This window comes from Variovorax sp. MHTC-1 (genome assembly GCF_003984645.1).
In the GTDB taxonomy this organism is placed as follows: domain Bacteria; phylum Pseudomonadota; class Gammaproteobacteria; order Burkholderiales; family Burkholderiaceae_C; genus Variovorax.
Genome location: NZ_RWKI01000008.1, coordinates 221,638 through 275,041, shown reverse-complemented (window position 1 = coordinate 275,041; position 53,404 = coordinate 221,638). Strand labels below are relative to the sequence as shown.

The window sequence follows — 53,404 nt, the reverse complement described above, 5'->3', positions numbered from 1 at the left end:
TGGAAGTTCGCTTAAGTCGTTCGTGTTATGAGACCGAGGCCGGCGACTCAGGGCCTGCCGTCGCGCAACGCCGCCACCTGTTGCGCATGGCTGCGCTCGATGCGTTCCAGCCGCGCCGCGCGCGCTTCTGCATTGACCCACTTCGCGGCGAGCGCGCGCCGCTTCGCGAGCTGGTAGTCCAGCTCGGCCGCAGCCAGCAGCGCGGTGTTGTCCGCCGCGACGTAGCCGAAGGGCGCATGCAGCGACTTCAGCACCTCGCGCTCGCCGTCGCCGCGCGGCCCCTTGGCGCGGCCGTAGTCGACCAGAAAGTCCTGCACCTTCTTCCGCAGCGCGAGGGGATGGGCGCGCCGAATCACGAACACGGCCGCAGGAATGGGCTCGGACTTCCAGATCACGTGCAGCCGATCGGCCTCGGCCGGAAACTGCTGCCTGAAGCGCTCGAAGTCGATCGTGTTGTTGGTGGCCACGTCGGCATCGCCGTTCGCCACCGCGAGTGCAGTGGCCTGGTGCGTGTCGACGGTCTCGCTCTCGAAGCGCGTCTCCATCAGGATGCCGTTCGGCAGGAAGAGCCGGAGCTGCGGCACGATGAAGCCCGAGACCGAGCGCCTGTCGCCGCGCGCCAGGCGCCAGCGTTCGGGGTGGGCCAGCAACTCCTCCAGCGAACGGAGTGGCCCCGTCCTGCGCGCGAGCAGCACGGCGCGACCGTCGGGCAGGCCGTCGACCCGCGCTACCTGGGCCACCACGTTCATGCGCCGTTCTGCGACGGCATCGAGCGCCAGCTTGGCCGACAACAGCGCGAAATCGATGTCGTCGCGCCGGAGGGCCTGGGCCAGCGATTCGTAGGAGGTCACGGAGAACACGCTCACCGGCCGGCCGAGCGCCCGGCTCAATTCGTCGAGCAGCGGCGTCCAGTTGTCGCGCGATTCGACCGCGCCGCCGACCGGCAGCACGCTGAAGCGGATGGCCGGCGGCGGCTCGGCGCGAAGGCTCTGCGCGAGCGCGGCAGCGGCTTGCCAGCCCAGCGCGGCAGCCAGGGCGCAACGCCACGCCGCACGCAGCACGCACCGCCTCGTGCGAGGCTCAGGGTGCGCCGTTGCGCAAGGCCGCCACCTGCTCGGCATACCCGCTCTCGATGCGCTGCAGCCGGGCCTGGCGCGCCGCCTCGTTGACCCACTGCGAGGTCATGGCGCTCTGCCTGGCGAGCTGGTAGGCCAGCCTGGCGGCCGGCAGCAGCGACGTGTTGTCGGCCGCGACGAAACCGGCGAGGTCGTGCAGCGACTTGAGCACGGCGCGCTCGGCTTCGCCGCGCGGCCCCTTGGTGCGGGCGTAGTCGACCAGGAAGGCCTGCACCTTCTTCTGGAACTCGGGGCTGTACGCGCGCCGCACCACCAGTTGCGCGTGCGGGATCAGCTCCGACTCCCAGATCACCTGCAGCCGCTCGGCCTCGGCCGGGAACTGCAGCTTGAAGCGTTCGAAATCGGCGGTGTTGTTGGTCGCCACGTCGGCCTCGCCGTTGGCCACGGCCAGCGCCGTCGCCTGGTGCGTGCCGACCACTTCGCTGGCGAAGCGGGTCTCCATCGCGATGTGGTTCGGCAGGAAGAGCTGCAGCTGCGGCACGATGAAGCCCGACACCGAGCGGCTCTCGCCGCGCGCCAGGCGCCAGCGCTCGGGCCGTGCCAGCAGGTCCTTCAGCGTGGTGAAGTTTCCGGTCTTGCGCGTGAGCAGCAGCGCGCGGTAGCCGGGCAAGCCGTCGTGGCGCGTGACCTGGGCCACGACGTTCATCCGCCGCTGCGTGACGGCATCGAGCGCCATCTTGCCGGACAGGAAGGCCATGTCGACCTGGTCGCGCTGGATCGCCTGCTCGAGCGCCTCATAGGAAGTGACCGAGAGCACGCTGACGGGCCGGCCGATGGCGCGGCTCAGGTCTGCGAGGAGCGGCTCCCAGTCGTTGCGCGATTCGAAGGCGCCGCCCAGCGGCAGGATGCCGAAGCGCAGCGGCGCCGTGTTGGCGGCGGCAGCCGTGCCCGCGCTTTGCGCCGCGGCCGCGAGCGGCGCGCCCAGCAGCAACGCCAGCGCGCAGAGCCCCAGCAGGGCGGCGGCGCGCCGTGCCATCATCCGCAAACGCCCGGAATGCGGGGCGGGAAAAGCAAGGGGAGCACCGGCGGCGCGATGGACAGGAAATTGCATCTTCTTCGGGAACGCGTTGGCTGGTGGCCTTCGGGCTGGTCAAAGCGGTTCTGTCGAGAACACAATTAGAAACCAACTTCGATCGGATTCGTGACGTTTTTCCCTAGACATGTACTTAAGTCGGTGGTTGACATTCACGTCGCCGCGCGTCTGATGCGCCCATGAACTGGCCCTTTCGCGCCCTCCGCCTGCTGGTGCGCCTGACGCTGGCGCAGCAGCTCGTGCTGCTGGCGCTCTTGCCTGCCATGGTGGCGACGCTGGGTGCGATCGCGGTGCTGACGCGACAGCATCTCGCGAGCGTGACCGAGCTGATGCGCGCCAATGCGCAGACCGTCGCGCTGCAGGTGGCGACCGTGGCCCAGATCCAGCTGCAGCACATGGACCGCCGCGCGCTGCAGCGCACCGCGCAATCGGGCAGCTACCAGCCGCACGTGCAGCAGGTGCAGATCTGGTCGGAGGACGGCGAGATCCTGGCCAACTCGGAAACCACCGACCGCGAGCGCAGCGAGGGCCTGCAGGTGGTGGCGCCGATCGTCGGCGACGACGGCAAGCACATCGGCAAGGTGATGGTGGAGATCAGCCTCGACGCGGTGGAGCGCGCCAAGCGATCGGTCTGGATCAACGTGGTGCTGGTGCTGGCGGCCAGCCTGGTGGGCGTGGGACTGGCCGGCTGGTGGGCGGCGCGCCGCATCAGCGCGCCCATCCGCATGCTCGGCGAGGCGGTCGACCGGCTGGGCGCCGGCGAGGACGCGCAGGTGGCGGTCGCGGGCACGGCCGAGGTGCGGCGCCTGCAGCACGGCTTCAACGAGGCGGCGCGCGCGCTGTCGGAAAGCCGCGGCGAGCTGGAAAACCGCATTGCCCGCGCCACGGCGGAGCTGGCCAGCAAGAACCAGCAGCTCGAGGTGGCGAGCCAGGCCAAGACGCGGCTCCTGGCCGCCGCCAGCCATGACCTGCGCCAGCCGCTGCACGCGCTCACGCTGTTTTCCGACGGCCTGGCCAATGGCGAGACCGACCCGGTGCGCCTGCAGCGCATCGGCCACATCCGCGAATGCGTCGACTCGCTGGACCGGCTGTTCTCGGAACTGCTCAACCTCTCGCAGCTCGATGCCGGCGTGCTGCAGCCGCAGTGGGCGGACTTCGCGCTCGACCACCTGTTCGACGAGATCAGCCGCAACTTCCGGCCGGTGGCGGAGCAGCAGAACCTGCGGCTGGTGGTGCGCAAGACCGAGCTCTGGGTGCGCAGCGACTACGTGATGCTCTCGCGCATCCTGAACAACCTGGTGTCGAACTCGCTGCGCCACACCACCGACGGCGGCGTGCTGATCGGCGCGCGCCGGCGCGGCCGGGGCGTCCGCATCGACGTGGTGGACACCGGCATCGGGATCGCGGCGCATCACCAGTCGCGGGTCTTCGAGGAGTTCTACCAGGTCGAGGCGCACGGCCGGCAGGGCCGCGACGCCCGCGGCATGGGCCTGGGCCTGGCGACCGTGCAGCGGCTGGCGGCACTGCTCAACACGCGCGTGGAGCTGAGCTCGCGGCCGCGCAAGGGCACCTGCGTGCGCGTGCTGGTGCGCGCCGCCGAGCCCGCGGCGGCGGCGCCGGCGGCCCCGCCCGCCCTCATCCACGGCGCCGGCGGGGAAGACGAAGCAAGCCTGCGCGGCGTGCGGGTGCTGGTGATCGACGACGAGCGCACCATCCTCGAGGGCCTGCAGGTGGTGCTCTCGAACTGGGGTGCCGAAGTGATGGCCGCGCAGACGCGCAACGAGGCGCTGGCGCTGGCCGACCAATGGGACCGGCCGCCCGACCTGGTGGTGAGCGACTTGCTGCTGCAAGGCGGCGACAACGGCCTCGATGTGCTGGCCGCGCTGGAGCGCCATCCGCGCGGCATCGGCGAGGCGACCGCGCGCCTGCTGGTGACCGGGGAAACCAAGCCCGACCGGCTGCGCGAAGTGGCCAATTCGGGCGTAACCGTACTCTACAAGCCGGTGTCGCCGAAGCTGCTGCGGCAGGCCATCAACGCCCAGCTGGCGGCGGTGCGGCAGGCGGTGCTCTAAGGCGCAGGGATCAGGCGGACGCCGGGCCGTCGGCGCGGCGAAGTCCGCGCTTCGCGCAAACGGGCGGCCTGCTGCTTCCCCCTCGGGGCAGCGAGTACACGAAGTGACGGAGCGTTGGGGGCCGCATACGACGTCAGAGATAGGCCGACAGGCCGCGAGCCTGTGCAGTCCCTCACGGCAATTCAACGCTGCACGCGCCGACATAAGCCCTCCGCCTTATCGCGCGAAGCAGGCCGCCTCCGTACATTGGGTCCATCACCCACTGCAGGTGCAGTTCATGTTTGCGAATCGATTTCCAGCGCTCTTTCACGGGCTGCTCACCCTCGCGGGCATGGCCTTCGCCGCCCTGCTCCTCGCCGGCGGCGCGCGTGCGGCCGGACTCACGGTGCTGGTCGCCGACGAGCTGGCGGTCCACACGGAATTCGTGCGCCTGCTGCGCGAATCCCAGGAGGCCGGCAGCCGCTTCGACCTGGTTCGCCTGGGCGGGCCGGCGCCGGAGCTGGCAAGCGCCGGCGAAGACCATGTGACGGCCGGCGTGCGCACCCGCGGCATGCGCCCGAGCCCGGCCGACATCCCGGTCACGATGGCCGTCGGGCCGGTGGCGGCGCGCGCGGCGATCGAGCGGCCGGGCCAGGATCCGCTGGTGCTCGCGATGCTGAGCCGGCTCGACTACGAAAGCCTCAAGGCGAACCCCGCACTGCGGCGCACCGACCGCCATGTCGGCGTGCTGCTGCGCGAGCCGTCCATGGCCGACCAGCTGACGCTCATCGATGCGGTGCTACCGCAGAAGCGCCGGCTCGGCGTGGTGGCGACGTCCGAATCGGAACCGATCGTGCGCGAGCTGCAGCGCGCGGCCAAGGGCTGGGACCTGCAGGTCGAATACGCGCCCGATGCGAGCTCGCTGGCCTCGGTGCTGCGCCTGCTGGTGCCGCGCAGCGATGCGCTCATGGTCCTGCCCGACCTGATCGGCGACAGCCAGGGCGCCACGCTGTCGGTGCTGCGCGCGGGCGCCGGTGCCGGCCTGCCGGTGTTCGGCACCAGCGACGGACTGGTGCGCTCGGGGGGGCTCGCCGCCGCCGTCTCGACGCCGGGGCAACTCGCGCTGCAGGCGCGCGCGCTCGGGCAGAAAGTGGCCGCCGCGCCGGCGGGCACGGGCGTGCTGGTCGAGGCGGCGACGCCGGCCACGGTGCGCGTCAACACCACCGTGGCGCGCGGGCTGGGCCTGCGCATTCCGGAAGAGCGGGAATTGACCGAGCGGGTCACCGCTACCCGATGACATCGCCCAGCCACGGTCTGGCCGTGCCCGCCTCCACCGCACGACCGACGGATCCTCCGGCGACGGACGGCCGCACCCTCGTGGTCGGCGGCAGCCTGCAGCGCGACCTGTTCCGCCTCGGCGTGGTTCCGTGCGCGGCCGTCGCCATCGCGCTCACCGCCTGGTTCACCCACAGCCGCCTCGAGACGCTCGAAGCCGCCTTCAATGCCGAGGGCCAGGCAGTGGCGCGGCAGGTTGCCGCGATGTCCGACCTGAGCCTCTATGCCGGCGACCTGCCCGCGCTGCAGAACGTCGCCAATGCCGCCTTGCGCGGCGGCCAGGTGACGCGGGTGGAGATCAGCAACAGCGCCGGCGTCTACGTGACGGCCGGCCGCAAGACCGCACCGCTGGCGCAGCTGCGCATGTTCACCGCGCCGGTCACGCTGCGCGAGGCTTCGCGCGCCAGCGCCTTCTCGCCCGAGGGTTCGACCGCCGCCGGCGAAACGCCCATCGGCCTGGTGCAAACCTTCCGCGACACCACGGCCTATGCGCGCGAACGCACGCGTTCGCTGATGGCGGGCATCGGCATCGCGATGATCGCGCTGCTCGCGGCATGGGCCTGGGTCCGCCACACGGCGCGCGCCGTCGCGCAGCCGCTGCGTCGCATCTCGCGCACCGTGGCGGCACTGGAGGCGGGCCAGTTCGACGCGCGCTGCAACGTGGTCGCGCGCCATGCAGGCGAACAGGAGGGCGAGACCGGCAAGCCGCGCGCGCGCCACGAGCTCGCCAGCCTGGCGCACGACATCAACCGTCTGGCCGAGCGCCTGCAGCGCAACCGCCAGCAGAGCGAAGAACAGGTGCGCGAAGCCACCGCCGTCGCGCTGCAGCGCATGGCCGAGGCCGAGCAGGCGGCCTTGTCGCGCGCCCGCTTTCTCGCCGCGGCCAGCCACGACCTGCGCCAGCCGCTGCATGCGATGGGCCTGTTCATCGACGGCCTCCTGCCGACGGCCACCGAAACGCAGCGGCCGGCCGTGCTGCGCCTGCAGGAAGGCGCCGAGTTCATGGGCGTGCTGCTCGACGACCTGCTCGAAATCTCGCGTCTCGATGCGCAGGTGCTGACGCCCGCGATCACCGACGTCTCGCTGGCCATGCTGTTCGATCAGCTCGACGCCCAGCATGCGGCGCGCGCCGCCGCATCGCGCGTGCGGCTGCTGTGGATGGACCGCGGACTCGCGGTGCGCACCGATGCGGCGCTCCTGCTGCGCATCGTCGGCAACCTGGTCAGCAACGCGATCCACCACACCTCGCCCGACGGCACGGTGCTGGTGCTGGCGCGGCGCCGCGCCGGCAAGGTGCGCATCGAGGTGCGCGACAACGGCGTGGGCATCGCGCCGATCCACCAGGCGCGGATCTTCGAGGAGTTCTACCAGGTCGCGAACACCGAGCGCGACCGCCGCCAGGGCTTCGGCCTCGGCCTCGCGATCTGCGCGCGCATCGCCGCGCTGCTCGGCACGCGCATCGCGCTGCGCTCGGCGCTGCAGGCGGGCAGCAGCTTCGCGCTGGAGCTGCCGCGCGCGAACCCGCGCGACGTGCTGCCGCCGGCGGCCGGGCCATTGGCCGCATCGCCGCTGGCCGGGCTGCGCTGCCTGGTGGTGGACGACGACCCGGCCATCCTCGATGCCAGCCGCGCGCTTCTGCAGCAATGGGGCTGCCTGGTGGAATGCGTGGCCACCGGCAGCGAGGCGCTGGCCCGGCTCGCCGACGCCGGCACGCGCTTCGACGTGCTGCTGTGCGACCTGCAGCTGGCCGGCGACGAGGACGGCATGGAAGTGATCGACGCGGCGCGTCGGCTGCAGCCCGATGCGCTGGCGGTGCTGGTCTCGGGCGCCACCGGGCCCGAGGTGCTGCAGCGGCTGCGCCAGGGCGGCGTGATGCTGCTCACCAAGCCGGTGGCGCCGGCGAAGCTGAGGGCGCTGTTGTCCACGCGTAGAAGCAACGCCTGAACGACCGCCGGTTCGACACAATGCGCCGATGCTCGACATCTCCGCCCTGAAAGACATCCGCCCTTTCATCGCAACGCCGAGCTACAACGGCGCGATGAGCTCGAGCTACGTGCGCAGCCTGCTCGGCCTGGTGAACCTGGCCTGGAGCCAGGGCTTCGCGATGCAGACCCGCTTTCTCGACGGCGACAGCCTGATCCCGCGCGCGCGCAACCGGCTCGTGGCCGAGTTCATGGCCGACGCACGCTGGACGCACCTGTTCTGGATCGATGCCGACATCGGCTTCGAGCCCGAAGCGGCGCTGCGGCTGCTGCTCGCCGGCCGCGAGGTGGTGGCCGGCGTCTACCCGCTCAAGAGCGACGGCTGGCCATCCGAAGGCCTGCCCGCGCCGCTGCCCGCTGGCACCACGCGCGAGCAGTTCGAAGCGCTCCATGCGCGCTTTCCGGCCAACGCGCTCGCAAGCGGCCGCGCGGTGGACGCGGACGGCTTCGTCGAGGTGCTCGATGCGCCCACGGGCTTCATGCTGATCGCACGCACGGTGTTCGAGCGGCTGGCCGCCGCCTGCCCCGATCTGCGCTACACCCCCGATGCCGCCACGGGCGACCTCGCCTCCCGCGCCTGGCCGCACTACCGCTTCTTCGACGTGATGGCCGAGCCGGACAACGGCCGCTACTTGAGCGAGGACTACGCGTTCTGCCGCCGCTGGCAGTCGGCGGGCGGCAAAGTCTTCATCGATGCGCACTCCCGCCTCACGCACCAGGGGCTGCGCACCTACACCGGCGACTTCGGCCGGGCGCTGGCGGCGCGATGAGGCGCAGGAGGGGCAGGAGGGGCAAGCATGCGACTCCCTTGGCGAGGAGTTCAGGCGGATCGAGCAGGCGACCCATTGGACTTCAGCAACGCTGCCAGACGGATGCGCCATTTGCCTACTTTGAACGGCCGTGCCTCGCCTCACGCTGGCGAAACATGGGCCGGAAAGAAATCCGGCCTCCGTCAAGGAGATGAACATGCCCCGAACCGCCGATCCCAAAGAGACTCTCGCCAAGCCTGACGAGCCGCTTCCACCTCCTCTCGAAGCCGAGGTGAGGGCAGCCGATCTCGTCGGGGAAGAACCCTCCGACGCGCAGGCCTCGCCAGAGTCGCAGCGAGAAGATCGAATCCGCGAGGCTGCGTACGCGGCCTACGAACGCCGCGGCAGAGAACCTGGCCACGAGCAGGAAGACTGGCTGGATGCCGAGAGGACGTTGGAGCGCGACCAGACGAAAACCCCGGCCAGCCCTGAGCACACGCCGGCTGAAAATGCAATGAAGCAGTTCTCGAAGACGGCCGCCGAGAGCGACGACCTCGCGGGCCCCAACGGCGGCCCCGCAACGACCCGGCAGAACCAGCCCGTACGCCCCGGCGATGCGGGAGTGGGACAAGGCGGCAACGAGGGCAGTTCCCCCTATCAGGATCGGAGCCGGCCGGAAGAGCCTGAGCGAGACGTTTGAAAGAACCGCCGCACATCATCGGCGGGATTCCCGGGCTCCATTGGGCTTCTGGGATTCCTGCCATAGGCTCTGCCGCACATCGCTATGGTCAGTCCTCGATGAGCTCGAAACCTTCGCATGAACACGGCGGCTGGCCATCGGCGTCTCACGACCAGGAGCGGTCTCTCGCAACCGTCGGGCCTCGCGCAAGCCCACCCACCTCAGGACTACTCATGTTCGACCATGTCAAATTCGGAGTAAGCGACTATGCAGCGAGCAAAGCGTTCTTCCTCAAGGCGCTAGAACCGCTTGGCGTAGCTGTTGTCTCGGAAGGGCCGCCGACATACGGGGTCGAGCTCAGCCCAAAGGGCAAGGCTTCATTGTGTCTGTACCAAGCCGAGGAGAAACCGGCGCATCTTCACTTGGCCTTCAAGGCCGAGAATCGGCAGCAGGTCGACGCCTTCTATCGAGCGGCTCTGGAGGCGGGCGCCAAAGACAATGGTGCGCCCGGTCTGCGCCCGCACTACCACGCAAACTACTATGCAGCTTTCGTCATTGGTCCGGACGGGCACAACATCGAAGTGGTTTGCAACGAACCCGAGGCCTGACCCTTCCATTGAGGGACGTACGCAAGCGGGCTGCCACGGTCCATGCTCGCCCCACTAATTCAACGTGACCACGACGTGGGTTTGCGGTCCGCCGCGCATGACGTAATTGACCGGATGCAGCGCCTCGCCGGGATCGCATGCGACCGCTGAATTCAGCATGGGCGCGAGCGCTCCCGGCAGCTTTTTCTTGAACGGCCCGACAGGCATGCACGCGGTGACGTTAACGACGCCGGAGCTCTTCTCGTTTCTGTCCTTGTAGAACCTGTCGTTGACTGGGAAGGTTTCTGGCCTGTACTGGCCGGCCGCCGTATCCTTGACGAAGACCGACAGATAGGATTCCCATTGATTTCCCACGTCGACGTCCATGCAGACTCCCGGCTTCATGGTGTACCAGCCTTGGAGCGTCACGTAGCAATGCGATCCCTGAAGCTCGCATCTCGAACCCGAATCGTCCGAATTCTCATGGATGACAGCAAAGACGATGTCCGTCTGTCGTCCGTTGCACAGCTTGTTCGTCCCCGTTGCGCCGGCGTGGAATGCCACAGCAGAAAGCAGCAGAACGCCGAACGCGAGATGCACGATTGATTTCATCTTTTCCCCCTACAGAATTTGCGCGGATGAGCTCAGAAGTCGAACTTCGCTAGCGCCGGCGAGGCCGTCCCATCTTGACCAGAGCAACCCTGTGGGGCCACCAGCCAAGGGTTCCAGAACATCCGTCCTCCGGCTTCCCACAGGCGTAGGAGGGCTCCGCGTCCTCAGACCAGAGAATATGCCCGTCCAGCTGGGATCTTCTTGCCGTGATGATGGGAAGGAGGCCCAAATGCACGAGAACTTCGTTGCCGCTATGGAATTTCAGGGCATCACGGTAGTGCCGTGGAAACGGCCAGAAGCGGCTGTCCGCTGAGTAAACTCGCTGCCGTTCGTTTCGCCAGCCCCAAGGATTCCACGAATGCGCCGACTCGCCGCGCCTCAAGACATTGAGGCCGTGTTCTCAATCTACACGCACGAGAAGGTGGTGCCCTTCCTAACCTACGAGCCCATGTTGCTCGACGAGTTCGAAGGCATCTACGAAGAGCTTCTCGACAGCGGTTGTTTCTACGTGTGGGAAGTCGATGGCGCGGTTGCGGGCTTCTACAAGGCGACCCGCTATCCGGGTCGAGGGCGGCATGTCGCCTTGCTTGGAACCTTGGCGGTAGACCCGCGACGCCACGGGCAAGGAGTGGGACATGCCATGCTCACCGATGCAGTTGAGCGGCTCAAGGCCGACGGCGTCAGGCGCATCGAGCTGTACGCCGAGAGCGACAACGTGCAAGCACTGCGCTTCTACGGAAAGCTGGGTTTCGCACACGAAGGCACGCTGCGCCAGTTCTACAAGCGGGCCGACGAGCCACACTACGTAGACGAGTACGTGCTGGGGCTGCTGGTCGAATGAACTCAGCGGGCAGGGCCATCGATTTGGCTGCTGCCGGGCCAATTGCGGACGGTCGCACCCGCCCCCGACGCGCACGCCCGCCAGGATGCCCGGCGTAACCGCCTTCGCGGTCGCGGGCGGGCCAACACGCCCGCCCCTTCGGAACCGCCGCCGCCACCAGGCCAGCCAGGGCGCGAGAGCCGCGGCACCCGCCTAGCGGCCCAGACGACTACGCGAGAGTTGGCGGCGCATGATGCGTCGCAGCCGCACACGGCGGACGACGCGACGGAACGCTGGCGAGTGGCTTACAGCGCCGGGATGGACACGGTGGAATAGTACTTGTAGCGAGTGTCGATGGGCTGAGCCCTCACATCGATGGAGCCTGTCAAAGTACCGCCGGTGACAGTGCCCACGACTCGGCGATCGGTTTGCGAGACTACTGCAAGCGTTCTCGAGGTGCCGACCCCTCCGACTGTCCAGGTCACCGGCATATTGGATTCGATCTCTACTGTTGCGCCGGTGGGAGCAAGAAACTCCATCGTCTGTCCAGAAGTCACTTTCGTGAATCCACGCAGGTCCGTGACCGGCGTGCCGTTCAGCTTTGCTGTAAGGGTCACATCAGGTCGGAATTCGAACTTGTACGGAAGCGCTCCGCCCGTGATCTTGTACTCGGACGTGCAGCGGGCATCCTTGCAAAGTTTGAGCTCGAGATTTCCGCTGTATTCGCCGAACACGGATTGCCACTTCGGAATCAGATACATCAAATACGTACCGCCCGGCTGACGCGACGCAGTGACGGGTCCGTAGCGATCATCGAGTACCTGCTGCGGATCGATGAGCATCGGGTACACCGGGCCCGAAGGCTCGTGATAGAAGCCGAACAGGATGAGAATGGGGACGATCGAGGGGTAGTTGTTGCTGCTAATGTAGAAGCCGCTCGCGGACAATGCGAAGTCCACCTGGAGTGTTTCATCGGGGTTGGTGCCTGTTGTGATGACCTGGACCTGCCCTCCAGGCAATGTCGCCACTGGAACCGTGCGCAGCTGGTATCCCGAACCGGGAGGGATGCGAGCGTCAGATGCTCTCTCCGCAGCGACGACCGGCTCCCCGCCACCGCTTCGCAGAACCGCAGTGCCCTTGAGACCTTCGCCAAAGGCGGTCTCTTCGGATTTGGTCAAGGACGCGGAGGAGCCCGATACAGGCGCCTCGCCGCCGCCCCCGCCACATCCGATAAGTCCGACCGCGATGGTCCAGACAAGCGCGAGCGCGCGCCCTACATTCACCAAAGCCATCGCCCTCTGCCCCTCATTGCTGTTAGCGCCGCGCAAGGCGGTCGCTCGTTTGTTCGTTTGGAGGCGGAGGATACATTTAGAAGCACGCGACAGCAACTTTAGTTTTAGAACTCTGCGGCCAACCCGAAGGATTCGCATCGATCGTTGCGCAAGAACATCTCCACCGAGATGTCTGGCCATTCCCGCTCGCTGCCAACACCTGTGCCTCAGCAGGCCATGCAAATCCAGGGGCGGTCATAGGCCGCGAACGGTCGCCTTGGCGCTATTTCGCAAAAAGGGCTTTCGCAGCCTCTTCCCAATTCGCTCCGTCGAATTTTTGAATCTCCAGCGACGAGAGATCCAGTGCATCGATGCACCGGAGATTGACCGCCCATCGCGTCGGGTCCAGCCGCGGACGAGTGAACGGTGAAATGCCGCAGTGCTTGCAGGAGTAGTGCTTGGCGGTCAACGTTCCGAACTGGTACAGCGTCAAGTCCTGTTCACCCGAAACAATGCGCAGAGTCTTGTCCGACGCGCCATGCCACAGCGCACCCTTGCGACGACAAAGAGAGCAATTGCATTCCATGGCGTATGTGACCGCGGCTTGGAGTTCGAACTTGACTCTTCCGCAGTGACAGCTGCCCAAGAGGGTCTGTCGATCAGTCATGGCTGTACCTCGCTTGTTTCGCCATCATGCCATCCAGCGGACGGCGAAGCGGCGCTGCGCTGCGCTTCCATTGGTAGCCGACAGCGGCGCCGCAAGTGCCTCAGAAATCGGCGCAGCCGCTGCGGCGCTCCGTATCGATGCAGTTGGTGAGATTGGGCCGGGAGCGCACGCGTGACCATTCGCGAGCGAGCACGTCGCCGCCCTGCGCGGCGCGGTCGGCGTCCAGCGGCCCGGTCGCGAGGCAGATCGGCGCCGGACCGATGTTGCGGTCGTAGAGCCAAGTGCTCTGGTTCTCGCGCACCACGTCGGGCTTGATCAGATCCACGAGTCCACCCACCGTCAGCAGCCCCGGCACCACGCTGACCGCGTAGCCCTCGGCCGAGCTGAAGCTGCCGTTGATCGGGTAGCTGCCCGGCAGGCTGAACTGCGTGGCCGGACTCGACAGGGCGCCGGCAAAGCCGGCGCCGGTGTCGCCGAGGATCAGGCCGCTGATGCTGTAGGTGAACAACGGATTCGGCAGGCCGCCGGGCCGCGCGGCGTTGTGGATGAAGACGACGGCGCTCGGCTGCTGCGCGTAGATGAAGTGGTTGGCGCCCGCAGGCACCGTCACCGTGCACAGGCCCAGGTAGGCGCAGTGGTAGAGGTTGGGCAGCAGGCCCGAGCCTGCGAGCCCGCCGCGCGTCTCGCCGACCCAGGTGTCGGCCCAGATACGCCAGGGCGCGCCGGCGATGGTGGAGGCTCCGAGATTCTGGAAACGCGCTGCCGCCACCAGGTCGGTGCCGCTGCCGCTCGCGACGTTGGTGCCGAGCGAGAGGTCGCCGGCGAGCGTGCGCACGAACACCGTGTCGGCCGCCATCGAGGTGGCGGAGACAGGCTGCGGCAGGTTGCTCGCGGCATCGAAGCCGGTCACCGTCACCGGCCCGAGGGTGACCGCGTCGGCATCCACGTAAGCGAAGCTGCCCGCGGCGGCGCCGCCGACCGTGCCCACGTTGTTGAGTGGGTTGCGCAGCTCGACGCTGCCGCCGCTCGAGCGCGCGAGCAGCGTGCCGGCCGTGATCGCCGCGGCCGCCGCCTGCGTGATGTTGCCGGCGCTCAGGAGGCCGAGTTGCGGCGTCGACACCGCCGCGCCGAGGTTGATATTGCCGCCCGCGCCGTTCTGCAGCGTGAGCGCCGAGGCCAACGCGAGCGGGCCCACCACATCGATGTCGGCCGCATGCGCGTTGCTGCCGGCCACGATGGTCGGCGTGTCGAGGCGCGTGAACTCGGCGGCAGAGACCGCGAAGCCGGTGGCTGCCGCGCCGCCGAGCGTGATCGGCACGTCCGGGCGGTCGAACGCGTTGCCCCCGAGGTCCACGCCGCCGGGCCGCAGGTCGAGCGCATTCCCCGCGCGCACCGTGCCGCCGATCGCGAGCGCATCGGTGCTGCCGTCGTTGACCGCGCGCAGCACGACGTTGCGGTTGCCGTCGATGCGGCCGCCCGGCGGTGCCGTCGTCGATGCGGCGGGCGCGATGTTCACGCCCGCGGCGGCGCCGTCGGACTGGCCCGTGACGACGATGTCGCCGCTGCCGGTGGTCTGCAGCAGCGCATCGTCGCGCAGCAGCACGCCGTTGCCGGCCGTGCCGCCGGCCAGCCGGCGTCCCGTCACCGTGATGTTGCCGTCGACGGTGGTGATGGTTTCGCCGTTGATCACGACACCGTGGCCCGGCGCTTCGGAGCTGTTGCTGGTGAAGCTGCCGATGCCCGTCACGGACACGTTGCCGCTGGTGGTGACGATGGTGGTGACGGCGTCGAAGCTTTCGAGCTGGACGCCGCTGCCCACGCTGTGGCTGCCGAACATCGTCACGTTGCCTGTGGCGGTGGTGATGGTGCTGTTCTGCATGAACACCGCGCCGTTGGTCGTGGCACCGTTGCTCGGGCCGGTGCTGACGCCGGTGAGCTGCACCGAGCCGCCCGTGCCCGCATTGCTGCCGCCGGTATAGAACCCGGGCGTCCCGGGGATCAGCTGCTGGTTGCCGGTGCGCGTGTCGATCAGCGCGCCGGTCAGGCAGATGCTGCACATCTCGTTGCTGGCGTTGGCCCAGGCGCCGTTCATCGAGACGTTGCCGCCGTTGGTGTAGATGCTGCCGTCGAAGCTGACCTGGCCGCCGCCGACGGCGGCGCCGGCGCCGTTCGCGTCGGCGTTGAAGATCACGTTCAGCGGATCGCCGATGGACGCAATCACCGAGGCGCCGTTGCCGCGCACGCTGCGATGGGCATCGAGCTGGAAGGTGAGTGGGCCCTTGTTGCCGCTGTACTCGATGCGCACGTCGTCCATCACGATGTCGCCGACGTTCGCCGTGCCGGCCGCGGGATTGCCGGTGGTGATCCGCACGCTGGTGCCGCCGTTGAGCGCATCGTTGATGTCGCCGTCCTGGATGGTCGAGTTGGCGATCGGGGCGAAGGGATTGCTCGACAGGCTGCCGTTTTTCGCACCGTTGACGATGAGGACGTCGAACGGATCGATCAGCCAGGTGCCCGCGGTGCCGCGCGGTGCCGAAGCGTCGGTGCGCAGGCCCGCGAGATCGATGCCGCCGTTGCTCTCGCCCGCCGGCATGGCGAAGCCGCCCGAGGTCTCGATGTAGCCGCCGTCGCCGCCGTTCGGTCCGCCGCGGGTCGAGAGCGTGCCGTGGGCGCGCAGCGTGCGTTCGCCCATCAGCCGAACATCGCCGCCGTTGCCGGCCACGGTGGCATCGGCGCTGATGCGGCTGCCCGCGGCGACGGCGATCGCGCCGGTCTGCGGATCGCCGCCGACCGCCGCAGCCTGCAGCCGGATGCGGCCGCCGCCGGCGCCGCCGCTGGCGTCGATGACGCCGGGGTCGCCCGCGGCAGCGGGCTGCAGCAGGATCGTCCGCCCCTTGACGTCGATCGTCCCGCCGCTCTGGCCGACACCGTGGCCGGCCGCGGACAGCAGGCCGCCATTGAGGGTGACGCCGGCAGCCGAGCCGCCGCTGTCGAGCACGATCTCGCCGTTGCGCGAAGCCAGCGAGTCGGCGCGCAGCACGCCGCGCGTGTTGACCACGCCCTGCGCGAGTTCGCTGCCCGCGGTCGCCATCATCACGACGCGCCCGCCATCCGCCTGCACCACGCCGCTGTTGGCGACGCCGCTGTAGAGGCCGGACGAGACTTTGAAGGTGGTGAGCCCGTCGCCCGCGAAATCGACCGTCACCGTGTCGCCCGACACCAGTCCGGCAGTGCCGCCCTGCGCGACGATGCTGCCGCTGTTGCTGACCTGCGCACCGATCAGCGCGATGGTGCCGCCGCCCTGCGCCGTGATGCCGCCGTGGTTCTCGGCCGTGCCGAAGGGCGTGCCATCCTGCTTGAATTCGAAGCGCTCGGTGCCGCTCATGAAGGCGCTGTCGCTGGTGCTCATCTTGAGCGTGGACGCGACCAGCCCGCCGACATTGACGCTCGCGCCATTGCCGAACAGCACGCCGTTGGGATTGACCAGGAACACGCGCCCGTTGGCATTCAACGAGCCGGCGATGGTGGACAGCTCGTTGCCCGTCACGCGGTTGAGCAGCACGCTGCCGGCGCCGGGCTGCGCGATGTTGACCGCATGGCCCGGGCCGATGGAAAAGCCCTGCCAGTCGACGATGGCGCGCTGCGTGCCTTGCACGATGCCCAGATGCATGCCGCCGGCCGTCGGCGTGCCGACCGCGACGGCGCCGCCGCGCACCTGGAAGTTGTTCCAGGTCGGCAGTTGCGCGAAGGCCGGCGTGGCGCCCATGCATGCGAGGGCCAGCGCCACGGGGCGCATGCTGAAGCGCGCGGAGCTATGAGTGTGTTTCATGTCAAAACGCTTTCTGCGCCTGTACGTAGAGCCGCGGATTGCGGCCGCCGCCGTCGGTCTGCGCCGGCCGGGTGCCGTCGCGCCAGGCGAGCGTCGCGTTGATGGCGAAGTTGCCCGGCCGCGCCCACGAAACGCCGACGCCGAAGCCGCGCAGGCTCAGGCGGTTCACGCCGTCGAAGGGCGTCGGGTCGCGCGCCAGCTTGCCGCGCGCCGCGTCGTAGAACACGAAGGGCGTGAGCTCCTCGTTGTAGGACCAGCGCCATTCGGCGATGCCGATCACGCCCTCGTCCGCCAGCACCTCGCCGGAGGGATACGCGCGCACCGCGCGCGCGCCGCCGAGCGCCAGCTTCTCCGACGCATCGAGGTTCTTGCTGGCCCACTGGCCGCCGAGCGACAGGTAGAGCGAATGACGCGGCACGATGGCCTGCAGCCGCGAGAACTGGAAGCTCAGCTTGGTGAAGTCGCCTTCGGTGCGGCGGCCGGCGATGCTCTGGTCGAAAGCAAGAGTCTGCGGATCGCGGATGTCCAGCTTGCCGCGGTAGAGCGTGCCCGAGCTGGCCCAGTAGCCGCCGCCCAGCACTTCGTCGCGCCGTTCCCAGGTCCAGCCGAGGCCGAGGCCGTGCACCCGCTTCTTCGACGTGAAGGCCACTGCCTGCAACTCGTCGGTGAGGTCCTTGACGTCGGCGCCGAGGCGCAGAAAGAGGTTCTGCTGGCGCTGGCGGATCAGCGGGTAGTTGAGCGAGAAGTCGAGCACGTCGGCCGTGCCCTGCGCATCGAGATCGGCGAACTGCCCGCCGAGCTCGTAGTTGACGCGCGCCAGGCCCACGCCGGCGCGCAGTCCGTTGCTGCCGATCGGCGCCTCGTAGGCGGCGCGGCCGAAGACCAGCCCGCTGTCGTCGGACACCATCGCGCGCAGATCGAGGTTGTCGCCGATGCCGAAGGGACTGAGCCAGCGCGCGCTGCCGCCGATGCGGTAGCGCCCGGACTCCTTGGTGCCGTGGTTGTCGGCCTCGGCGGTGAAGACCCAGCGCCGCGCCGCCGTCACCTCGACCGAGAGATCGGTGGTGCCGGGCTGCGTGCCCTCCTGCAGGCCGGAGGCGACGCGGATGCCCGGCTGGTCCGACAGCAGCAGCATCGCGCGTTCGTAGCTTTGCGCATTGACCGCGTCCCCCGGCTGCACCGGCGCAAGGAAGGCGCGCACGCGCGCCTCGGCGATCGGCGCATCGGGCGCCACCGCCACGTCGATCTTGCCGAGCCGCCCTTCGATCACGCTGATCTCGACCACGCCGCCCTGCACGGTCTGCACCGGCACCACCGCCTGCGCGAGGAAGTAGCCGCGCTCGCGGTACCGGGCGGTGATGGCCTGGGCCAGGGCCTCGAGGTCGCCGAGCGTCACGTCGCGGCCGATGTAGGGCTGCGTGATGCTTTGCAGCTCTTCGTTGCTGAGCGCCTTGACGCCGTTCAGGCGCAGGTCGTTGAGGCGGAACGCGGCCGCCGGCACCGGCGGCGCGGGCAGGCTTTGCGGCGCGCCCGAAGCCTGGGCGAGCTGGCGGTCGCAGCTGCCGCACGGGTCCTGGGTGGGCAGCAGCGTCGTGGCCTCCTCGTCCGCCGCATGCGCGGCCTGCGCGGCTGCAAGCGCCAGCGCGACAGCCACCACCGAGCCGGCGCCCCTCATGCCGGGCTCCCCACCTTCAACCGCCAGTTGCCGATCAGGTTGAACGGGGCCCAGAAGAACGGATGCGACATGCGGGGTTCCTTCAATACGGCCAGCTGCCCGGCCTGCATGGCCTGCTGGATGTCACGGCCCTTGGCCAGTTCGGCATAGAGCGTGCTCATGAGGATGGCGGTGGCGTCGTCGGCCACCGGCCACAGCGAGGAGATCAGGCTCGAGGTGCCTGCGGAGAGAAAGGAGCGCGTGAAGCCCAGCACCTCGTCGCCCTGGGCGATGCGGCCCAGGCCCGACTCGCAGGCCGACAGCGTGACCAGCGCAGTGCCCTGCATCGGCAGGCCGAGGATCTCGTGCGCTTCAAGGAAGTTCTGCTTGCCGTCTTCGTTGGCCAGCAGGATGCGCGAATAGAGCGGATCGATCTGGTCGGCTTCGGCATGGGCCGCCACGTGCATCAGCGGCGCGCGCGCGGCCACGTCGCGAAACTGCGTCTTGGTGGCGGCGGCGCCCATGTAGACGTTGTTGCGCGGGAAGAGCTGCGCCAGCTGCTTGACCTCGACCTCGGCGCCGGGCAGGTCGTACTTGTCTTCGATGCGCGGATTGCCGAAGGCGACAAGCGCGGCGTCGACGCGCGGCGAGCGCTGCGCGAGCTGCACCGCGATGCTCATCGAGGGCGCGACCGAGACCGGATTCGTCTCGATCAGGTAGCGCCCGTTCAGGCGCAGCGCCTGGAAGGGCAGGTAGTGCAAGGGCCCGTGCGGCACGATGACCAGGCGCTCGCCCGGCTTCAACGCCAGCGGGCCGAGCAGCGCAGCGCCCAGCTTGTCGGCATTGGCGATGGCGGCGCGCCGGCCGCGCACCACCGAATTGCGGAAGGTCTCGACCAGCTCGATCAGGTCGTCGCGCTTGATCGCGATGCTCTTCGCCTCGATGCCCGAGGGGCCGACCACCCAGGTCTGCAGTCGGTCGGGCAGCGCATGGAACTGCAGCACGCGCTCGTCGGGCGCCAGCGTGCGCTGCAGGGTCGCGAGGTCGACGGTCGCGGCCGCCTCGCTGCTCACGCGCGCGCGGCCGCGCACCGCGTCGAGCAGCGCGCGCGAGCGGCTGCGCTCGCTGAGCTCGAAGGCCTGGCGCGCATCGCCGACATCGCTGTAGAGGCCGACTCCGCGCTCGAACACCGCCTGCAGGTCGGAGAACAAGCCCATCTTGAATTCTTCGCTGCGGAACTTCGCGCGCACCGCATCGACGCCGCCGAGCGCGCGGCCCACGGCCTCGGCTGCGGCCTGCTTCTGCCCCAGCGCGAGCTCGCTGCGCGCCACGCCGTCCCAGGCCCAGAGCTGGTAATAGCCGCTGTCGGTGCCGACCGAACGGGTGGTCAGCTGCAGGTACAGGTCGCGCGCCTCGGCCGGCTTGTTCTCGGCCAGGAGCAGCCGCGCGCGCGTGCGGTCGAGCTGCGCGGCCAGCGGCGCCTCGCGCGGCGGCGGCAGCGTGCCCAGCAGCTGGCGCGCGCGCGCCGCATCGCCCGATTCGATCAGCGCATTGACGAGTGACGATTGCACCAGCGGCGCATAGCGCCGCGAGCTGTTGGCGAGCGCGGTGTCGTAGCTCTGCACCGCGCCGGCGTAGTCGCCGCGGCGCGTCTGCACGTCGCCGATGACCTTGTGCACCGGCCCGACGACCAGCTTGGGATCGCGCGCCGGATGCTTGAGCGCCTCGCGCGCGAACTCCACGGCCTTCTCGAGCTGGCCCGAGTAGCTGTAGACGATCGCGAGATCGCGGTTCGCCATCGCGAGCAGGTTCGGGTCGCGCGTGGCGTTGGCCAGGTGCAGCGCCTTGCTCGCGGCGCGCACGCTCTGCCGGAACTCGCCGGCTTCGGCCAGCGCGACCGCCTGGCTGCAGTATTGATAGCCCGAGAGCTTGGGGCTGTCCTGCGCATAGAGCACCGCGCCGTCGTTGGTGAGCGCGAGCAGCGTGTCGGTGTCGGCGAGCCGCGCCTGTTCCTGCTTGCTCGCGGCGGCCTCGGCATCGGGTGCCTGCGCCATGGCCCACTGGCATCCGACCAGCGCCCCGAGTCCGAAAGCGCCTGCGATCCACTTGCGCGCAGAGTGCGCCCACACGAACCTCGAAAAACCTTGCATTCGACCCCCGTGCGCAGTCTGTGGGCCCGTTTGCGCGGACCGCGACGCCGCGGAAGTGCGGGCCCTCTCAGACTCGTCGCGGAGTCTAGGAGCGGCCCTGGGGAGCGCCTATTCGCAATACGGTCTAGCGCGAAGGGCGTATGGCGCGGTCCGGTTCGCGTGCATCATTGCCCGCACTGCCAATCGAAGAGGAGATTTCATGCGCATCACCGTCATGGGAACCGGCGGCGTCGGCGGCTACTTCGGTGCGCGCCTGGCGCATGCCGGGCACGAGGTCACTTTCGTCGCGCGCGGACAGCAGCTCGCGGCCCTGCGCGAGCGCGGTCTGCGCGTGGAGAGTCCGCACGGCGACCTGCATCTGCCGAAGGTCATGGCGACGGACACGCCGGTGGACATCGACGGCGCGGACATCGTGCTCTTCGGCGTCAAGCTGTGGGATACGGTCTCGGCGGCCGAAGCCCTCAAGCCGCTGATCGGCGCCGAGACCGCGGTCGTGTCGTTCCAGAACAGCGTGGTGAAGGACGACATCCTGCGCCAGGTGCTGGGCGCGGAACACGTGATCGGCGGTGTCTGCTACATCGCGGCGACGATTGCCGAGCCGGGCGTGATCCGGCACACGGGCGCCTTGCAGAAGCTGGTGTTCGGCGAGTACGACGGCACGGTCTCGCCGCGCGTCGGTCGCTTTCGCGACGCCTGCGTCGAAGCGGGCATCGACGTCGAGATCAGCGAGCGAATCCAGCAGAGCATCTGGGAGAAGTTCGTCTTCCTGGTCGGCCTCTCGGGCACCACCAGCCTGGCGCGCGTCCCGGTTGGCGCGATCCGCGGCAACGCGCGTTCGCGCGCCTTCCTGCACGACGTGATCGACGAAGTGGTGCGGGTCGCCCGTGCCGAGGGCGTGCCGATCGCGGCCGACTATGCGAAAGACCGGATGGCCTTCGCTGACCAGCTGCCGGCCACGATGACCTCGTCGATGCACAAGGACCTCGAGCGCGGTAACCGGCTCGAGGTCGCATGGCTCAGCGGCGACGTGGTGGCGCGCGGCGCGCGCTTCGGCATCGCCACGCCGTGCAACCGCGCGATCTTCGACATCCTGTCGCTTCACAGCGAAGGGCGCGCCGCCGGCTGACGCTCATTTGTCCAGCCCGGCGAGGCACACGTACTTGATCTCGAGGAACTCGTCGAGCCCGTACTTCGAGCCTTCGCGCCCCAAGCCCGACTGCTTGACGCCGCCGAATGGCGCCTCGGCGGTGGAGATCAGGCCGGTGTTCACGCCCACGATGCCGGCCTCCAGCTGCTCGGCCACGCGCATGATGCGGCCGATGTCGCGGCTGTAGAAGTACGCGGCCAGGCCGAATTCGGTGTCGTTGGCCGCCGCGATCGCATCGGCCTCGGTGTCGAAGGCGAAGATCGGCGCCAGCGGACCGAAGCTCTCTTCGTGCGCCACCAGCATCCCGGCCGCCGCGCCGCCGATCACGGTGGGCTGATAGAAGTTGCCGCCGAGTGCGTGACGCTTTCCGCCGGCCAGGACCTTGCCGCCCTTCTTCACCGCATCGGCCACGTGCTCCTCGATCTTGGCCACCGCCTTGCCGTCGATCAGCGGGCCCTGGGTCACGCCGGGCTCGGTGCCCTCGCCCACCTTCAGCGCATCGACCTTGGCCACCAGCTTCTGAGTAAAGGTCTCCAGCACGCCGCGCTGCACGTAGATGCGGTTGGCGCAGACGCAGGTCTGGCCGGTGTTGCGGTACTTGGAGACCATCGCGCCTTCGACCGCCGCATCGAGATCGGCATCGTCGAACACGATGAAGGGCGCGTTGCCGCCGAGCTCGAGCGAGAGCTTCTTGATGGTGTCGGCCGACTGCTTCATCAGCGTGCGGCCGACCTCGGTGGAGCCGGTGAAGGTGAGCTTGCGCACGATCGGGCTGCGGGTCATCTCGCCGCCGATCTCGGAGGCCGAACCGGTGAGCACCGAGAGCAATCCCTTGGGCAGGCCGGCGCGGTCGGCGAGCTCGGCGAAGGCCAGCGCCGAGAACGGCGTCTGCGTCGCCGGCTTGACCACCATCGAGCAGCCGGCGGCCAGCGCCGGGCCGGCCTTGCGCGTGAGCATGGCGGTGGGGAAGTTCCAGGGCGTGATGGCGGCCGTCACGCCCACCGGTTGCTTCAACGCGAGGATGCGGCGATCGGCCTGCGGGGCCGGGATCGTGTCGCCGTAGACACGGCGCGCCTCCTCGGCGAACCATTCGATGAAGGAGGCCGCGTAGGCGATCTCGCCCTTGCTCTCGGCCAGCGGCTTGCCCTGCTCGGTGGTCATGATGAGCGCAAGGTCGTCGACGTTGGCCAGCATCAGGTCGTTGAGCTTGCGCAGGATGGCCGAGCGCTCCTTGGCCGGGCGCCGGGCCCAGTTGCCCTGGGCCGTTTCCGCGGCGGCGATGGCGCGCACGGTTTCGGCGGTGCCGCACTTCGGCACGGTGCCGATCTGCTCGCCGTTGGCGGGATTGGTGACGGGAATCGTTTCGCGGCTGTCCGCGTCGGCCCACTCGCCGGCGACGAAAACCTGCTCGCGCAGCAGGGCCGGATCCTTCAGTTTCAGCATGCCTGCGCTCCTTGTTTGGGTTCCAGGGGCCACGATAACCACGGCGGCTGCCCGCAAACACGTGGACGGCGGTATCCCTTAAGGGCAATCCGGTATTCGTCCGGCCATCCGCACCCGATAAGATCGCGGCCCTTGAACTCGGATTGAACACGGAGAGACCATGAAAAAACTGCTCGCCTTCACGGCCATTGCCACCGCTGCCGTAGGCGCCTACGCCCAGGATTTCCCGGGCAGCAAGCCGATCACGATCGTCGTGCCTTTCTCCGCTGGCGGCCCGACCGACCGCGTTGCGCGCGATCTCGCAGAAGCGCTTCAAAAGCCCTTGGGCGCCACCATCGTGGTCGACAACACGGCCGGGGCCGGCAGTTCGATCGGTACCGCCAAGGTCGCCCGCGCTGCGCCGGACGGCCACACCCTGCTGCTCAACCACATCGGCATGTCCACCATGCCGGCGCTCTACCGGAAGCTGCCGTTCAACGTCGAGAACGATTTCGAGTACCTGGGCATGGTCAATGACGTGCCGATGACGCTGATCGGCAAGCCGACGCTGCCGGCCAACAACTACAAGGAACTGACTGCCTGGATCAGTCAGAACAAAGGCAAGGTCAACCTCGGCAATGCCGGCCTGGGCGCTGCATCGCACCTGTGCGGCCTGCTGTTTCAGAGCGCGGTCAAGGTGGAAATGACGCCGGTTCCCTACAAGGGCACTGCGCCGGCCATCGCCGACCTGCTGGGAGGGCAGATCGACCTGCTGTGCGACCAGACCACCAACACGACCACGCAGATCGAGGCCAAGAAGGTCAAGGCCTACGCGGTAACCACAACGAAGCGGCTGACCACCCCCGCCCTGAAGGATTTGCCCACGCTGGCCGAGTCGGGCCTCAAGGACTTCGAGGTCACGATCTGGCACGGGCTCTACGCGCCGAAGGGCACGCCCGCGGCAGTGGTCAAGAAGGTCAACGACGCCCTCAAGGTGGCGCTGAAAGATCCTAACTTCATCAAGAAGCAGGAAGGCCTGGGCGCCGTCGTCATGGCCGACAAGCGCATCGAGCCGGCCGAGCACAAGAAGTTCGTCGCCGCCGAGATCGCCAAGTGGGGCCCGATCATCAAGGCTGCCGGCGTCTACGCCGACTGAACTGGCCCCCACGCTCCGTCACTTCGTGTACTCGCTGCCCCCCGAGGGGGCCTCAGGCCGCCTTGGGGCGGCCCAGCGCCGGCCTGGTCTGGCCTCCACGCTCCGTCACTGCGTGTACTCGCTGCCCCCCGAGGGGGCCGCAGGCCGCCTTGGGGCGGCCCGGCGCCGGCCTGGTCTTGCCCCCACGCTCCGTCACTGCGTGTACTCGCTGCCCCCCGAGGGGGCCTCAGGCCGCCTTGGGGCGGCCCGGCGCCGGCCTGGTCTGGCCTCCACGCTCCGTCACTGCGTGTACTCGCTGCCCCCCCGAGGGGGCCTCAGGCCGCCTTGGGGCGGCCCGGCGCCGGCCTGGTCTGGCCTCCACACTCCGTCACTGCGTGTACTCGCTGCCCCCCCGAGGGGGCCTCAGGCCGCCTTGGGGCGGCCCGGCGCCGGCCTGGTCTGGCCTCCACGCTCCGTCACTGCGTGTACTCGCTGCCCCCGAGGGGGCCTCAGGCCGCCTTGGGGCGGCCCGGTGCCGGCCTGAGGCGCCCCGCGCTCCGGCACTGCGTGTACGCGCTACGTGGTCATCCAGCGTGTTCGGCCTGCGCTTTGCCCTCGGGCCGCTTGCCCGCAATGATCATTCCCAGCACCTCGTCCTCCGTCACGTCGGCGGTGCGGTAGGTGCCGACCAGGCGGCCGTTCTTCATCACGGCCAGCCGGTCGCTCAAGCCGAACACATCGGGCATGTCGTGGGTGATCAGGAAGATGCCCACCCCGTCGGCCTTGAGCTGCTTCACCAGCCTGCCGACCATCGCGGTCTCTTCGGGGCCGAGCGCGGCGCAGGGCTCGTCCATGATCAGGATGCGGGCGTTGAAGTACAGGGCCCGCGAGATCGCCACCACCTGCCGCTGGCCGCCCGATAGGCGCCGCACCGGCACGCGGATGTTGGTGAAGTTCTTGTTCAGGCGCTGGAACACCTTGCGCGCCTGGTTTTCCATGAAGTGGTCGTCCAGCGTGCGCCAGGGCGTGAGCTTCTCGCGGCCGAGGAAGAGGTTGGAGACCGAGTCGAGGTTGTCGGCCAGCGCGAGCGTTTGGTAGATGGTCTCGATGCCCTGGGCCTGGGCCTCGGAGGGCGTGCGGATGTGGACCTGCTCGCCCGCGATCAGCGTTTCGCCCGAGTCGACCGGATAGGCGCCGGCCAGCATCTTCATCAGCGTGGACTTGCCGGCGCCGTTGTGGCCGAGCAGCGCGACCACCTCGCCGGCATAGAGGTTGACGCTGACGCCGTCCACCGCCTTCACGCCGCCGAAGGACTTGCGGATCTCGCGCAGCTCGACAAGGGGTTGTGTCGCGGCGCCCATCAACGCTCGCCGAAATACTTGCGATAGAGCACGTCGAAGACGACCGCCACGATCAGCACCTGCCCGATGATCACCATGCGCTTGCCGATCTGCACGTCCAGCAGCAGCATGCCGCTGTCGAGCGACTGCATGATCAGCGCGCCCAGCACCGAGCCGAAGATCGAGCCGCTGCCGCCCGCAAGCGCGGCGCCGCCGATGACCGCCGCCGCGATCACGTAGAGCTCCATGCCGCTGCCCAGCGAGTTGGTGCCGGCGTTGAGCCGCGCGATGGAAACGATCGAGGCCACCGTCACCAGCACCGCGAGCAGCGCGAACAGCAGCATCGTCACGCGCTTGACGGGGATGCCGACCAGCGCGGCCGCATCCGGATTGCCGCCCATCGCGAACACGTAGCGCCCGAAGCGCGTGCGGTGCACGATGAAGGACAGCACGACCGCGACCACGGCCCAGATCAGCACCGGGATCGGGATGCCCTGCGGCTCGGTCTTCGACGAGATCTGGTAGCTGTTCATCGTCGCGGCGAAGGCGAACACCACGGCCACCGGCACGGCCGTGAGCAGCAGGTCCAGCCACAGCGGCTCGACCGGCATCTCGTGGCGCTGGCGTGCGCGCCGCTGCTGCAGCTTGCGCGCGAACAGCACCACGCCCACGAGCGCGGCCAGCCCCCAGGTGGCCGTGGCGCCGATGCCGCCGTCGTAGCCGCCGCCCAGTCGCTGGAAGAACTCGTCGTTGACCGGCTGCGTCTTGCCGTCGGCCACCAGGAAGGCGGCGCCGCGGAAGGACATGAGACCACCCAGCGTGACCACGAACGAAGGCACGCCCAGCATCGCGGTGAGCCCGCCCTGGTAGAGCGACACCAGCAGCGCGACCGCCAGCCCCGCGAGGCAGGCCGCCGGCCAGGACCAGCCCGAGGTGTATTGCAGGTAGGCGACCAGCACGCCGACGAAGCCCATCACCGAGCCGACCGAGAGATCGATGTGGCGCGCGACGATGACCAGCACCATCACGGTCGAGACGATGCCGACCACCGCGGTCTGCTGCGCGATGTTGTAAAGGTTCTCGGGCGTGAGGAAGATGCCGCCCGAGAGCACGTGGAAGGCGACTGCCATCACCACGAGCAGCACGCTCATCAGGAGCAGGCGCAGATCGATGCCGCTGCGACGAATCATGGGCTCCCCCCCAGGCTTGCTCGCTGCGCGTAGCCGCCAACCCCCTCGCCGGGGGCGCCGCCCTGCGGCCCGGCAAAGCCGGTTCCGCGGCGGCCCCCGCGAAGATCGCGAGAGCGCTTCACTTGCAGGCGGCGGGAGCCTTGTCGCCGGTCACGCCCTTGCAGAGCTCCGCCTTCTTGATCCAGCCTTCCTTGACCACCACGTCGAGGTTGTCGCGCGTGATCGGCACCGGCGTGAGCAGGCGCGAGGAGATCGCGACCTTCTTCTCGCCGCCGCTCCAGGTGGCCGCCTTCTCCGGCGTCTTGCCCTGGGTCAGCGCGATCGCGGCCGAGGCGGCCTCGCGGCCGAGCTCGCGCGAGTCCTTCCATACCGTCACGGTCTGGGTGCCCAGCGCGACGCGGTTGAGCGCCGCGAAGTCGGCGTCCTGGCCCGACACCGGGATGCCTCGGATGCCCTTGGCCGTGAGCGCCGCCACCGCGCCGCCGGCCGTGCCGTCATTGGCCGCCACCACGGCATCGACCTTGTTGCCGACCTTGGTGAGGATCTGCTCCATGTTCTTCTGCGCCACTTCGGGCTTCCAGCCGTCGGTGTATTCGTCGCCGACGATCTTGATGTCGCCCTTCTTCACGGCGGCGTCGATCACCTCCTGCTGCCCGGCACGCAGGAAGTTGGCGTTCGGGTCGGTGGGCGAGCCCTTGATCATCACGTAGTTGCCCTTGGGCTGGACCTTGTAGACGGCACGCGCCTGCATGCGGCCGACCTCGACGTTGTCGAAGGTGATGTAGAAGACGCCGGGCGTTTCGATCAGACGGTCGTAGGCCACCACGGGCACCTTCTGCCGCGTCGCCTTGTTGACGGCCGGCAGGATCGCGTCCTTGTCCATCGCGAGCACGATCAGCGCCTTGGCGCCCTTGGACATCAGGCCCTCGATGTCGCCCAGCTGCTTCTCGGGCGAGCCGCCGGCATCGGCACTGATGTACTTCGCGCCCAGCTTCTCCAGCTGCGCCTTGATCGCCGCCTCGTCGGTCTTCCAGCGCTCCTCCTGGAAGTTGGACCAGCTCACGCCGACCACGGTCTGAGCGCAGGCGCCGATGGCGGAAAGGCCGAGGGCCAGGGCGCCGAGGGCGCGAAAGGGCTTCTTCATGGGCATGTCTCCGGGGTTGTGGGCGTTGCCGCGTCGGGTTGGTTCGGGCGGCGAACCAACTATGGTCACGCACTTTCGACGCGGCCATCCGGGGAATCCCTGCGGGAAAAGGCACTACAGGGTGGGCGGGCATGACCCTCGCGCGATGGCCGCCGCCTGCCCGAGATCGATGCCATGGACCAGCGGATCGGCATGCCGGTGGGCCAGCTCCCATTCGCCGGCTCCGTCGCGGCGATAGACCAGCGTCACGCGCAGCTCCTCGGCGCCGACGGCATCGGCGCTCATGGGCATACGAGTGGAACGCATGGAATTTTCCCGATGGCAAGAAAGCCTCCATGGTTCTCGCGCATCGCAGGCTGGTCTTGAAGCTTTGCGACGCCTCGCCCGGACCGGGATTGCGCGCGCTACTGCTTCGGCCTTATCGCATCCGCCGTTCCCTGGATGAAGGCCTTGATCTTCTCCACGTCCTCCGCGCTGAGCTTGCCGCTGAAGTCCGGCATCCCGCGCTCCATCGCCGGCCCCTTGAAGACGAACTTGTCGAGGTTCTCGATGTAGCTCGCATTCATGTAGCCGAGGTTGGGGATGTTGCCGCCGCGGTCCACGCCCGGCACGCCGTGGCAGAAGACGCAGTTGCTCACGTAGAGCAGCGTGCCGTCGGGCACTTTGGCCGGGTCGTACTTCACGCCCTGCAGCAGCTTGTCCATGCGGTACTGAACGAACTCCGGCTTGGGGGCGTTGCCGCCGACCACGAAGGTGTAGACCGTGCCCGGGCCCTGGCGCTCGGTCGCGCGTGCGGCCAGGCCGTAGACGCCGCCCCAGCCGACCGCGATCGAGACGTACTGCTTGCCGTCGACCATGTAGGTGGCGGGCGCCGCGACCACGCCGGTGCCGGTGGCGGTCTCCCAGAGCTTCTCCCCGGTCTTGGCGTTGTAGGCGGCGAGCCGCCCGTCGGCCGTGCCCTGGAACACCAGGTTGCCGGCCGTGGTCAGCGTGCCGCCGTTCCAGGGCGAGACATGCTCGACGCCCCAGGCTTCCTTCTGCGCCACCGGGTCCCACGCGACGAGACGGCCCATCGGCTTGCTCTTGGGCGGCTCGGCATTGATGAACATGGCGGTGTTCCAGCCGAGTGCGGCATGCGGCCGGGCCGGCACGTTCTCATTGAACTTCCAGGCCTTGTCGTCCATCAGGCTCACGGGGATGTTCTGCGCCGGCAGGTAGGCCAGGCCGGTCTGCGGATTGAAGGACATCGAATGCCAGTTGTGCGCGCCGAAGGGGCCGGGAATGCTGTCGCCGGGCTTCTCGTTCTGGCGCGCGGCAGCCACTTCGATCGGCCGGCCCTTCTTGTCGTAGCCGGTGGCCCAGTTGACCTCGACGAAGTTCTTGGCCGAGATGAACTTGCCGTTGGTCCTATCGATGACGAAGAAGAAGCCGTTCTTCGGCGCATGCAGGATCACCTTGCGCGGCTTGCCGTCGATCTTCAGGTCGGCCAGGATCATCGGCTGCGTCGCGGTGTAGTCCCAGTTGTCGCCCGGCGTCTCCTGGTAGTGCCAGGCGTACTTGCCGGTGTCGGGATTGAGCGCGACGATCGACGACAGGTAGAGGTTGTCGCCGCCCTTGGGGCTGCGCTTGCTGTGCGCCCACGGCGAGCCGTTGCCGGTGCCCACGTACATGAGGTTGAGCTCGGGGTCGAAGGCGAGCGTGTCCCAGGCGGTGCCGCCGCCGCCCGCCTCCCAGTATCTGCCGCTCGGGTCCCAGGTCTTGGCGGCCTTGGCCATGGAGGCATCCTCGAAGGGCTTGGCGGGATCGCCCGGCACGGTGAACCAGCGCCACTTCTGCTCGCCGGTAGCCGCGTCGTAGGCCGTGATGTAGCCGCGCACGCCGTACTCGGCGCCGCCGTTGCCGATGATCACCTTGCCCTTGAAGACGCGCGGCGCGCCGGTGATGGTGTAGGACTTCGAACGATCGACGATCGTGTCCTTCTCCCAGACCGGCTGGCCGGTGGCGGCGTCGAGCGCGATCAGGCGGCCGTCGTAGGCGCCCACGAAGACCTTTCCCTGGTAGAGCGCGACGCCGCGGTTGACCACGTCGCAGCAGCCCCTGAAGCCCTTCGATCTGTCGACCTCGGGGTCGTAGCTCCAGATCTTCTTGCCGGTGCGCGCATCGATCGCATGCACCACGCTCCACGAGGCCGTGACGTACATGATGCCGTCGACCACCAGCGGCGTGGCCTCGACGCCGCGCGTGGATTCGAGGTTGTAGGACCAGGCGAGGCCGAGCTCCTTCACGTTGCCGGCGTTGATCTGGTCGAGCTTGCTGAAGCGCGTTTCGGCGTAGTCGAGGCCGTAGCTCGGCCAGTCCGGCGTTTTCTGCGCATTGCTGCGGATGAAGCTGCCGTCCACGCGCTGCGTGACGGCCTTGATGTGCTCGGCCGATCCCTTGGTCTGGGCCGACGCGGGCGCTGCGGCCAGGCACAGCAGCGCGCCGAGCGCGAGCACGGCGTGGGTCTTGTTCATCGTGGGTCTCCGGTCGTTGTGCGCCGAAGAATCGTTTGCCCGCGCCTTTTGTTCACCTTCGGGATTTCCCTAGACCTGGACTGTTCCATTGCGGAACAAATTCAGCCTCCTCGATCACAGGAGACGGCCATGCCTCTGTCCCCCTTCGCCAATACGCGGACCGAGCGCGTGGCGCTGGCCCGGCAGCAGTTCTTCGAGGAAGGCGTGCGTCCTTCCGGCCTGGTCGGCGAGGCTGTGATCCAGTCGTGGATGCGCTGCACGCGCGCCCATGCGAACACGCGCCGCGTCATCGCCTTCGACGCCGTCACGCCGAGCCGCCTGCACAGCACGCTGGGGCGCAACCGCGAGCTGCTCGAGGCCGCGCGCCACGAGCTGGCGAGCATGGAGAGTTCGCTCGCCGGCACCGACTGCCGCGTGCTGCTGACCGATGCGCAGGGCGTGATCATGCATGTCACGCACCATCCGGCCGCAGCGCATCAGCCGATCCTGCAGAAGACCGCGCGCCTGGGCGTCAACATCGCCGAGAGCGTGGTCGGCACGACGGCACCGGGCATCGTGGCGACCACCGGCCAGGCCTGCACGGTGCAGGGTGCCGAGCACTACTTCGAGTACCTGCGCGAGATGCAATGCTCAGCGGCACCGATCCGCGACGTGCACGGGCGGCTGGCCGCGGTGCTCGACATCTCGGTCGAGTCGCGCCGCTTCGGCTTCGATGCGGCGTCGATGGTCGCGCTCTACGCCACCACGATCGAGAACCGCCTGCTGCAGGCGCAGTCGCAGGACCGGCTGCTGCTGCGCTTCCAGGCCAGCCCCGCGCTGCTGGGCACGCCGCTCGAGGCCCTGGCCGGCATCGCGCCCGACGGCACCGTGGCCTGGCTCAACACGGCCGGCATGCGGCTGATCGGCCCGCTGCCCGAGTCCGGGCCTTGCGATGCCGAGCAGCTGTTCGGCCTCGACCTCGAGGGCCTGCTGCGCATGACCCGCCACGAAGCCGCGCAGCCGGTGCGGCTTGCGAGCGGACTCGGCGTCTGGCTGCAGGCCCGGCTGCAGGCGCACGACGGGGTCGATTTCCGGCACGCAGTGAACGTGCTGACCGAAGCGCCCCTCGACTCGACGCCGCTCGACGAGGCGCCGCAGCTCGCGCCGACCCAGCCGCCCGCGAGCGACGGCACGCTGCGCGGCCACAGCCGCAAGCTGATCGAGGAAACCCTGGCCGCGCACTACGGCAACATCTCGCACGCCGCGCGCCAACTGCGAGTGTCGCGCGGCACGCTCTATCGCCGGCTCAAGAGCTGGCAGCACAACGCGCCTGAATGAAAGCCGGCCTCGCGGCCGGGTTAGCCCGCTCCCGCGCGTTGGTCACGCCCGATACGATTTTCGGCAGAGCGCAGATCTGTGCTGCGCTGGAGCCGATATGGATTTACCGATTCCCGAGCCCGCGCGGCGCGCGCTCTACCGCACGATGCTGCGCATCCGCGCCTTCGAGAATGCCGCGGAGGCGGCCAGCCAGGGTGGCGTGAGCGCCTACGGCCAGGAGGCCGCCGGCGCCGCCAAGGTGCGCGGCCCGCTGCACCTGTCGACCGGCCAGGAGGCGGTGCCGGCCGGCGTCTGCGCCCACCTGCACCCGGCCGACTACCTGACCTCGACCCACCGCGGCCACGGCCACACGCTGGCGAAGGGCGCCGACCTCACGCGCATGATGTGCGAGCTGTTCGGCAAGGCAAGCGGCTTCAACGGCGGCAAGGGCGGCTCGATGCACATCGCCGATTTCTCGGTCGGCATGCTGGGCGCTAACGGCGTGGTCGCGGCGGGGCTGCCGATCGCCGTCGGCGCGGCACATGCCCAGAAGCTGCAGAAGAAGGATGCGATCACGGTCTGTTTCTTCGGCGACGGCGCGATCAACCGCGGCCCCTTTCTCGAATCTCTCAACTGGGCGCGGGTGTACCGATTGCCGGTGCTCTTCGTCTGCGAGGACAACCGCTGGAGCGCGACCACCGCGAGCGGCCCGATGACCGCCGGCGACGGCGCCTCCGCACGGGCCGAGGCGATGAACATCGCCGCGACCCAAGTCGACGGCAACGACGTGTTCGCGGTGCATGGGGCTGCGGGAAGGCTGGTCGCCGAGGTGCGCGCCGGTGGCGGGCCGCGGCTGCTGCACGCGCTGACCTACCGCGTGAAGGGCCATGTGTCGGTCGACCTCGCCGCTTACCGTGACCCGGCCGAGCTGGCCGCGGCGCTCGAGACCGACCCGCTCGCGCGGGCGCGAGCACGCCTGATCGCCGATGGCATGGATGCCGCGCTGCTCGATGCGATCGAGGACGAGGCAGAGGCGGAAGTCGCCGCAGCGCTGGCGGCCGCCGATGCCGCGCCCTGGCCCGAGGCCGGCGCCGCTTTCACCGACGTGCAGACCACCGGAGCGGGCCAATGGACATGACGAGCGACATCGCCGCCGGCAGCGCCGTGCGCGAACTCAGCTATGCCGAAGCCGCCGCGCTGGCGGTGCAGCGCGAGATGGAAGCCGATGCGCGCGTGGTCGTGCTCGGCGAGGACGTCGGCCGCGGCGGCATCTTCGGCCAGTACAAGGGGCTGCAGCAGCGCTTCGGCGCCGAGCGCGTGATCGATACGCCGATCTCCGAAGCCGCGATCATGGGCGCCGGCGTCGGCATGGCGCTGGCGGGCCTCAGGCCGGTGGTCGAAATGCGCGTGGTCGACTTCGCGCTGTGCGGCATGGACGAGCTGGTGAACCAGGCCGCCAAGAACCGCTTCATGTTCGGCGGCCAGGGCCGCGTGCCGCTGGTCGCGCGCATGCCGGGCGGCATCTGGGACGCCTCGGCGGCGCAGCATTCGCAGTCGCTCGAAGCCTGGTTCGCGCACCTGCCGGGCGTGGTGGTGGTCTGCCCGTCGACGCCGCAGGACAACCATTCGCTGCTGCGCGCCGCGATGCAGTGCGGCGACCCCGTGGTCTACATCGAGCATAAGAACCTGTGGGCCTCGCGCGGCGAGGTCGACGAAACGCGGGCGGTGCCGCTCGGCCAAGCCGCGCAGCTGCGCCGCGGCAACGCGCTCACGCTGGTGAGCTGGAGCCGGCAGATGCAGACGTGTGCCGCCGCCTGCGACACGCTGGCGGCCGAAGGCATCGACGTCGACCTGCTCGACCTGCGCACGCTGTGGCCCTGGGACCGCGAGGCGGTGCTCTCCTCCTGCGCGCGCACGGGTCGACTGCTGGTGGTGCACGAGGCGGTGCAGGCTGCCGGCTTCGGCGCCGAGATCGCGGCCAGCGCGGCCGAAGCGACGGGCTGCAAGGTGGCGCGCCTGGGCGCGCCGCGCATCCCGGTCGGCTATTCGCCGGTGCTCGAGGCGCAGTCGCGCGTCGGTGCCGAACGGATCGTTCAAAGCGCCAGGGCCCTGTGCGGATGAACACCGAAGCCGGCTTCCAGGACTCGGTCTTCTTCAAGCTGGTCCGGGTCGTCAACCTGACGGCGCGGCCCTTCCAGCAGCGGGTCGGGCGCCAGCATGAGCTCACGCTCAACGAGTGGCGCACGATGGCCGTGCTTGGCATGCAGCCCGGCCTGACGGCCACGCAGCTGTGCGAGCTCACCGGCCTCGACAAGATGGCGGTGAGCCGCGCGCTGGCGGGTCTGAGACGGCACAAGCGCCTGCACCGACATGAAGACCCGACCGACCTGCGCCGCAGCCGGCTTTATCTGAGCAGCGCCGGCAAGGCGTTGTTCGAGACGGTCCGCGTGCAGGCAAGGGAACGCGAGGCCGATCTGTTCGCGGGCCTCGGCGCCGAGGATCTGCGGCAGTTGAGCGCCACGCTCGACCGCCTGATCGTGTCGGTGGCCTGCCGGGACGATCAGGCCGAGAAGCCGCCGTCGATGCTGAGGCTGGCGCCGGTCACGAAGCCGGCCTCCGGACCTGCGAGGTAAGCGACCATCGCTGCGATGTCCGCGCCGCTGCCATGCCGCGGCAGCGCCATCAGCGCATGCATCGATGCTGCGTTCGGGCCGTCCGCCGGGTTCATGTCGGTATCGACCGGACCGGGCTGCACGTTGTTGACCGTGATGCCGCGCGGGCCGAGGTCGCGTGCAAACCCGCGCGTGAGGCCGGTGAGCGCCGATTTGCTCATCGCGTAGGCGCCGAAACCCGGGGACGGCACCCGTTCGGCGTTGGTGCTGCCGATGGTGATGACGCGGCCGCCCTCGCCCATGTGGCGCACTGCTGCCTGGGTGCCGACGAACACGGCACGCACGTTGACGTTCAGCGTGCGGTCGAAGTCTTCCAGCGACATCTCCTCGACCGTGCCGACCTTGAAGACGCCGGCGTTGTTGACCAGGATGTCGAGACGGCCGAAGGTGCGCGCGGCCTGGTCGATCGCAGTGCGAAGCGCTGCGGCGTCGGCGCTGTCGACGCGCAGCGCGATCGCGCGGCCACCTGCGGCTTCGACACTGCCGGCGAGTTCCTTGGCAGCGGCTTCGCTGCTGGTGTAGCTGAAGGCGACGGCGGCGCCGTCCGCGGCAAGACGCCGCACGATGGCGGCGCCGATACCGCGCGAGCCGCCGGTGACGAAGGCCGCCTTGCCGGCCAGAAGGGGCTTGGAAGAAGTGGTTGCAGACATGATGCGCTTTCGAAAAGTTGTGGAATGCCTGCAGTTTGGAGCCTGCATTGCATTCGCGCTAGCCGCGAAAGTGGCCTATCAATCTCAACCGGTGGTTGAAAATACGCGCATGCAGCCGCTGAGCCATCTCGAATCCTTCGTCCGCAGCGCCGAGGCCGGCAGCTTCTCCGCGGCCGCCCGGCAGCTCGGCCTGACGCCCGCCGCGGTGAGCAAGAACGTCGCGCGTCTCGAAGCGGGCCTTGGCGTGCGCCTGTTCCAGCGCAGCACGCGCAAGCTGGCCCTGACCGAAAGCGGCGAACGCCTGCTGCTGCAGATCGGCGGTGCGCTCGGCACGCTGGCCGACGCCATGGCCGGCGCGGCCGAGGCCGGCGGCCAGCCTGCAGGCACGCTCAAGGTCAGCATGGGGCAGGCTTTCGGGCGCACCTACGTCGTGCCGCTGGTCGGCGAGTTCCTGGCGCGCTATCCGGCGGTCATGCCCGACTGGCATTTCGACAACCGGCAGGTCGACCTGATCGGCGAAGGCTTCGATGCCGCGATCGGCGGCGGCATCGAGCTGACCCCCGGCGTGGTGGCGCGCGAGCTGGCGCGCATCCACGTCGTGGCGGTCGCGGCGCCCGCGTACATGGCCGGCAAGCCGGTGCCGAAGCATCCGTCGGATCTCGCTGCCTTCGACGCCATCATGCGGCGCTCCTCCCCGACCGGGCGGGTGCGGGCCTGGACCCTGCGCAATGCGGCGGGTGACGAAGGCGCGGCCGACGCGAAGCCGCGCCTGATCTTCAGCGACCCCGAGGCGATCGCCCACGCCGCGATGATGGGCCTGGGCATTGCGCTGATGCCGATGGCTTTCGCGCTGCCTGGCCTGCAAAGCGGCGCGTTGGTGCGTGTGCTGCCCGGCTGGTATGCCGACTCGGGGCCGATATCGCTTTACTACCCGAGCAAGAAGCTGTTGCCGGCGAAAACGCGCGTCTTCGTCGACTTCGTGGTCGAGAAATTTCGCGAGCAGCGCTTCGCGGCCCGCATGCAGGGGATCTGAGCACACGGGGTTTCACCCGCGACGAATGAGGCGCTTCGCCTGTCAAACTCTGCGCCATGAATCAACAGGAAACACGCATGACCCTCTCGTTCCAATCCCGTCGCCGCTCTGTACTGGCCCTGGGCGCGAGCGCCTTCCTGGCGCTGGCTGCGGGGCCCGCAGCAGCCCAAGGAAGCTGGCCGACCAAGCCGGTACGAATCGTGGTGCCCTTCGCGCCCGGCGGCACCACTGACATCCTCGCGCGCGCCATCGCGCCTGAGCTTTCCAATGCCTTCGGGCAGCAGTTCATCGTCGATAACCGGGCGGGTGCCGGCGGCAACGTGGGCGCCGATATCGTGGCCAGGGCGCCGAACGACGGCTACACGCTGCTGATGGGCACCGTGGGCACGCACGGCATCAACCGCGCGCTCTATCCCAAGCTGCCCTACGACCCGATCAAGGACTTCGCGCCGATCACGCTGGTGGCGGCAGTGCCCAACGTGATGGAGATGAATGCCGACAAGGCCCGCGCGCTCAACATCAACAGCGTTGCAGACTTCGTGAAGTACGCGAAGGCGAACCCCGGCAAGCTCAACATGGCCTCGAGCGGCAGCGGCACCTCGATTCACCTGGCGGGCGAGCTCTTCAAGACCATGACCGGCAGCTTCATGACGCACATCCCCTACCGCGGATCGGGCCCGGCGCTCCTGGACCTGGTCGGCGGCAACGCCGACGTGATGTTCGACAACCTGCCCTCGTCGATGCAGCAGATCAAGGGCGGCAAGCTCAAGGCGCTGGCGGTGACCAGCGCGAAGCGCTCGCCGGCCCTGCCCGACGTGCCGACGGTCGAAGAGGCCGGCGGCCCGGCGCTCAAAGGCTACGAGGCGAGCTCATGGTTCGGCCTACTGGCCCCGGCCGGCACGCCGCCCGACATCGTGAACCGCATCCAGCAGGAAGTGGCCAAGTCGCTCGGCACCCCGGCGATCAAGGAAAAGATGCTGGCCCAGGGCGCGATCCCGAGCGGCAACTCGCCAGCCGAGTTCGCAAAGCACATCGAGAACGAACACGTCAAGTGGGCGAAGGTGGTGAAGGCCTCCGGGGCCAAGGTGGACTAAGCCCCTGGCGTTCCTGATCCATTGGTGCGCGCAGCGCGCCTGACCGTGGGCCGCCGCGGAACCGGCGTCGCCGGGCCGCAGGCGGCGCCCCCTGCAAGGGGGTGGGCGGCTACGCGAAGCGAGCAAGCCTGGGGGTGGGCTCTACACCTCCCACATCACGTCCTTGCGGTCGGCCAGCGAGTCCTTGAGCATGTGCAGCAAGGGCACGGCGCGCTGGTGCAGCGTGATGTGCTGCTTCTCGGCCTCCTCGTCATGGCCTTCGACGGCGAAGTCGTCGTTGTTGTGCGCGTTATGGGCTTCACGCGCCATGGCCGCCTCCAGCGCCGCAATGGCGGCCGGCATCTGCTCCACCGTCACGATGCCCTTGCGCTCCGGCGCCTTGCCGATGATGTCGAACAACTGACGCGCGTGGATCTCGAGCATCACGAAAGGGGGGCTGGCGCGCGATTTGAATCGATACAGCATGGTGCCTCGCTCGGTTATTTGTAGATGTAGTCGCGGACAAAAGGGTACACCGATTGCGCTCCGCGCAGCGCGCCGCCCTCGACGTTTCCGTCGGGCCGGGTGGAGAGCATCTGGTGCAGCGAGATCCAGCCCTGTTCGAAGCACATCGCCGAACCGGCCAGGTACAGGCGGTAGGCGCGCAGGACGCGCTCGGCGTTGTCGCCTTGCCGGCCGCCGGCGCGCTGCAGGACCTCGCGCGCCTCGTCGAGCCGGGACTCGAGCGCATCCGACCAGGCCCAGAGCGTGCGCGCATAGTGCGGCCGTAGGTTTTCGGTGTCGATCATTTCCAGGCCCGCGGCCACCGTCTCGCGCAGCACGTGCGTCACATGCAGCAGCTCGCCGCCCGGGAAGATGTACTTCTCGATGAAGTCGCCCATGCCGGCGCCGAGCTGCTTGTAGTCGAGCTGCCCCGAGGTAATGCCGTGGTTCATGACCAATCCGCCGGGCTTGAGCAGCGAATGGATCTTTCGGAAGTAGGTCGGCATGTTGACGCTGCCGACGTGCTCGAACATGCCGACCGAGGAGATCTTGTCGAAGGGCTCGTCGCTGTCGAGCTTGCGGTAGTCGAGCAGCTCGACGCGCACCCGGCCTTGCAAGCCCTTTTCCTCGATCAGACGCGTCACGTGCGCATGCTGGTTCTTCGACAGCGTGATGCCGGTCGCGTCGACGCCGTAGTGCTCGGCCGCCCACAGCAGGAGCCCGCCCCAGCCCGAGCCGATGTCGAGGAAGCGCTCGCCCGGCTGCAACATGAGCTTGCGGCAGATGTGATCGAGCTTGGCCTCCTGGGCCTGCGCCAGCGTCATCCCGGCGTCACGGTAGTAGGCGCACGAATAGACGCGCCGCGGGTCGAGCCACAGTGCGTAGAAATCGTCCGATACGTCGTAGTGGAATTCGATCTGCGCCGCGTCCCTGCCCAGCGAGTGCGAGCCGCGCGACTTTGCGCGCCGTTGCATGCGGCTCCACCAGCTTGTGTTGGTCTCGGCGGGATTGCCGGGCAGGAGGCTGACCGCGACGTCGATCAGGTCCCGCATCTTCCCTTCGATCTGGACCCGGCCTTCGACATAGGCCTCGCCGATGGCGCCGATCTGGCGGGCGCCGAGCTTGGCGAGCGCCGACCATTCGGAGAAGGCGAGCGTGACGCGCGAGCCTGGCTTGGCGACCTGTCGCCCATCGGGCAGCTGCAGCGTGACTGGAACAGGCAGCGCGGAAAGCTGGGACTCGATCTTCGGCAACAGGCTTGACATGGCTGATTTTTGCCAGCAGCGGCGAACTTCGTCAACCGACCCCAGCGAAAACCCTCTTCGGGTTGACAACAGATCGTTTAGGTCTAAACTATTGATCCATGAATAGCTTCGCAATGGATCTGCAGCGCGTGTTGTGCATCGGCGGCGGCCCCGCCGGCCTCTACTTCGCGCTCTTGATGAAGGCCCGCCGGCCGGCGCTCGAGGTCACGGTGATAGAACGCAACCGCCCCTTCGACACCTTCGGCTGGGGCGTGGTGCTGAGCGACCAGACGCTCGCCAACCTCGCGGCCGCCGACCCCGACACGGCCGCGCTGATCGGCCGGGAGTTCCACCATTGGGACGACATCCAGGTGTTCTTCAAGGGACGCCAGGTGCGCTCGGGCGGCCACGGCTTCTGCGGCATCGGCCGCAAGCGCCTCTTGAACATCCTGCAAGAGCGCTGCCTGGCGCTCGGCGTCAAGCTGGTGTTCGAAACCGACGCCACGGACGACCAGGCCCTGGCCGCGCAGTACGAAGCCGACCTGGTGATCGCCAGCGACGGGCTCAACAGCCGCATCCGCCAGCGCTACGCCGATGTCTTCGAGCCCGACATCGACCTGCGCCAATGCCGCTTCGTCTGGCTCGGCACGCACCAAACCTTCGACGCCTTCACCTTCGCCTTCGAGAAGACGGAGCACGGCTGGTTCCAGGCCCATGCCTACCAGTTCGACGACAAGACCTCGACCTTCATCGTCGAAACGCCCGAAGCGGTGTGGCAGGCCCACGGCCTCGACAAGATGGAGCAGCCCGAGGCGATCGCCTTCTGCGAGAAGCTTTTCGCCAAGTACCTGGGCGGCCACGAACTGATCAGCAACGCCACCCACCTGCGCGGCTCGGCCAACTGGATCCGCTTTCCGCGCGTGGTCTGCAAGCACTGGACGCACCGCGTCGAGGTGAGCGGCAAGAGCGTGCCGGTGGTGCTGATGGGCGACGCCGCGCACACGGCGCACTTCTCGATCGGCTCGGGCACCAAGCTCGCGCTCGAGGATGCGATCGACCTCAGCGACGAGTTCGCGCGCGGCGGCAGCGTCGACCACGTGCTCGAAGCCTACGAGGCGCGGCGCAGCGTCGAGGTGCTCAAGATCCAGAACGCAGCGCGCAATTCGACCGAATGGTTCGAGAACGTGCACCGCTACACCGGCATGGAGATCGAGCAGTTCGCCTACTCGCTCTTGACGCGCTCGCAACGCATCAGCCACGAGAACCTGCGACTGCGCGATACGCAATGGCTGGGCGGCTACGAGGCATGGCTGGCAGGCGGCAAGCCGCTGGCGCCGATGCTGATGCCGCTCACCGTGCGCGGACTCACGCTCAAGAACCGCATCCTGGTCTCGCCGATGGCCACCTACAGCTCGGTCGACGGCGTGCCGCAGGACTTCCTGCTGGTGCACCTCGGCGCGCGCGCGCTCGGCGGCGCGGCCATGGTGTTCGTCGAGATGACCAGCCCGACGCCGGAGGGCCGCATCACGCCCGGCTGCACCGGTCTCTACAGCGATGCGCAATCGGTGGCCTTCAAGCGCATCGTCGACTTCGTGCATACGCAGACCACCGCCAAGATCGGCATGCAGCTCGGCCACAGCGGGCCCAAGGGCTCGACGCAGCTGGGCTGGGAAGAGATCGACGAGCCGCTGCCGCAAGGCAACTGGCCGCTGATCGCCGCCAGCGCGCTGGCCTACGGCGAACAGAACCAGCTGCCGGCTGCGATGACGCGCGCCGACATGGACACGCTGCGCGACCAGTTCGTCGCCTCGACCCGGCGCGCGGCCGAGGCCGGCTTCGACTGGCTCGAGCTGCACTGCGCGCACGGCTACCTGCTGGCTTCCTTCATCAGCCCGCTGACCAACCTGCGCACCGACGAATACGGCGGCAGCCTCGAGAACCGCTGCCGCTATCCGCTCGAAGTGTTCCGCGCCATGCGCTCGGCCTGGCCGGCCGAACGGCCGATGAGCGTGCGCATCTCGGCCCACGACTGGGCACCGGGCGGCAACACCGATGCCGACGCGGTGGTGGTGGCGCGGCTCTTCAAGGAAGCGGGCTGCGACTTCATCGACGTCTCCTCGGGCCAGACCACGCGTGCGGCGAAGCCGGTGTACGGCCGCATGTACCAGACGCCTTTTGCGGACCGCATCCGCAACGAAGTGGGCATCTCGACCATCGCGGTCGGCGCCATCACCGACGCCGACCAGGCCAACAGCATCATCGCCGCGGGCCGCGCCGACCTGTGCGCGATCGCGCGACCGCATCTGGCCGATCCGGCGTGGACCCTGCACGAGACGGCCAAGCTGCAATGCCGCGACGTCGACTGGCCCAAGCAATACCTGAGCGGGCGCGACCAGATGTACCGCGAGATCGCCAAGCAGCAGCAGCTGGCTGCCGCGATGGCAGCGACGGCCGCACCGCGCAACACGGAGGAAGAACAATGAAGTACCGCCCCAACGCTCACATTCGTTCGCTGCCCCCCGAGGGGGCTGAGTGCCGCGGCTCCAAGCCTGCCTGCGCAGGCTTGGACGGCATGAAGAGCCGCTGCCTTTCGCAGCGGCGCGACCTGCAACGTAAGGCCTCTCCGGGGGCGGCCCGGCGGGAGGCCTGAATGGACCTCGAAGCAAGAGCCCACAGCGAGCACCCCGACGAGCTGCGTCTCTGGCTGCGTCTCCTCACCTGCACGCAGCTGATCGAGAAGCAGGTGCGCAACGAGCTGCGCGAGCAGTTCGCGACCACGCTGCCGCGCTTCGATCTCATGTCGCAGCTCGAGCGCTCGCCGGACGGGCTGAAGATGAACGAGCTGTCGCGCCGCATGATGGTCACCGGCGGCAACGTCACCGGCATCACCGACCAGCTGGTGGCCGAGGGGCTGGTCGAGCGCGTCGACGTCGAGGGCGATCGCCGCGCCTGGCGCGTGCGCCTCACCACGCGCGGCCGCAAGCTCTTCAACGAGATGGCGCAACAGCACGAGGCCTGGATCGTCGATGCCTTCGCAGGCCTGAGCGCGAAGGAAATCGCGCAGCTCCACAGGCTGCTCGGCAAGGTCAAGCAGCATTCACATCAGCAATTGGCGGAGGCCCTATGAAGCACTACATCGGCGCAGGCAGTCCCATGCGCGCGCAGTTCGAGCCGAAGGCCGGCTACGAGGCCGAGCATTTCAGCTGGTCCTTCGCGGACGGCATCGGCACGGTCACCCTGAATCGGCCGGAACGCAAGAACCCGCTGACCTTCGATTCGTACGCCGAGTTGCGCGACCTTTTTCGCGCGTTGAACTTCGCGACCGACGTCAAGGCGATCGTCGTGACCGGCGCCGGCGGTAATTTCTGTTCCGGCGGCGACGTCCACGAGATCATCGGGCCGCTCACGAAGATGCGCATGCCCGAGCTGCTCGAGTTCACGCGCATGACCGGCGACCTGGTGAAAGCGATCCGCCACTGCCCGCAACCCATCGTCGGCGCGATCGACGGCATCTGCGCCGGCGCCGGCGCGATGATCGCGCTGGCCTGCGACCTGCGCTACGGCACGCCCGCGGCGCGCACCGCATTCCTGTTCACCCGCGTCGGGCTGGCCGGCGCCGACATGGGCGCCTGCGCCCTGCTGCCGCGCGTGATCGGCCAGGGCCGCGCCTCGGAGCTGCTCTTCACCGGCCGCGCGATGACGGCGCAGGAAGGCCATGCCTGGGGCTTCTTCAATGCGCTGCACGAGAGCGATGCGCTGCTCGGCGCCGCCACCACGGTGGCGCGCGAACTCGCCGAAGGCCCGAGCTTCGCGCACGGCATGACCAAGACCATGCTGTCGCAGGAATGGGCGATGACCATCGACCAGGCGATCGAGGCCGAAGCGCAGGCGCAGGCGATCTGCATGCAGACCGAAGACTTCAGGCGTGCCTTCGAGGCCTTTGCCGCCAAGCGCAAGCCGGTGTTCGGCGGGGATTGACGCGATGGCTGCCTCGTCCACACCTCCTTCCACGGCGCACCTGGCGCTGCCCTTCTTCGACGATGCGCATCGGGCGCTGGCGCGCGAGCTGCTGCCCTGGGCCGCCGCGCAGTCGGTGGACGAGCGCGACGACCGCGCCGCCTGCCGCGACTGGGTGAAGCGGCTCGGCCAGGGTGGCTGGCTGCGCTATTGCGTGCCGGCTTCTTCGGGCGGCGCGCTGGAACGCCTCGATTCGCGCGCGCTGGTGCTGCTGCGCGAGACGCTGGCCTTCCACTCGCCGCTGGCCGATTTCGCTTTTGCGATGCAAGGCCTGGGCAGCGGCGCCATCACGCTGGCTGGCAGCGTATCGCAGCAGAGCGACTATCTCGGCGCCGTGGCGCGCGGCGACAAGATCGCAGCCTTTGCGCTCAGCGAACCGGATGCGGGCTCGGACGTCGGTGCGATGGCGATGGAGGCCGTTGCTAGCTCGGACGGCTGGCGGCTCACGGGCGAGAAGACCTGGATCAGCAATGGCGGCATCGCCGACTTCTACTGCGTGTTCGCGAAGACCGATCCCACCGCCGGCTCGCGCGGCATCACGGCCTTCGTCGTTGATGCGAACACGGCCGGGCTCGACACCTCGGCACACATCGAAGTGATGGCGCCGCATCCGCTGGCCACCCTGCGTTTCGACCGCTGCATCGTGCCGCGCGAGGCCCAGCTCGGCGAGCTGCATGGCGGCTTCAAGCTCGCGATGCGCACGCTCGACATCTTTCGCGCCTCGGTCGCCGCCGCTGCGCTCGGCATGGCGCGGCGCGCGCTGGCCGAAGCGGTCCACCACGCGAGCCACCGGCGCATGTTCGGCCAGACGCTGGCCGACTTCCAGCTCACGCAGGCCAAGCTCGGCGAGATGGCGGCGCTGATCGACAGCGCCGCGCTGCTCACCTACCGCGCCGCCTGGATGCGCGACGACAGCGAAGCCCGCGGCGCGCCCGCTGCCGGCGACCTCACTGCCGCGGCGGCCATGGCAAAGATGTGCGCGACCGAGAACGCGAGCCGCGTAATCGACATGGCGCTGCAGATGCACGGCGGGCTCGGCGTGAAGGTGGGCACCAAGGTGGAAAGCCTCTACCGCGATATCCGCTCGCTGCGCATCTACGAAGGTGCCACGGAAGTGCAGCAACTGATCATCGGCAAGTCCGTGCTGCGGAGCCAGAAATGAGTGCACAGGTCGATCGCTTCGTCCACGACCGGCTGCCGTCGGCCGATCAACTGCCGATGTTCCGCTACGACCGGCCCGAGCTGCAGTTGCCGGACCAGCTCAATCTGGTGGAGGTTTTGTTCGACAAGGCCATGTCCAAGGGCCTGGCGGACAAGCCGATGCTGCGCTCGCCGGATCGCACGCTGAGCTACGCCCAAGCAGCGACCGAGGTCAACCGCATCGCGCAGGTGCTGGCGGAAGATCTGGGCCTTGTGCCCGGCAACCGCGTGCTGCTGCGCGGCGGCAATTCGATCGCGATGGCGCTCGCCTGGCTGGCGGTGGTCAAGGCCGGGCTGATCGCGGTCGCCACCATGCCGCTGCTGCGCGCCAAGGAGCTGGGCGACATCATCGAGAAGTCTCGGCCGGTGCTTGCGCTGTGCGACGGCAAGCTGCTCGACGAGCTGCGGGTTGCGCAGCAGGCGCATCCGGTGCTGCAGACGCTCGTGGCCTTCAACCAGCCTGCCGCGGCCGATTCTCTGAGCGCGCGCGCCGCCACAAAAAGCGGCGTGTTCAAGGCCTGCCCGACCGCCGCCGACGACATCGCGCTGCTGGCCTTCACCTCCGGCACCACCGGCAAGCCGAAGGCGCCGGTGACCACGCACCGCGACGTGCTCGCGATGTGCGAGACCTGGCCGCGCCACGTGCTGCAGGCCCGCAGCGACGACATCGTGCTGGGCTCGCCGCCGCTGGCCTTCACCTTCGGCCTGGGCGGCCTCTTGGTTTTCCCGATGTGGGCCGGGGCCTCGGTGTATTTCCACGACGCACCCTACACGCCCGAGACGATGGTCAAGGCCATCCGCGAGGTCGGCGCCACCATCTGCTACACGGCGCCCACTTTCTACAGACAAATGGCGCCCTTCGCCAAGGCTTCGGGCGTGCCGAGCCTGCGCATCAGCGTGAGCGCGGGCGAGGCCCTGCCCGACGCGACCCGCCAGCTATGGAAAGAAGCCACTGGCATCGAGATGCTGGACGGCATCGGCGGCACCGAGGTGTTCCACATCTACATTTCGGCCGCCGGCGATCAGGTTCGGCGCGGTGCGGTCGGCAAGGTCGTGCCCGGCTTCACCGCCAAGGTGGTGGACGACGAGGGCAACGAGGTGCCGCGCGGAGCCGTCGGCAAGCTGGCGCTCATCGGACCGGTCGGATGCCGCTACCTCGACGATCCGCGGCAGACCGATTACGTGAAGAACGGCTGGAACTACCCCGGCGATGCCTTCGTGCAGGACGAGGACGGCTATTTCTTCTACCAGTCGCGCGCCGACGACATGATCATCACCGCCGGCTACAACGTCGGCGGACCGGAGGTCGAGGACGCGCTGCTGAAGCATCCGGCGGTCGCCGAATGCGGCGTGATCGGCAAGCCCGACACGGAGCGCGGAATGATCGTCAAGGCCTTCTGCGTGCTCAAGCCCGGCCACACCGGCGATGCGGCGCTGGTCAAGGCGCTGCAGGACCACGTCAAGGCCACCATCGCGCCCTTTAAATACCCACGGGAGATCGAGTTCGTCGCGGGGCTGCCTCGCACCGAGACCGGCAAGCTCCAACGATTCAAACTGAGGCAAATCACACCATGATCAAACTTTTACAACCGCCCGGCTGGGCACCCCCGAAGGGCTATGCGAACGGCGTCGCCGCGCGCGGCACGATGGTGTTCGTCGGCGGCCAGGTGGGCTGGAATGCGCAGCAGCAGTTCGTGTCGGACGATTTCATCGAGCAGACAGGCCAGGCCCTGCGCAACATCGCCGACATCCTGCGCGAAGCCGGCGCCGGGCCCGAGCACATGGTGCGCATGACCTGGTACGTGACCGACCGCGATGAGTACAACCGGCGCCTGGGCGAGCTCGGGCCGGTCTATCGCGAAACGATGGGCCGGAACTTTCCGGCGATGACTTGCGTGCAGGTCGCGGCGCTGGTGGAGTCGCGCGCCAAGGTGGAGATCGAGGTCACGGCGGTGCTGCCCGATTGAGTCCGGCGGCTTCCGCGCTTGCCGGCAGCCTCAGAGTACTTCCTCGTGGAGCGCTGTCTCGGCACTCGGATCCGAGAGGATGAGCGCCGCGCGATAGGCAGCACGCCCCGCGACCTTGGTTTCGGCTGCCAGCTTTTTCCACAGCTGTTCCCGCTCGACCGGTGACAGCGCTGTGGGCTGATCGATCAATGAATGCGCAATCGCCAGTAGCGAAATGGCCGAAGTCAGGCAAAAACTGAGCGCCGCCGTCGTCGGGCGGCTGCGGTAATTCGCCTGTTCGCCGCGACGGATCTGATCTTCCTCGCTCGGACTGAGAGAAAGAAGATCGGTCGTCGGGTGAAATGGAACAGCAGGTTCGTCATTGAAAATATAGTCCACCGCCTGCTCGACGGCACCCATTGCGTTTTCAATCAGACCCCGCGAAATCGAAGGGTCGGTCATGAAAGTCCTCTATTTGCGCAATTCACAGACTTCTCGTCCTTCAGCTGTTCTCGAATCGGCCAGATGTTACACACGTCGCGCGCATGCCTCCGTGATCTTTGTCACGCGGCTCAGGCGTTTTAGCCTGGTTTCACGGCAAAAAGGAGTAGCTTGGTACTAGCCGCGAACTCCCTTGGGGCAGATCACGGAATCGACGGGCGCGCGGTTTTTCTTTAGGCGCCAGAAAGCAAAACGCCCACTCGAAAGTGGGCGTTTTGCTTTTTCATCAACAACCTTTTGGGTTGCCGGAAATTTGGTTGCGCGAGCAAGATTTGAACTTGCGACCTTTGGGTTATGAGCCCAACGAGCTACCAGGCTGCTCCATCGCGCGGCAAGATGGAATTATAGCTTATTCTTCGCCGGCCTGCTCGTCAGCAGGGGCTTCCGTCACTTCAGGACGATCGACCAGTTCGACCAGCGCCATCGGCGCATTGTCGCCCACGCGGAAACCCATTTTCAGGATGCGCGTGTAGCCGCCCGGACGTGCCTGGTAGCGGGGACCGAGTTCGCCGAACAGCTTGACCACGCTGTCGCGGTCGCGCAGGCGATCGAAGGCCAGGCGCTTGTTGGCGACCGTCGGCTTCTTGGCCAGGGTGATCATCGGCTCGATGACGCGGCGCAGTTCCTTGGCCTTGGGGACCGTGGTCTTGATGACTTCGTGCTCGATGAGCGAGTTCATCATGTTCTGCAGCATCGCGAGGCGGTGCGAGCTGGTGCGGTTGAGTTTGCGGAGTCCGTGTCCGTGACGCATGGTGCTTTTCCTTTACTTTATAAAAACAGGCAGCCGTGTCAGGTACTGCCCGGTGCAACACACAGGTGTGGTGATTCTTAACGCTTATCCAGACCGGCCGGCGGCCAGCTTTCGAGCTTCATGCCCAAGGTCAAGCCGCGCGAGGCGAGCACTTCCTTGATTTCGTTGAGCGACTTGCGACCCAGGTTCGGGGTCTTGAGCAGCTCGTTCTCGGTGCGCTGGATCAGGTCACCGATGTAGTAGATGTTCTCGGCCTTCAGGCAATTGGCCGAACGCACCGTGAGTTCGAGCTCGTCGACCGGACGCAGCAGGATCGGATCGAACTGCTGAGCGCTGCGCGGTGCAGGTGCATCGAATGCCGCCAGTTCGCCGCCTTCGAGCTGCGCGAACACGGCCAGCTGCTCGACCAGGATCTTGGCCGAGGCGCGAACCGCGTCTTCGGCGGTGATCGCGCCATTGGTCTCGATCTCGACCAGGAGCTTGTCGAGGTCGGTGCGCTGTTCGACACGGGCGCTTTCGACCGTGTAGCTCACGCGCTTGACCGGCGAGAACGAGGCATCGAGCACGATGCGGCCGATCGACTTGGTCGGCTCGTCCGCATAGCGGCGCATCGTGCCGGGCACGTAGCCGCGACCCTTCTCGACCTTGATCTGCATGTCGAGCTTGCCGCCTTGCGACAGGTGGGCGATCACGTGGTCGGGGTTGATGATCTCGACGTCGTGCGGCGTCTGGATGTCCGACGCGGTCACCGCGCCTTCGCCGTCCTTGCGCAGGCTCAGCGTGACTTCGTCGCGGTTGTGGAGCTTGAACACCACGCCCTTGAGGTTCAGCAGGATGTTGACGACGTCTTCCTGCACTCCGTCGATCGACGAGTACTCATGCAGCACGCCGGCGATCGTCACTTCGGTGGCGGAATAACCGACCATCGACGACAGCAGCACGCGGCGCAGCGCGTTGCCGAGCGTGTGGCCATAGCCGCGCTCGAAGGGCTCGAGCGTGACCTTGGCCTTGTTGGCGGCCAGTTGCTCGACCTGGATGGTCTTGGGTTTCAGCAGGGTGGTTTGCATGCAGAACTTCCTCTCAATACCCCCGGCTCGTTACACCGGTAAGGCTGGTGAAGTGCCCTGCGCACGATGCCGCGCGCAGGGAACAAAAAACTCAAGAACGAGGCTGCACAGCAGCCTCGTTTTCTTCCATGTACTCGCGTTACCTCGAATACAGTTCGACGATCAGCGATTCGTTGATGTCGGCCGCGAATTCGTCGCGATCGGGCACCTTCTTGAAGGTGCCTTCGGCCTTGTCCGCATTCACTTCGACCCAGGCCGGGATGCCGACCTGCTGGGCGAGTTGCAGCGCTTCGGCAATGCGGGTCTGCTTCTTCGACTTGTCGCGCACCGCGATCACGTCGCCGGTCTTGACCAGGTACGACGGGATGTTGACCGACTGGCCGTTCACCGTGATCGCCTTGTGCGAAACCAGCTGACGCGCTTCGGCGCGCGTGGAGCCGAAGCCCATGCGGTAGACCACGTTGTCCAGGCGCGATTCGAGGATGAACAGCAGGTTGGCGCCGGTGTTGCCGCGGCGGCGATCGGCTTCCTCGAAGTAGCGGCGGAACTGTTTCTCGAGCACGCCGTACATACGCTTGACCTTCTGCTTCTCGCGCAGCTGCAGGCCGAAGTCGGAGGTGCGCTGGCCCGAGGTGCGGCCATGCTGGCCGGGCTTGGAGTCGAACTTGGCCTTGTCCTGGATCGAACGGCGGGCGCTCTTCAGGAACAGGTCGGTGCCTTCGCGGCGGGAAAGTTTGGCCTTGGGGCCGAGGTAGCGTGCCACTTGATCTTCCTTTGTGTCATCTGCCGCAGAGGCTGTCTGCGGGAGCCATCAGCGGCGAGCCGATGGCGGTGGGCTTGTTGTAAAAACAAAACGCGCAGCCGGCTCGAAAGCTGACTGCGCCGGGCGCCAACGCCTTAGATGCGACGGCGCTTTTGCGGACGGCAGCCGTTGTGCGGAACCGGCGTCACGTCGGCGATCGAATTGATGCGGATGCCGAGCGCGGCGAGTGCGCGCACCGACGATTCGCGTCCAGGGCCCGGGCCCTTGATCTCGACGTCGAGGTTCTTGATGCCTTGTTCCACCGCAGCGCGGCCGGCGACTTCCGAAGCGACCTGCGCAGCGAACGGCGTCGACTTGCGCGAGCCCTTGAAGCCCTGGCCACCCGACGACGCCCACGACAGGGCGTTGCCCTGGCGATCGGTGATCGTGATGATCGTGTTGTTGAACGAGGCGTGCACGTGCGCGACGCCGTCCGCCACGTTCTTGCGGACCTTCTTGCGAACGCGTTGCGCTGCGTTGTTGGCAGGAGCTTTAGCCATGCTGATCTATCCTTACTTCTTCAGGGATTGCGCGGCCTTGCGCGGACCCTTGCGGGTGCGGGCATTGGTGCGCGTGCGCTGGCCGCGCATCGGCAGGCCGCGACGGTGACGGAAGCCGCGGTAGCAACCGATGTCCATCAAGCGCTTGATGTTCATCGTCGTTTCGCGACGCAAGTCACCTTCGATGGTGAAGAGCGCGATCTGGTCGCGGATCTTCTCGAGATCGGCGTCGGTCAGATCCTTGATCTTCTTCGAATACTCGATGCCGCTCGCTTCGCAGATCTTGCGGGCGCGGGTGCGACCGATGCCGAAGATGGCGGTCAGGCCGATCTCAGCGTGCTTGTGCGGCGGAATGTTGATGCCAGCAATACGTGCCATGTGCGTCCTCTAATACTCTTTCAATCAACCCTGGCGCTGCTTGTGGCGCGGGTCGGTACAGATCACGCGCACCACACCCTTGCGGCGGATGATCTTGCAATTACGGCAAATGGTTTTGACCGAAGCCGAAACTCTCATTTCATTCTCCTAAAACTCTGTCCAACCCGGCGACTCATTTCGCCCGAAACACAATGCGCGCCCGGCTCAAGTCATAGGGCGTCAACTCGACGGTGACCTTGTCACCTGGAAGGATGCGGATGTAGTGCATCCGCATCTTTCCGGAAATATGTCCCAGGACGATGTGTCCGTTTTCCAGCTTCACCCGGAAGGTCGCATTCGGCAAGTTCTCCTGAACCTCGCCCTGCATCTGGATGACATCGTCCTTCGACATCTCAATCGCCTAGGAAGTCTTGAAATTGGCTTTCTTTAACAGCGATTCGTACTGCTGCGACATCATGTAGTTCTGCACTTGAGCCATGAAGTCCATCGTGACAACCACGATGATCAGCAGAGAGGTGCCGCCAAAATAGAACGGCACGTTGTATTTCAGGATCAGGAACTCAGGCAGCAGGCAGACGAAGGTGATGTACACCGCGCCGGCCAGCGTCAGACGAACCAGGATCTTGTCGATATAGCGCGCGGTCTGGTCGCCCGGACGAATGCCCGGAATGAACGCACCGCTCTTCTTCAGGTTGTCGGCCGTCTCGCGGCTGTTGAACACGAGCGCCGTGTAGAAGAAGCAGAAGAACACGATCGCGGTGGCATAGAGCAGCACGTAGATTGGCTGTCCCGGCGTCAGCGCGCTCGCGATGTCCTTGATCCAGCGCATGCTCTCGCCGGTGCTGAACCAGCCCACGACCGTGGTCGGCAGCAGAATGATCGACGACGCGAAGATCGGCGGAATCACGCCGGCCATGTTCAGCTTCAGCGGCAGGTGCGACGACTGGCCGCCGTAGACCTTGTTGCCGACCTGGCGCCGCGCATAGTTCACGAGGATCTTGCGCTGACCGCGCTCGACGAACACGACGAAGTAGGTCACCAGGATGACCACCGCGACGATGAACAGCGCGATGATCACGTTCATGGCACCGGTGCGCACCAGTTCAAGCAATCCGCCGATCGCGCTCGGCAAGCCGGCCGCGATACCCGCGAAGATCAGGATCGAGATCCCGTTGCCCAAACCGCGCTCGGTGATCTGCTCGCCGAGCCACATCAGGAACATCGAGCCCGCCGTGAGGCTGACCATCGCCGTGATGCGGAAGCCGAGGCCGGGCGAAATCACCAGGCCTGCCGATGATTCCAGCGCGACAGCGATGCTGAAGGACTGGAATAGCGCCAGGCCCAGCGTGCCGTAGCGGGTGTACTGGGTGATCTTGCGCCGGCCGGCTTCGCCTTCCTTCTTCAATTGCTCGAAGGTCGGCACCACGTAGGTCATCAACTGCATGATGATCGACGCGGAGATGTACGGCATGATGCCCAACGCGAACACGGTGAAGCGCGACAGCGCCCCGCCGGAGAACATGTTGAACAGGCTCAGGATGCCGCCCTGCTGGCCCTGGAACAGCTGCGCGAGTTGGTCTGGGTTGATGCCCGGCACCGGAATGTGCGCTCCGATGCGATAGACCACGAGCGCGAGCAGCAAAAAGACCAGCCGGCGACGCAGGTCGCCGAACTTGCCTGTTTTTGCGAGCGTTGCCGCGTTGGTTGCCACGAAGACTTCTTTCAGTCCGATCAGGCCACGCTGCCGCCGGCTGCTTCGATGGCAGCCTTGGCGCCGGCGCTCGCACCGATGCCGGTCAGCTTGACGGCCTTGGTGAGTTCACCCGACTTGATGACCTTGACGACCTTGGCGATCTGACCGACCAGACCGGCTTGCTTGAGCGCCAGCACGTCTACTTCGGCCAGGCCGAGCTTCTCGAGCGAGGTCAGTGTCACTTCGGCGTTGTACTTGAGCAGCTGCGACTTGAAGCCGCGCTTGGGCAGGCGCCGCTGCAGCGGCATCTGGCCGCCTTCGAAGCCGACCTTGTGGAAACCGCCCGCACGCGACTTCTGGCCCTTGTGACCGCGACCCGCGGTCTTGCCCAGGCCGGAGCCGATACCGCGGCCGACACGGCGCTTGGCGTGCTTGGAGCCGTCAGCCGGCTTGATGCCATTGAGTTCCATATACGTCTCTCTCAGCGACTCTGTTTAGAGCACTTTGACCAGATAACTGATCTTGTTGATCATGCCGCGCACCGCGGGCGTGTCCTGCAGCTCGCTCACGCTGTTGAGCTTGCGCAGGCCGAGGCCACGCACGGTGGCGCGATGCGATTCCTTGGTGCCGATCGGGCTCTTGACCAATTGCACCTTGAGGGTTTGTTGTTGCGTCGTCATGTCGATGCTCCCGTTCAGGCGAAGAGTTGTTCGACGGTCAGGCCGCGCTTGGCAGCGACTTCGGACGCCGTCGTCGAATTCTTCAGGCCGTCCAGCGTGGCGCGGACCATGTTGTAGGGGTTCGAGGAACCATGGCTCTTGGCCACGATGTCGGTGATGCCCATCACTTCGAACACGGCGCGCATCGGGCCGCCGGCGATGATGCCGGTACCCTTCGGGGCCGGGATCATGACCACCGAGGCGGCGCCGTGGTGGCCCGTCACGCGGTGATGCAGCGTGCCGTTCTTGATCGCGATCTTCGCGAGGTTGCGGCGCGCTTCTTCCATCGCCTTCTGCACGGCGGCCGGCACTTCCTTCGACTTGCCCTTGCCCATGCCGACGCGGCCGTCGCCGTCTCCCACCACGGTGAGTGCTGCGAAACCGAGGATACGGCCGCCCTTCACCACCTTGGTGACGCGGTTGATCGCGATCATCTTCTCGCGCAGACCGTCTTCGGGGCCTTCGCTCTGCGTTCTTGCCTGAATCTTTGCCATTTTGAATCTCGTGTCCGGTTAGAACTGCAGGCCGGCTTCGCGGGCCGCATCGGCCAGCGCCTTGACGCGGCCGTGGTAGGCGAAACCTGCGCGATCGAAAGCGACCTTCTCGATGCCGGCGGCCCTCGCCTTTTCAGCGATGCGCTTGCCGACCACGGTGGCCGCAGCGGCGTTGCCGCCCTTGCCGGAACCACCCAGCGAGGTGCGCACTTCGGCTTCGGCCGTCGATGCGGTGGCAATCACCTTGGTGCCGTCGTCGGAGATGACGGTGGCGTAGATGTGCAGATTGGTGCGGTTCACCGTCAGGCGCGCCACGCCTTGCGTCGCAATGCGGATGCGGGTCTGGCGCGAACGGCGAAGACGCTGTGCTTTTTTGGTCAACATCATTTTGCTGCCCCTTACTTCTTCTTGGTCTCTT

The 53,404-nt window shown here is 67.7% G+C and carries 52 protein-coding genes and 1 tRNA gene (1 of these 53 cut by a window edge); 21 read left to right on the top strand and 32 right to left on the bottom strand.

Annotated features, from left to right (window positions below; translation table 11 throughout):
- Positions 1-47 precede the first annotated feature (47 nt).
- Both EJI01_RS16465 and phnD read right to left on the bottom strand, forming a co-directional pair.
- Positions 48-1,061: a phosphate/phosphite/phosphonate ABC transporter substrate-binding protein gene (locus tag EJI01_RS16465; RefSeq protein ID WP_260602485.1), complete on the bottom strand. Its 1,014-nt coding sequence runs from the start codon at positions 1,059-1,061 to the stop codon at positions 48-50.
- Between the two features lie 19 nt (positions 1,062-1,080).
- Positions 1,081-2,112 (bottom strand): phosphate/phosphite/phosphonate ABC transporter substrate-binding protein, encoded by a 1,032-nt coding sequence (gene phnD, locus EJI01_RS16460; protein ID WP_126838224.1) that lies wholly within the window; start codon positions 2,110-2,112, stop codon positions 1,081-1,083.
- A 236-nt stretch (positions 2,113-2,348) separates the two neighbouring features.
- On the opposite strand from phnD, the gene EJI01_RS16455 reads away from it, so the two are divergent.
- The 6 genes from EJI01_RS16455 to EJI01_RS16430 all read left to right on the top strand — a co-directional run bounded on the left by EJI01_RS16455 (position 2,349) and on the right by EJI01_RS16430 (position 9,573).
- A complete protein-coding gene (locus EJI01_RS16455; protein ID WP_126838201.1) occupies positions 2,349-4,241 on the top strand; it encodes a hybrid sensor histidine kinase/response regulator in 1,893 nt (630 codons plus the stop codon).
- Positions 4,242-4,518: 277 nt separating this feature from the next.
- Entirely contained in the window at positions 4,519-5,517 is a 999-nt protein-coding gene (locus tag EJI01_RS16450; RefSeq protein ID WP_185878939.1) for an ABC transporter substrate-binding protein, read from the top strand.
- Positions 5,514-7,499 (top strand): hybrid sensor histidine kinase/response regulator, encoded by a 1,986-nt coding sequence (locus tag EJI01_RS16445; RefSeq protein WP_126838200.1) that lies wholly within the window; start codon positions 5,514-5,516, stop codon positions 7,497-7,499. Before EJI01_RS16450 ends, EJI01_RS16445 begins: the two co-directional genes overlap by 4 nt.
- A gap of 28 nt (positions 7,500-7,527) precedes the next feature.
- Positions 7,528-8,307: a hypothetical protein gene (locus EJI01_RS16440; protein ID WP_126838199.1), complete on the top strand. Its 780-nt coding sequence runs from the start codon at positions 7,528-7,530 to the stop codon at positions 8,305-8,307.
- Positions 8,308-8,503: 196 nt separating this feature from the next.
- Positions 8,504-8,986, top strand: a complete 483-nt coding sequence (locus tag EJI01_RS28795; RefSeq protein WP_185878938.1) for a DUF2934 domain-containing protein — start codon at positions 8,504-8,506, stop codon at positions 8,984-8,986.
- Positions 8,987-9,198: 212 nt separating this feature from the next.
- Positions 9,199-9,573 carry a VOC family protein gene (locus EJI01_RS16430; protein ID WP_126838198.1) on the top strand — a complete coding sequence of 125 codons (375 nt, stop codon included), beginning with the start codon at positions 9,199-9,201 and terminating at the stop codon, positions 9,571-9,573.
- 54 nt (positions 9,574-9,627) lie between these two features.
- On the opposite strand, the gene EJI01_RS16425 is transcribed toward EJI01_RS16430, so the two are convergent.
- On the bottom strand, positions 9,628-10,164 hold the full coding sequence (locus tag EJI01_RS16425; protein WP_126838197.1) for a hypothetical protein: 537 nt from the start codon (positions 10,162-10,164) through the stop codon (positions 9,628-9,630).
- Positions 10,165-10,522: 358 nt separating this feature from the next.
- Between EJI01_RS16425 and EJI01_RS16420 the strand changes: the two genes are divergently transcribed.
- Positions 10,523-11,005 carry a GNAT family N-acetyltransferase gene (locus tag EJI01_RS16420; RefSeq protein ID WP_126838196.1) on the top strand — a complete coding sequence of 161 codons (483 nt, stop codon included), beginning with the start codon at positions 10,523-10,525 and terminating at the stop codon, positions 11,003-11,005.
- Between the two features lie 284 nt (positions 11,006-11,289).
- On the opposite strand, the gene EJI01_RS16415 is transcribed toward EJI01_RS16420, so the two are convergent.
- The 5 genes from EJI01_RS16415 to EJI01_RS16395 all read right to left on the bottom strand — a co-directional run bounded on the left by EJI01_RS16415 (position 11,290) and on the right by EJI01_RS16395 (position 20,534).
- Positions 11,290-12,162 (bottom strand): hypothetical protein, encoded by an 873-nt coding sequence (locus EJI01_RS16415; protein WP_126838195.1) that lies wholly within the window; start codon positions 12,160-12,162, stop codon positions 11,290-11,292.
- A 376-nt stretch (positions 12,163-12,538) separates the two neighbouring features.
- Positions 12,539-12,922, bottom strand: a complete 384-nt coding sequence (locus EJI01_RS16410) for a GFA family protein (protein ID WP_126838194.1) — start codon at positions 12,920-12,922, stop codon at positions 12,539-12,541.
- A 100-nt stretch (positions 12,923-13,022) separates the two neighbouring features.
- Positions 13,023-16,751 carry a filamentous hemagglutinin N-terminal domain-containing protein gene (locus EJI01_RS16405; RefSeq protein ID WP_126838193.1) on the bottom strand — a complete coding sequence of 1,243 codons (3,729 nt, stop codon included), beginning with the start codon at positions 16,749-16,751 and terminating at the stop codon, positions 13,023-13,025.
- A 1-nt stretch (position 16,752) separates the two neighbouring features.
- A complete protein-coding gene (locus EJI01_RS16400; protein ID WP_126838192.1) occupies positions 16,753-18,426 on the bottom strand; it encodes a ShlB/FhaC/HecB family hemolysin secretion/activation protein in 1,674 nt (557 codons plus the stop codon).
- Entirely contained in the window at positions 18,423-20,534 is a 2,112-nt protein-coding gene (locus EJI01_RS16395; protein ID WP_260602484.1) for a CHAT domain-containing protein, read from the bottom strand. Before EJI01_RS16395 ends, EJI01_RS16400 begins: the two co-directional genes overlap by 4 nt.
- Before the next feature lie 220 nt (positions 20,535-20,754).
- On the opposite strand from EJI01_RS16395, the gene EJI01_RS16390 reads away from it, so the two are divergent.
- A complete protein-coding gene (locus EJI01_RS16390) occupies positions 20,755-21,681 on the top strand; it encodes a ketopantoate reductase family protein (RefSeq protein WP_126838190.1) in 927 nt (308 codons plus the stop codon).
- 3 nt (positions 21,682-21,684) lie between these two features.
- On the opposite strand, the gene EJI01_RS16385 is transcribed toward EJI01_RS16390, so the two are convergent.
- Positions 21,685-23,145: an NAD-dependent succinate-semialdehyde dehydrogenase gene (locus EJI01_RS16385; RefSeq protein WP_126838189.1), complete on the bottom strand. Its 1,461-nt coding sequence runs from the start codon at positions 23,143-23,145 to the stop codon at positions 21,685-21,687.
- 160 nt (positions 23,146-23,305) lie between these two features.
- On the opposite strand from EJI01_RS16385, the gene EJI01_RS16380 reads away from it, so the two are divergent.
- Positions 23,306-24,280, top strand: a complete 975-nt coding sequence (locus EJI01_RS16380) for a tripartite tricarboxylate transporter substrate-binding protein (RefSeq protein ID WP_126838188.1) — start codon at positions 23,306-23,308, stop codon at positions 24,278-24,280.
- 563 nt (positions 24,281-24,843) lie between these two features.
- Here the strand turns inward: EJI01_RS16380 and EJI01_RS16375 are convergent.
- The 5 genes from EJI01_RS16375 to EJI01_RS16355 all read right to left on the bottom strand — a co-directional run bounded on the left by EJI01_RS16375 (position 24,844) and on the right by EJI01_RS16355 (position 30,446).
- Entirely contained in the window at positions 24,844-25,620 is a 777-nt protein-coding gene (locus EJI01_RS16375; RefSeq protein WP_126838187.1) for an ATP-binding cassette domain-containing protein, read from the bottom strand.
- Positions 25,620-26,789, bottom strand: coding sequence for a sugar ABC transporter permease (locus tag EJI01_RS16370; RefSeq protein ID WP_126838186.1), 1,170 nt, complete (start codon positions 26,787-26,789; stop codon positions 25,620-25,622). The genes EJI01_RS16375 and EJI01_RS16370 overlap by 1 nt, the downstream gene beginning before the upstream one ends.
- 118 nt (positions 26,790-26,907) lie before the next feature.
- Positions 26,908-27,933: a D-xylose ABC transporter substrate-binding protein gene (gene xylF, locus EJI01_RS16365; protein ID WP_260602483.1), complete on the bottom strand. Its 1,026-nt coding sequence runs from the start codon at positions 27,931-27,933 to the stop codon at positions 26,908-26,910.
- 114 nt (positions 27,934-28,047) lie between these two features.
- Entirely contained in the window at positions 28,048-28,239 is a 192-nt protein-coding gene (locus EJI01_RS16360) for a hypothetical protein (protein WP_221885682.1), read from the bottom strand.
- Positions 28,240-28,337: 98 nt separating this feature from the next.
- A complete protein-coding gene (locus EJI01_RS16355) occupies positions 28,338-30,446 on the bottom strand; it encodes a PQQ-dependent dehydrogenase, methanol/ethanol family (protein ID WP_126838184.1) in 2,109 nt (702 codons plus the stop codon).
- Positions 30,447-30,575: 129 nt separating this feature from the next.
- Between EJI01_RS16355 and EJI01_RS16350 the strand changes: the two genes are divergently transcribed.
- From EJI01_RS16350 to EJI01_RS16335, 4 genes are all read left to right on the top strand, one after another.
- Entirely contained in the window at positions 30,576-31,763 is a 1,188-nt protein-coding gene (locus EJI01_RS16350) for a helix-turn-helix domain-containing protein (RefSeq protein ID WP_126838183.1), read from the top strand.
- A 97-nt stretch (positions 31,764-31,860) separates the two neighbouring features.
- Positions 31,861-32,880: a thiamine pyrophosphate-dependent dehydrogenase E1 component subunit alpha gene (locus EJI01_RS16345; RefSeq protein WP_126838182.1), complete on the top strand. Its 1,020-nt coding sequence runs from the start codon at positions 31,861-31,863 to the stop codon at positions 32,878-32,880.
- The gene (locus EJI01_RS16340) at positions 32,877-33,863 is read left to right on the top strand and encodes an alpha-ketoacid dehydrogenase subunit beta (protein ID WP_126838221.1); all 987 of its coding nucleotides are present in this window, start codon (positions 32,877-32,879) and stop codon (positions 33,861-33,863) included. The genes EJI01_RS16345 and EJI01_RS16340 overlap by 4 nt, the downstream gene beginning before the upstream one ends.
- Complete coding sequence (locus tag EJI01_RS16335; protein WP_126838181.1) at positions 33,860-34,375, top strand: MarR family winged helix-turn-helix transcriptional regulator; 516 nt, start codon at positions 33,860-33,862, stop codon at positions 34,373-34,375. The genes EJI01_RS16340 and EJI01_RS16335 overlap by 4 nt, the downstream gene beginning before the upstream one ends.
- Here the strand turns inward: EJI01_RS16335 and EJI01_RS16330 are convergent.
- On the bottom strand, positions 34,303-35,064 hold the full coding sequence (locus EJI01_RS16330) for an SDR family oxidoreductase (protein ID WP_126838180.1): 762 nt from the start codon (positions 35,062-35,064) through the stop codon (positions 34,303-34,305). The two genes, EJI01_RS16335 and EJI01_RS16330, sit on opposite strands and share 73 nt — an antisense overlap.
- 109 nt (positions 35,065-35,173) lie before the next feature.
- Between EJI01_RS16330 and EJI01_RS16325 the strand changes: the two genes are divergently transcribed.
- Positions 35,174-36,097 (top strand): LysR family transcriptional regulator, encoded by a 924-nt coding sequence (locus tag EJI01_RS16325; RefSeq protein ID WP_126838179.1) that lies wholly within the window; start codon positions 35,174-35,176, stop codon positions 36,095-36,097.
- Positions 36,098-36,174: 77 nt separating this feature from the next.
- Positions 36,175-37,191, top strand: a complete 1,017-nt coding sequence (locus EJI01_RS16320; RefSeq protein WP_126838178.1) for a Bug family tripartite tricarboxylate transporter substrate binding protein — start codon at positions 36,175-36,177, stop codon at positions 37,189-37,191.
- Between the two features lie 141 nt (positions 37,192-37,332).
- Here the strand turns inward: EJI01_RS16320 and EJI01_RS16315 are convergent, their stop codons facing one another.
- Positions 37,333-37,656, bottom strand: a complete 324-nt coding sequence (locus EJI01_RS16315) for a DUF1840 domain-containing protein (protein WP_126838177.1) — start codon at positions 37,654-37,656, stop codon at positions 37,333-37,335.
- Positions 37,657-37,670: 14 nt separating this feature from the next.
- Complete coding sequence (locus EJI01_RS16310; RefSeq protein WP_126838176.1) at positions 37,671-38,939, bottom strand: SAM-dependent methyltransferase; 1,269 nt, start codon at positions 38,937-38,939, stop codon at positions 37,671-37,673.
- Between the two features lie 113 nt (positions 38,940-39,052).
- On the opposite strand from EJI01_RS16310, the gene EJI01_RS16305 reads away from it, so the two are divergent.
- The 6 genes from EJI01_RS16305 (at position 39,053) to EJI01_RS16280 (ending at position 46,102) form a co-directional block, all read left to right on the top strand.
- Positions 39,053-41,401: a bifunctional salicylyl-CoA 5-hydroxylase/oxidoreductase gene (locus EJI01_RS16305; protein ID WP_126838220.1), complete on the top strand. Its 2,349-nt coding sequence runs from the start codon at positions 39,053-39,055 to the stop codon at positions 41,399-41,401.
- A 167-nt stretch (positions 41,402-41,568) separates the two neighbouring features.
- Complete coding sequence (locus EJI01_RS16300) at positions 41,569-42,045, top strand: MarR family winged helix-turn-helix transcriptional regulator (protein ID WP_126838175.1); 477 nt, start codon at positions 41,569-41,571, stop codon at positions 42,043-42,045.
- On the top strand, positions 42,042-42,896 hold the full coding sequence (locus tag EJI01_RS16295) for an enoyl-CoA hydratase family protein (RefSeq protein WP_126838174.1): 855 nt from the start codon (positions 42,042-42,044) through the stop codon (positions 42,894-42,896). The genes EJI01_RS16300 and EJI01_RS16295 overlap by 4 nt, the downstream gene beginning before the upstream one ends.
- 4 nt (positions 42,897-42,900) lie before the next feature.
- Positions 42,901-44,097: an acyl-CoA dehydrogenase family protein gene (locus EJI01_RS16290; protein WP_126838173.1), complete on the top strand. Its 1,197-nt coding sequence runs from the start codon at positions 42,901-42,903 to the stop codon at positions 44,095-44,097.
- Positions 44,094-45,710 (top strand): AMP-binding protein, encoded by a 1,617-nt coding sequence (locus EJI01_RS16285; RefSeq protein WP_126838172.1) that lies wholly within the window; start codon positions 44,094-44,096, stop codon positions 45,708-45,710. Before EJI01_RS16290 ends, EJI01_RS16285 begins: the two co-directional genes overlap by 4 nt.
- Entirely contained in the window at positions 45,707-46,102 is a 396-nt protein-coding gene (locus tag EJI01_RS16280) for a RidA family protein (RefSeq protein ID WP_093105307.1), read from the top strand. The genes EJI01_RS16285 and EJI01_RS16280 overlap by 4 nt, the downstream gene beginning before the upstream one ends.
- A gap of 30 nt (positions 46,103-46,132) precedes the next feature.
- Here EJI01_RS16280 and EJI01_RS16275 read toward each other — a convergent pair whose 3' ends face one another.
- The 15 genes from EJI01_RS16275 to rplF all read right to left on the bottom strand — a co-directional run.
- Positions 46,133-46,543: a hypothetical protein gene (locus tag EJI01_RS16275; RefSeq protein ID WP_126838171.1), complete on the bottom strand. Its 411-nt coding sequence runs from the start codon at positions 46,541-46,543 to the stop codon at positions 46,133-46,135.
- Between the two features lie 293 nt (positions 46,544-46,836).
- Positions 46,837-46,913, bottom strand: a tRNA-Met gene (locus tag EJI01_RS16270).
- Between the two features lie 18 nt (positions 46,914-46,931).
- Positions 46,932-47,333 (bottom strand): 50S ribosomal protein L17, encoded by a 402-nt coding sequence (rplQ, locus tag EJI01_RS16265; RefSeq protein WP_093105301.1) that lies wholly within the window; start codon positions 47,331-47,333, stop codon positions 46,932-46,934.
- A gap of 77 nt (positions 47,334-47,410) precedes the next feature.
- The gene (locus EJI01_RS16260; RefSeq protein ID WP_028250818.1) at positions 47,411-48,400 is read right to left on the bottom strand and encodes a DNA-directed RNA polymerase subunit alpha; all 990 of its coding nucleotides are present in this window, start codon (positions 48,398-48,400) and stop codon (positions 47,411-47,413) included.
- A gap of 139 nt (positions 48,401-48,539) precedes the next feature.
- A complete protein-coding gene (gene rpsD / locus EJI01_RS16255) occupies positions 48,540-49,163 on the bottom strand; it encodes a 30S ribosomal protein S4 (RefSeq protein WP_126838170.1) in 624 nt (207 codons plus the stop codon).
- Between the two features lie 134 nt (positions 49,164-49,297).
- A complete protein-coding gene (gene rpsK, locus EJI01_RS16250) occupies positions 49,298-49,702 on the bottom strand; it encodes a 30S ribosomal protein S11 (protein ID WP_068674563.1) in 405 nt (134 codons plus the stop codon).
- Positions 49,703-49,714: 12 nt separating this feature from the next.
- Positions 49,715-50,080 (bottom strand): 30S ribosomal protein S13, encoded by a 366-nt coding sequence (gene rpsM, locus EJI01_RS16245; RefSeq protein ID WP_019653977.1) that lies wholly within the window; start codon positions 50,078-50,080, stop codon positions 49,715-49,717.
- A 24-nt stretch (positions 50,081-50,104) separates the two neighbouring features.
- A complete protein-coding gene (rpmJ, locus tag EJI01_RS16240; RefSeq protein WP_038201958.1) occupies positions 50,105-50,218 on the bottom strand; it encodes a 50S ribosomal protein L36 in 114 nt (37 codons plus the stop codon).
- Between the two features lie 34 nt (positions 50,219-50,252).
- Positions 50,253-50,471 carry a translation initiation factor IF-1 gene (gene infA / locus EJI01_RS16235; RefSeq protein WP_093105295.1) on the bottom strand — a complete coding sequence of 73 codons (219 nt, stop codon included), beginning with the start codon at positions 50,469-50,471 and terminating at the stop codon, positions 50,253-50,255.
- 9 nt (positions 50,472-50,480) lie between these two features.
- Entirely contained in the window at positions 50,481-51,791 is a 1,311-nt protein-coding gene (secY, locus tag EJI01_RS16230; protein WP_126838169.1) for a preprotein translocase subunit SecY, read from the bottom strand.
- A 20-nt stretch (positions 51,792-51,811) separates the two neighbouring features.
- Positions 51,812-52,243, bottom strand: a complete 432-nt coding sequence (gene rplO / locus EJI01_RS16225; RefSeq protein WP_093105289.1) for a 50S ribosomal protein L15 — start codon at positions 52,241-52,243, stop codon at positions 51,812-51,814.
- A gap of 24 nt (positions 52,244-52,267) precedes the next feature.
- Entirely contained in the window at positions 52,268-52,453 is a 186-nt protein-coding gene (gene rpmD, locus EJI01_RS16220) for a 50S ribosomal protein L30 (protein ID WP_009124818.1), read from the bottom strand.
- Positions 52,454-52,467: 14 nt separating this feature from the next.
- A complete protein-coding gene (gene rpsE / locus EJI01_RS16215; protein ID WP_126838168.1) occupies positions 52,468-52,986 on the bottom strand; it encodes a 30S ribosomal protein S5 in 519 nt (172 codons plus the stop codon).
- 18 nt (positions 52,987-53,004) lie between these two features.
- Positions 53,005-53,370 (bottom strand): 50S ribosomal protein L18, encoded by a 366-nt coding sequence (rplR, locus tag EJI01_RS16210; RefSeq protein ID WP_126838219.1) that lies wholly within the window; start codon positions 53,368-53,370, stop codon positions 53,005-53,007.
- A 14-nt stretch (positions 53,371-53,384) separates the two neighbouring features.
- Positions 53,385-53,404, bottom strand: the 3' portion of a protein-coding gene (rplF, locus tag EJI01_RS16205) for a 50S ribosomal protein L6 (RefSeq protein WP_126838167.1). 514 nt of this gene lie beyond the right edge of the window; 20 of the gene's 534 nt are visible here — the last part of the coding sequence; its start codon lies off the right edge, out of view; it ends in the stop codon at positions 53,385-53,387.

Bases quoted from the DNA above. Each gene is read 5' to 3' on its own strand.
- EJI01_RS16300 (WP_126838175.1), top strand. From the start codon at position 41,569: ATGGACCTCGAAGCAAGAGCCCACAGCGAGCACCCCGACGAGCTGCGT.
- EJI01_RS16320 (WP_126838178.1), top strand. From the start codon at position 36,175: ATGACCCTCTCGTTCCAATCCCGTCGCCGCTCTGTACTGGCCCTGGGC.
- rplR (WP_126838219.1), bottom strand. From the start codon at position 53,370: ATGTTGACCAAAAAAGCACAGCGTCTTCGCCGTTCGCGCCAGACCCGC.
- EJI01_RS16410 (WP_126838194.1), bottom strand. From the start codon at position 12,922: ATGACTGATCGACAGACCCTCTTGGGCAGCTGTCACTGCGGAAGAGTC.
- EJI01_RS16375 (WP_126838187.1), bottom strand. From the start codon at position 25,620: ATGGGCGCCGCGACACAACCCCTTGTCGAGCTGCGCGAGATCCGCAAG.
- EJI01_RS16285 (WP_126838172.1), top strand. From the start codon at position 44,094: ATGAGTGCACAGGTCGATCGCTTCGTCCACGACCGGCTGCCGTCGGCC.
- rpmJ (WP_038201958.1), bottom strand. From the start codon at position 50,218: ATGAGAGTTTCGGCTTCGGTCAAAACCATTTGCCGTAATTGCAAGATC.
- EJI01_RS16425 (WP_126838197.1), bottom strand. From the start codon at position 10,164: ATGAAATCAATCGTGCATCTCGCGTTCGGCGTTCTGCTGCTTTCTGCT.
- EJI01_RS16350 (WP_126838183.1), top strand. From the start codon at position 30,576: ATGCCTCTGTCCCCCTTCGCCAATACGCGGACCGAGCGCGTGGCGCTG.
- EJI01_RS16310 (WP_126838176.1), bottom strand. From the start codon at position 38,939: ATGTCAAGCCTGTTGCCGAAGATCGAGTCCCAGCTTTCCGCGCTGCCT.
- EJI01_RS16295 (WP_126838174.1), top strand. From the start codon at position 42,042: ATGAAGCACTACATCGGCGCAGGCAGTCCCATGCGCGCGCAGTTCGAG.
- EJI01_RS16345 (WP_126838182.1), top strand. From the start codon at position 31,861: ATGGATTTACCGATTCCCGAGCCCGCGCGGCGCGCGCTCTACCGCACG.
- EJI01_RS16450 (WP_185878939.1), top strand. From the start codon at position 4,519: ATGTTTGCGAATCGATTTCCAGCGCTCTTTCACGGGCTGCTCACCCTC.
- EJI01_RS16280 (WP_093105307.1), top strand. From the start codon at position 45,707: ATGATCAAACTTTTACAACCGCCCGGCTGGGCACCCCCGAAGGGCTAT.
- EJI01_RS16385 (WP_126838189.1), bottom strand. From the start codon at position 23,145: ATGCTGAAACTGAAGGATCCGGCCCTGCTGCGCGAGCAGGTTTTCGTC.
- EJI01_RS16445 (WP_126838200.1), top strand. From the start codon at position 5,514: ATGACATCGCCCAGCCACGGTCTGGCCGTGCCCGCCTCCACCGCACGA.
- EJI01_RS16430 (WP_126838198.1), top strand. From the start codon at position 9,199: ATGTTCGACCATGTCAAATTCGGAGTAAGCGACTATGCAGCGAGCAAA.
- rplQ (WP_093105301.1), bottom strand. From the start codon at position 47,333: ATGCGTCACGGACACGGACTCCGCAAACTCAACCGCACCAGCTCGCAC.
- EJI01_RS16290 (WP_126838173.1), top strand. From the start codon at position 42,901: ATGGCTGCCTCGTCCACACCTCCTTCCACGGCGCACCTGGCGCTGCCC.
- phnD (WP_126838224.1), bottom strand. From the start codon at position 2,112: ATGGCACGGCGCGCCGCCGCCCTGCTGGGGCTCTGCGCGCTGGCGTTG.
- EJI01_RS16400 (WP_126838192.1), bottom strand. From the start codon at position 18,426: ATGAGGGGCGCCGGCTCGGTGGTGGCTGTCGCGCTGGCGCTTGCAGCC.
- rpsE (WP_126838168.1), bottom strand. From the start codon at position 52,986: ATGGCAAAGATTCAGGCAAGAACGCAGAGCGAAGGCCCCGAAGACGGT.
- EJI01_RS16390 (WP_126838190.1), top strand. From the start codon at position 20,755: ATGCGCATCACCGTCATGGGAACCGGCGGCGTCGGCGGCTACTTCGGT.
- EJI01_RS16325 (WP_126838179.1), top strand. From the start codon at position 35,174: ATGCAGCCGCTGAGCCATCTCGAATCCTTCGTCCGCAGCGCCGAGGCC.
- EJI01_RS16260 (WP_028250818.1), bottom strand. From the start codon at position 48,400: ATGCAAACCACCCTGCTGAAACCCAAGACCATCCAGGTCGAGCAACTG.
- EJI01_RS16305 (WP_126838220.1), top strand. From the start codon at position 39,053: ATGGATCTGCAGCGCGTGTTGTGCATCGGCGGCGGCCCCGCCGGCCTC.
- EJI01_RS16405 (WP_126838193.1), bottom strand. From the start codon at position 16,751: ATGAAACACACTCATAGCTCCGCGCGCTTCAGCATGCGCCCCGTGGCG.
- EJI01_RS16360 (WP_221885682.1), bottom strand. From the start codon at position 28,239: ATGCGTTCCACTCGTATGCCCATGAGCGCCGATGCCGTCGGCGCCGAG.
- EJI01_RS16380 (WP_126838188.1), top strand. From the start codon at position 23,306: ATGAAAAAACTGCTCGCCTTCACGGCCATTGCCACCGCTGCCGTAGGC.
- EJI01_RS16335 (WP_126838181.1), top strand. From the start codon at position 33,860: ATGAACACCGAAGCCGGCTTCCAGGACTCGGTCTTCTTCAAGCTGGTC.
- EJI01_RS16340 (WP_126838221.1), top strand. From the start codon at position 32,877: ATGACGAGCGACATCGCCGCCGGCAGCGCCGTGCGCGAACTCAGCTAT.
- rpsM (WP_019653977.1), bottom strand. From the start codon at position 50,080: ATGGCACGTATTGCTGGCATCAACATTCCGCCGCACAAGCACGCTGAG.
- EJI01_RS28795 (WP_185878938.1), top strand. From the start codon at position 8,504: ATGCCCCGAACCGCCGATCCCAAAGAGACTCTCGCCAAGCCTGACGAG.
- xylF (WP_260602483.1), bottom strand. From the start codon at position 27,933: ATGAAGAAGCCCTTTCGCGCCCTCGGCGCCCTGGCCCTCGGCCTTTCC.
- EJI01_RS16275 (WP_126838171.1), bottom strand. From the start codon at position 46,543: ATGACCGACCCTTCGATTTCGCGGGGTCTGATTGAAAACGCAATGGGT.
- EJI01_RS16455 (WP_126838201.1), top strand. From the start codon at position 2,349: ATGAACTGGCCCTTTCGCGCCCTCCGCCTGCTGGTGCGCCTGACGCTG.
- EJI01_RS16420 (WP_126838196.1), top strand. From the start codon at position 10,523: ATGCGCCGACTCGCCGCGCCTCAAGACATTGAGGCCGTGTTCTCAATC.
- EJI01_RS16330 (WP_126838180.1), bottom strand. From the start codon at position 35,064: ATGTCTGCAACCACTTCTTCCAAGCCCCTTCTGGCCGGCAAGGCGGCC.
- rpmD (WP_009124818.1), bottom strand. From the start codon at position 52,453: ATGACGACGCAACAACAAACCCTCAAGGTGCAATTGGTCAAGAGCCCG.
- EJI01_RS16370 (WP_126838186.1), bottom strand. From the start codon at position 26,789: ATGATTCGTCGCAGCGGCATCGATCTGCGCCTGCTCCTGATGAGCGTG.
- EJI01_RS16355 (WP_126838184.1), bottom strand. From the start codon at position 30,446: ATGAACAAGACCCACGCCGTGCTCGCGCTCGGCGCGCTGCTGTGCCTG.
- infA (WP_093105295.1), bottom strand. From the start codon at position 50,471: ATGTCGAAGGACGATGTCATCCAGATGCAGGGCGAGGTTCAGGAGAAC.
- EJI01_RS16440 (WP_126838199.1), top strand. From the start codon at position 7,528: ATGCTCGACATCTCCGCCCTGAAAGACATCCGCCCTTTCATCGCAACG.
- rpsK (WP_068674563.1), bottom strand. From the start codon at position 49,702: ATGGCTAAAGCTCCTGCCAACAACGCAGCGCAACGCGTTCGCAAGAAG.
- EJI01_RS16315 (WP_126838177.1), bottom strand. From the start codon at position 37,656: ATGCTGTATCGATTCAAATCGCGCGCCAGCCCCCCTTTCGTGATGCTC.
- rplO (WP_093105289.1), bottom strand. From the start codon at position 52,243: ATGGAACTCAATGGCATCAAGCCGGCTGACGGCTCCAAGCACGCCAAG.